This window comes from Streptomyces sp. NPDC000404, assembly GCF_040300365.1.
In the GTDB taxonomy this organism is placed as follows: domain Bacteria; phylum Actinomycetota; class Actinomycetes; order Streptomycetales; family Streptomycetaceae; genus Streptomyces; species Streptomyces ramulosus.
Map to the genome: position 1 here is coordinate 1 of NZ_JBEPDN010000012.1, position 57485 is coordinate 57485.

The 57485-nt window shown below is 75.1% G+C and carries 42 protein-coding genes and 1 rRNA gene (1 of these 43 running past the window's edge); 18 read left to right on the forward strand and 25 right to left on the reverse strand.

Annotated features, from left to right (window positions below; translation table 11 throughout):
- Positions 1–84, reverse strand: a 16S ribosomal RNA gene (locus ABT345_RS22895); the annotation flags it as partial.
- Positions 85–747: 663 nt separating this feature from the next.
- On the opposite strand from ABT345_RS22895, the gene ABT345_RS22900 reads away from it, so the two are divergent.
- A complete protein-coding gene (locus ABT345_RS22900) occupies positions 748–1197 on the forward strand; it encodes a PTS sugar transporter subunit IIA (protein WP_345090818.1) in 450 nt (149 codons plus the stop codon).
- 78 nt (positions 1198–1275) lie between these two features.
- Positions 1276–2946 (forward strand): phosphoenolpyruvate--protein phosphotransferase, encoded by a 1671-nt coding sequence (ptsP, locus tag ABT345_RS22905; RefSeq protein WP_345090821.1) that lies wholly within the window; start codon positions 1276–1278, stop codon positions 2944–2946.
- 94 nt (positions 2947–3040) lie between these two features.
- Here the strand turns inward: ptsP and ABT345_RS22910 are convergent, their stop codons facing one another.
- Entirely contained in the window at positions 3041–3958 is a 918-nt protein-coding gene (locus ABT345_RS22910) for a DUF8829 domain-containing protein (protein ID WP_345090824.1), read from the reverse strand.
- A gap of 113 nt (positions 3959–4071) precedes the next feature.
- Positions 4072–6111, reverse strand: coding sequence for an acetoacetate--CoA ligase (locus ABT345_RS22915; protein WP_345090827.1), 2040 nt, complete (start codon positions 6109–6111; stop codon positions 4072–4074).
- Positions 6112–6412: 301 nt separating this feature from the next.
- Between ABT345_RS22915 and ABT345_RS22920 the strand changes: the two genes are divergently transcribed.
- The 4 genes from ABT345_RS22920 (at position 6413) to ABT345_RS22935 (ending at position 12384) form a co-directional block, all read left to right on the forward strand.
- Positions 6413–8803 carry a glycoside hydrolase family 31 protein gene (locus ABT345_RS22920; RefSeq protein ID WP_345090830.1) on the forward strand — a complete coding sequence of 797 codons (2391 nt, stop codon included), beginning with the start codon at positions 6413–6415 and terminating at the stop codon, positions 8801–8803.
- Between the two features lie 470 nt (positions 8804–9273).
- Positions 9274–10149: a M15 family metallopeptidase gene (locus ABT345_RS22925; RefSeq protein WP_386461528.1), complete on the forward strand. Its 876-nt coding sequence runs from the start codon at positions 9274–9276 to the stop codon at positions 10147–10149.
- 51 nt (positions 10150–10200) lie between these two features.
- The gene (locus ABT345_RS22930; RefSeq protein WP_345090832.1) at positions 10201–10602 is read left to right on the forward strand and encodes an Mpo1-like protein; all 402 of its coding nucleotides are present in this window, start codon (positions 10201–10203) and stop codon (positions 10600–10602) included.
- Positions 10603–10728: 126 nt separating this feature from the next.
- Positions 10729–12384, forward strand: a complete 1656-nt coding sequence (locus ABT345_RS22935; RefSeq protein WP_345090836.1) for a bifunctional diguanylate cyclase/phosphodiesterase — start codon at positions 10729–10731, stop codon at positions 12382–12384.
- Positions 12385–12450: 66 nt separating this feature from the next.
- Here ABT345_RS22935 and ABT345_RS22940 read toward each other — a convergent pair whose 3' ends face one another.
- The 5 genes from ABT345_RS22940 to ABT345_RS22960 form a co-directional block, all read right to left on the reverse strand.
- Entirely contained in the window at positions 12451–13062 is a 612-nt protein-coding gene (locus ABT345_RS22940; RefSeq protein ID WP_345090839.1) for a GTP-binding protein, read from the reverse strand.
- 234 nt (positions 13063–13296) lie between these two features.
- Entirely contained in the window at positions 13297–14163 is an 867-nt protein-coding gene (locus ABT345_RS22945) for an alpha/beta fold hydrolase (RefSeq protein ID WP_345090841.1), read from the reverse strand.
- A 123-nt stretch (positions 14164–14286) separates the two neighbouring features.
- Complete coding sequence (locus tag ABT345_RS22950) at positions 14287–14703, reverse strand: DUF742 domain-containing protein (protein WP_345090844.1); 417 nt, start codon at positions 14701–14703, stop codon at positions 14287–14289.
- A 14-nt stretch (positions 14704–14717) separates the two neighbouring features.
- The gene (locus tag ABT345_RS22955) at positions 14718–15164 is read right to left on the reverse strand and encodes a roadblock/LC7 domain-containing protein (protein ID WP_030279183.1); all 447 of its coding nucleotides are present in this window, start codon (positions 15162–15164) and stop codon (positions 14718–14720) included.
- The gene (locus ABT345_RS22960; RefSeq protein WP_345090852.1) at positions 15161–17863 is read right to left on the reverse strand and encodes a sensor histidine kinase; all 2703 of its coding nucleotides are present in this window, start codon (positions 17861–17863) and stop codon (positions 15161–15163) included. The genes ABT345_RS22955 and ABT345_RS22960 overlap by 4 nt, the downstream gene beginning before the upstream one ends.
- A gap of 392 nt (positions 17864–18255) precedes the next feature.
- On the opposite strand from ABT345_RS22960, the gene ABT345_RS22965 reads away from it, so the two are divergent.
- Positions 18256–18615 carry a hypothetical protein gene (locus ABT345_RS22965; protein ID WP_386461524.1) on the forward strand — a complete coding sequence of 120 codons (360 nt, stop codon included), beginning with the start codon at positions 18256–18258 and terminating at the stop codon, positions 18613–18615.
- Between the two features lie 30 nt (positions 18616–18645).
- Here ABT345_RS22965 and ABT345_RS22970 read toward each other — a convergent pair whose 3' ends face one another.
- Positions 18646–18978, reverse strand: coding sequence for a bifunctional 3-phenylpropionate/cinnamic acid dioxygenase ferredoxin subunit (locus ABT345_RS22970; protein ID WP_345090855.1), 333 nt, complete (start codon positions 18976–18978; stop codon positions 18646–18648).
- 215 nt (positions 18979–19193) lie between these two features.
- On the opposite strand from ABT345_RS22970, the gene ABT345_RS22975 reads away from it, so the two are divergent.
- On the forward strand, positions 19194–20000 hold the full coding sequence (locus ABT345_RS22975) for an IclR family transcriptional regulator (protein WP_345090858.1): 807 nt from the start codon (positions 19194–19196) through the stop codon (positions 19998–20000).
- Positions 20001–20457: 457 nt separating this feature from the next.
- The gene (locus ABT345_RS22980; protein ID WP_345090861.1) at positions 20458–21543 is read left to right on the forward strand and encodes an S-(hydroxymethyl)mycothiol dehydrogenase; all 1086 of its coding nucleotides are present in this window, start codon (positions 20458–20460) and stop codon (positions 21541–21543) included.
- Positions 21544–21651: 108 nt separating this feature from the next.
- Here ABT345_RS22980 and ABT345_RS22985 read toward each other — a convergent pair whose 3' ends face one another.
- The 7 genes from ABT345_RS22985 to ABT345_RS23015 form a co-directional block, all read right to left on the reverse strand.
- Positions 21652–26289, reverse strand: a complete 4638-nt coding sequence (locus ABT345_RS22985; protein ID WP_345090864.1) for a coiled-coil domain-containing protein — start codon at positions 26287–26289, stop codon at positions 21652–21654.
- Positions 26290–26348: 59 nt separating this feature from the next.
- Complete coding sequence (locus ABT345_RS22990) at positions 26349–27269, reverse strand: hypothetical protein (protein WP_345090867.1); 921 nt, start codon at positions 27267–27269, stop codon at positions 26349–26351.
- An 82-nt stretch (positions 27270–27351) separates the two neighbouring features.
- Positions 27352–28878 (reverse strand): hypothetical protein, encoded by a 1527-nt coding sequence (locus ABT345_RS22995; protein ID WP_345090869.1) that lies wholly within the window; start codon positions 28876–28878, stop codon positions 27352–27354.
- A gap of 158 nt (positions 28879–29036) precedes the next feature.
- Positions 29037–29681, reverse strand: coding sequence for a pyroglutamyl-peptidase I (gene pcp / locus ABT345_RS23000; RefSeq protein ID WP_345090872.1), 645 nt, complete (start codon positions 29679–29681; stop codon positions 29037–29039).
- 62 nt (positions 29682–29743) lie between these two features.
- Positions 29744–30712 carry a DUF979 domain-containing protein gene (locus ABT345_RS23005; protein WP_345090875.1) on the reverse strand — a complete coding sequence of 323 codons (969 nt, stop codon included), beginning with the start codon at positions 30710–30712 and terminating at the stop codon, positions 29744–29746.
- A complete protein-coding gene (locus ABT345_RS23010; protein ID WP_345090878.1) occupies positions 30709–31461 on the reverse strand; it encodes a DUF969 domain-containing protein in 753 nt (250 codons plus the stop codon). The genes ABT345_RS23005 and ABT345_RS23010 overlap by 4 nt, the downstream gene beginning before the upstream one ends.
- Before the next feature lie 199 nt (positions 31462–31660).
- The gene (locus ABT345_RS23015; RefSeq protein WP_345090881.1) at positions 31661–32404 is read right to left on the reverse strand and encodes a GntR family transcriptional regulator; all 744 of its coding nucleotides are present in this window, start codon (positions 32402–32404) and stop codon (positions 31661–31663) included.
- Between the two features lie 253 nt (positions 32405–32657).
- Here ABT345_RS23015 and ABT345_RS23020 point away from each other — a divergent pair, with 253 nt between their 5' ends.
- From ABT345_RS23020 to ABT345_RS23030, 3 genes are read left to right on the forward strand one after another with little or no spacing between them, the layout of a single operon-like run.
- On the forward strand, positions 32658–33437 hold the full coding sequence (locus ABT345_RS23020) for a LamB/YcsF family protein (RefSeq protein ID WP_345090884.1): 780 nt from the start codon (positions 32658–32660) through the stop codon (positions 33435–33437).
- A complete protein-coding gene (pxpB, locus tag ABT345_RS23025) occupies positions 33434–34075 on the forward strand; it encodes a 5-oxoprolinase subunit PxpB (protein WP_345090886.1) in 642 nt (213 codons plus the stop codon). The genes ABT345_RS23020 and pxpB overlap by 4 nt, the downstream gene beginning before the upstream one ends.
- Entirely contained in the window at positions 34072–34941 is an 870-nt protein-coding gene (locus tag ABT345_RS23030; protein WP_345090889.1) for a 5-oxoprolinase subunit C family protein, read from the forward strand. Before pxpB ends, ABT345_RS23030 begins: the two co-directional genes overlap by 4 nt.
- 71 nt (positions 34942–35012) lie before the next feature.
- On the opposite strand, the gene ABT345_RS23035 is transcribed toward ABT345_RS23030, so the two are convergent.
- Together ABT345_RS23035 and ABT345_RS23040 are read right to left on the reverse strand one after the other, a co-directional pair.
- A complete protein-coding gene (locus tag ABT345_RS23035; RefSeq protein ID WP_345090891.1) occupies positions 35013–38654 on the reverse strand; it encodes a hydantoinase B/oxoprolinase family protein in 3642 nt (1213 codons plus the stop codon).
- A 133-nt stretch (positions 38655–38787) separates the two neighbouring features.
- On the reverse strand, positions 38788–40212 hold the full coding sequence (locus tag ABT345_RS23040) for a HEAT repeat domain-containing protein (RefSeq protein ID WP_345090893.1): 1425 nt from the start codon (positions 40210–40212) through the stop codon (positions 38788–38790).
- Positions 40213–40567: 355 nt separating this feature from the next.
- On the opposite strand from ABT345_RS23040, the gene ABT345_RS23045 reads away from it, so the two are divergent.
- Positions 40568–42019, forward strand: coding sequence for a PP2C family protein-serine/threonine phosphatase (locus ABT345_RS23045; protein ID WP_345090896.1), 1452 nt, complete (start codon positions 40568–40570; stop codon positions 42017–42019).
- A 147-nt stretch (positions 42020–42166) separates the two neighbouring features.
- Here the strand turns inward: ABT345_RS23045 and ABT345_RS23050 are convergent, their stop codons facing one another.
- Entirely contained in the window at positions 42167–43708 is a 1542-nt protein-coding gene (locus ABT345_RS23050) for a DNA-binding protein NsdB (RefSeq protein WP_345090898.1), read from the reverse strand.
- Positions 43709–43995: 287 nt separating this feature from the next.
- Between ABT345_RS23050 and ABT345_RS23055 the strand changes: the two genes are divergently transcribed.
- Together ABT345_RS23055 and ABT345_RS23060 are read left to right on the forward strand one after the other, a co-directional pair.
- A complete protein-coding gene (locus ABT345_RS23055) occupies positions 43996–45126 on the forward strand; it encodes an aminoglycoside phosphotransferase family protein (protein WP_345090900.1) in 1131 nt (376 codons plus the stop codon).
- A gap of 373 nt (positions 45127–45499) precedes the next feature.
- A complete protein-coding gene (locus ABT345_RS23060; RefSeq protein ID WP_345090902.1) occupies positions 45500–47500 on the forward strand; it encodes an N-acetylmuramoyl-L-alanine amidase in 2001 nt (666 codons plus the stop codon).
- Positions 47501–47555: 55 nt separating this feature from the next.
- On the opposite strand, the gene ABT345_RS23065 is transcribed toward ABT345_RS23060, so the two are convergent.
- Positions 47556–48056 (reverse strand): hypothetical protein, encoded by a 501-nt coding sequence (locus tag ABT345_RS23065; protein ID WP_345090904.1) that lies wholly within the window; start codon positions 48054–48056, stop codon positions 47556–47558.
- A gap of 264 nt (positions 48057–48320) precedes the next feature.
- Here ABT345_RS23065 and ABT345_RS23070 point away from each other — a divergent pair, with 264 nt between their 5' ends.
- Entirely contained in the window at positions 48321–48974 is a 654-nt protein-coding gene (locus ABT345_RS23070) for a pyridoxine/pyridoxamine 5'-phosphate oxidase (protein WP_345090907.1), read from the forward strand.
- Positions 48975–49006: 32 nt separating this feature from the next.
- Here the strand turns inward: ABT345_RS23070 and ABT345_RS23075 are convergent, their stop codons facing one another.
- Entirely contained in the window at positions 49007–49657 is a 651-nt protein-coding gene (locus ABT345_RS23075; RefSeq protein ID WP_345090910.1) for a TetR/AcrR family transcriptional regulator, read from the reverse strand.
- A 173-nt stretch (positions 49658–49830) separates the two neighbouring features.
- Between ABT345_RS23075 and ABT345_RS23080 the strand changes: the two genes are divergently transcribed.
- On the forward strand, positions 49831–52176 hold the full coding sequence (locus tag ABT345_RS23080) for an MMPL family transporter (protein ID WP_345090913.1): 2346 nt from the start codon (positions 49831–49833) through the stop codon (positions 52174–52176).
- A 25-nt stretch (positions 52177–52201) separates the two neighbouring features.
- Here the strand turns inward: ABT345_RS23080 and ABT345_RS23085 are convergent, their stop codons facing one another.
- The 4 genes from ABT345_RS23085 to ABT345_RS23100 form a co-directional block, all read right to left on the reverse strand.
- Positions 52202–53365 (reverse strand): thiolase family protein, encoded by a 1164-nt coding sequence (locus tag ABT345_RS23085; protein WP_345090916.1) that lies wholly within the window; start codon positions 53363–53365, stop codon positions 52202–52204.
- The gene (locus tag ABT345_RS23090; protein WP_345090919.1) at positions 53362–54417 is read right to left on the reverse strand and encodes a thiolase family protein; all 1056 of its coding nucleotides are present in this window, start codon (positions 54415–54417) and stop codon (positions 53362–53364) included. The genes ABT345_RS23085 and ABT345_RS23090 overlap by 4 nt, the downstream gene beginning before the upstream one ends.
- On the reverse strand, positions 54417–55409 hold the full coding sequence (locus tag ABT345_RS23095; RefSeq protein WP_345090921.1) for a Zn-ribbon domain-containing OB-fold protein: 993 nt from the start codon (positions 55407–55409) through the stop codon (positions 54417–54419). The genes ABT345_RS23090 and ABT345_RS23095 overlap by 1 nt, the downstream gene beginning before the upstream one ends.
- A 104-nt stretch (positions 55410–55513) precedes the next feature.
- The gene (locus ABT345_RS23100; protein ID WP_345090923.1) at positions 55514–56314 is read right to left on the reverse strand and encodes a crotonase/enoyl-CoA hydratase family protein; all 801 of its coding nucleotides are present in this window, start codon (positions 56312–56314) and stop codon (positions 55514–55516) included.
- Positions 56315–56479: 165 nt separating this feature from the next.
- On the opposite strand from ABT345_RS23100, the gene ABT345_RS23105 reads away from it, so the two are divergent.
- On the forward strand, positions 56480–57485 hold the 5' portion of the coding sequence (locus ABT345_RS23105; RefSeq protein WP_345090924.1) for an acyl-CoA synthetase. It continues 623 nt past the right edge of the window; the window shows 1006 of its 1629 coding nt (coding positions 1–1006); the start codon lies at positions 56480–56482; its stop codon lies beyond the right edge, outside the window.

Sequence of the window (57485 nt, forward strand, 5' to 3'; positions counted from 1 at the left end):
ACCGAAGCGGCTTCATCGTTCGACTTGCATGTGTTAAGCACGCCGCCAGCGTTCGTCCTGAGCCAGGATCAAACTCTCCGTGAATGTTTCCCGGTCATCCGGGTCAACACACACGGGAGCGGAACCGAGAGAGGAATAGTCCCTCGGTTCACAGCGTCCTCGCTGTGTGTGCCACCGTCACCCGTGAGTGCGGTGGGCTTTCAAAGGAACCTCGTCCCAGCAGGTGCTGGAGACGGGGTATCAACATATCTGGCGTTGACTTTTGGCACGCTGTTGAGTTCTCAAGGAACGGACGCTTCCTTTGCGCCTGTTTCACCAGGCTCTCCGGGCGCTTCCCTTCGGTCTTGCGTTTCCGACTCTATCAGATCCTTTCGGTTCTGATTTTCGCCGGTGCGGTCCGGCCTTTCGGCTTTTCCGCAGCTTCACTCTAGCAGGCTTTTTCGGCCTCTCGAATCGCTGACTTTCCGCAGGCATGCAGAATTGGATTCGATATTTCGAATCGCGATTCCAGGAGTGCTGCCCATGGCGCTTGATCGCGGTTTTCCGCGATGGTGGCGCTCTCGGGCAGATCTCAGACAGTACAGGCCCCCCAAGGGCGAGGCAAATCGCGCAGCGCTGATCGGCGCCGCTCGGCGGGTGTCGTTCATGCGGAGGGGCTGATTCTTATGACTTACGCTCTGAACGGTGCGCCGTCCGGGACAGGTAGTGACGGCGGCCTGATGAATCTCCACCCCTGGGAGGCTTCCCATGACCACCGTGACGTCACCGCTCGCCGGACGTGCCATCGGACTCGCGGCTGTGCCCGACCCGGTGTTCGCCGGCGCGATGGTGGGACCCGGTACCGCCATTGACCCCGTGCGCGAGCCCGCGGAGGCCGTCGCGCCCGTGGACGGCGTCGTCGTCTCGCTCCACCCGCACGCCTTTGTCGTGGTGGACGCCGAAGGTCACGGGGTGCTGACGCACCTCGGGATCGACACCGTGCAGCTCAACGGCGAGGGTTTCGAACTGCTCGTCAACAAGGGCGACACCGTGCGCCGCGGCCAGGCGGTCGTGCGCTGGAACCCCGCTCAGGTCGAGGAGGCCGGCAAGTCGCCGATCTGCCCCGTCGTCGCCCTGGAGGCCGCGGCCGACTCGCTCGGTGACGTGCGGGAGGCCGGCGAGCTCGCCGCGGGCGCGGCGCTCTTCTCCTGGCAGTAGCCGGGAGCCGTCCCGCGACGGCAGGTTCGACATCCACCGCGGCGGCTCGCGTCGCCGCATCAACCGGAGACGGGTGCAATGGAGACAACGCTGCGAGGCGTCGGCGTGAGTCACGGTGTGGCGATCGGCGAGGTGCGGCACATGGGGACGGCGGTGCTGGAGCCGCCGGCCAAGCAGATTCCGGCCGACGAGGCGGAGCGCGAGCAGGGGCGTGCCCGCCAGGCCGTGGAGGCGGTGGCGGCCGATCTGATCGCGCGGGGCAACTTGGCCGGCGGTGAGGCGCAGGCCGTGCTGGAGGCCCAGGCCATGATGGCCCAGGACCCGGAGCTGATCGCGGACGTCGAGCGGCGGATCGCCGTCGGCAGCACCGCCGAGCGCGGGGTGTACGACGCGTTCGCGGCGTACCGGGCGCTGCTCGCGGGCGCGGGTGAGTATCTGGCGGGCCGGGTCGCCGACCTGGACGATGTGCGGAACCGGATCGTGGCGCGGCTGCTGGGTGTGCCGATGCCGGGGGTGCCGGACAGCGACGAGCCGTATGTGCTCATCGCGCGGGACCTGGCGCCGGCCGACACGGCGCTGCTCGATCCGACGCTGGTGCTCGGGTTCGTGACCGAGGAGGGCGGTCCCACCAGTCACAGCGCGATTCTGGCGCGGGCGCTGGGGGTGCCCGCGGTGGTCGCGCTGCCGGGCGCGGGTGAGCTGGCCGAGGGGACCGTCATCGCGGTCGACGGGAGCACCGGCGAGATCTTCGTCGAGCCGAGCGAGGCGAAGCGGGAGGAGTTGGAGTCGGACGCCGCGGCGCGGAAGGCGGCGCTGGCCGCGTCGACCGGGCCCGGTGCGACCTCCGACGGGCACAAGGTCCCGCTGCTGGCGAACATCGGCGGGCCCGCGGACGTGCCGGCGGCGGTGGAGGCCGGTGCGGAGGGTGTCGGGCTGTTCCGTACGGAGTTCCTCTTCCTGGACGACAGCAAGCAGGCCCCGTCCGAGGAGAAGCAGGTCGAGGCGTACCGGACGGTGCTGGAGGCGTTTCCGGAGGGCCGGGTCGTGGTGCGGGTGCTGGACGCCGGCGCCGACAAGCCGCTGGACTTCCTGACGCCTGCCGACGAGCCGAACCCGGCGCTGGGCGTGCGGGGGCTGCGTACCCTGCTCGACCACCCGGAGGTGCTGCGGACGCAGTTGACGGCGCTGGCGAAGGCGGCCGAGGGGCTGCCCGTCTACCTGGAGGTCATGGCGCCGATGGTGGCGGACCGTACGGACGCGAAGGCGTTCGCGGACGCGTGCCGGGACGCCGGGCTGCAGGCGAAGTTCGGGGCGATGGTGGAGATTCCGTCGGCGGCGCTGCGGGCGCGGTCGATTCTGCAGGAGGTGGAGTTCCTTTCGCTGGGGACCAACGACCTCGCGCAGTACACCTTCGCGGCGGACCGTCAGGTGGGCGCGGTGTCGCGGCTGCAGGATCCGTGGCAGCCGGCGCTGCTGGATCTGGTGGCGCTCTCGGCGGAGTCCGCGAAGGCCGAGGGCAAGAGCTGTGGCGTGTGCGGTGAGGCGGCGTCGGATCCGCTGCTGGCCTGTGTGCTGACCGGGCTCGGGGTGACGTCGCTGTCGATGGGTGCGGCCTCCCTTCCCTATGTGCGGGCGACGTTGGCCAAGCACACGCTGGCGCAGTGCGAGCGTGCCGCTGCGGCGGCGCGTGCGGCGGACACCGCCGAGGAGGCGCGGATCGCCGCGCAGGCGGTGCTCTCCGGGGAGTGATCCCGGCGGCGCCCCGCCGCGCTCGTACCGGACCGGACGGCCGTCCCGCCCCTGTGGCGGGGCGGTCGTCCGGCGTATCGGGGTGCTGTGGGGCTCAGCAGTCGTGGCTCTGCGGTGGGCGGGTGAGCGGGAAGCCCGCGGTGTGGTCGACGCGGTGCTCCGGTGGGATGGGGTCGCCGGTGGTGATGTCGGTGCAGTAGGCGGTGAAGACCTGGGCTGCGGTGAGGGGTTCGGGCCAGCCGTCGCGCAGTGCCCAGCCTCGGGCGGTGTCGTGTGCGGTGGTGGTGGCCTCCTCGGAGGACGGCTCGGGGCGGGTGCTGCGGGAGACGATGCCGCCCGGGGTGCGGTGGGCGATGCCGGCGGCCAGGACCGTGCAGAAGATCAGGGACTGGGATTCGGAGAGGGTGTGGCGGCCCTCCTCGGAGGTGACGCGGAGCGCCGCCAGAAGGGGCGGGGCGCCGGCGGGGATGCTGCAGACGAGGTGGTGGGTGCCGTCGCCGAGGCCGTCGAGCAACTCCTTGAGTGCCTGGGTGGCGAGGGCGAAGGCGGATTGGGAGAGGTCTTCTCCGCACTTCCGGCAGGTGCCGGCCTCGGCGAGGCGGGTGGCCGCGGAGTCCCAGACGGCCTGCCGTCCGGTCTCCTCGACGAGCAGGGGCAGGAGTTGGGCGAGGGGTTCACCGGCGTACGGCAGTGTGGCGCCGTTGCGGGCGAGGTCGGCGGTGTAGCGGGCGCGGCTGTCGACGCTGTCCGGGGCGATGCCCAGCTCTTCGCAGTACGCGGCGTAGGCGGTCGGGTCGAAGAGGGCGAGGCTGGTCCGCATGCCCTGGGCGGTGCGGATGCGGAGGTGCTCCTCCAGGTGGCGGAGGTAGTGGGTGTGGTCGTGGAAGGGGAAGGTGCGGTAGCGACGCATGGCCGCGAAGTCGTGCGGGTCGGCGAGCACGGCGGCGGTGCCGGGGATTTCGCGGCGCAGCAGTTCCTTGGTGCGGCGGCTGGCGCGGAACGCGGATGTCATGAGGCCCCCTCGGTGCGTTGGTCGTCCGCGGCGGCGGGGTGCCGCCGCGGACTTCACTTGTCACTGAGAGTAATCGGGGGGTCTGACAACGGCGGGTGGCGCGGGTCCGGCCGTTACTGTGCGCGGTCGTCGTTCCGGGCGCGGCGGTCGGCGGCGATGCGTTCGTAGAAGCCGAGGAGGGCGAGGTCGTCGACGGAGCCGGGGTTGACGGCCTTGTCGAGGGGGGTGCCCTGCAGGAGGCGTTTGACGGGGACCTCGATGCGCTTGCCGGTGAGGGTGTGGGGGATGCCGGGGGCCTCGATGATGTCGTCGGGGACGTGGCGCGGGGAGAGTTCGGTGCGCAGGGTCCGCTTGATGCGGTCGCGGAGGGCGTCGTCGAGGACGGCGCCCGGGGCGAGGTGGACGAAGAGGGGCATCCAGTAGCCGCCGTCGGGCAGTTCGAGGCCGATGACGAGGGATTCGCGGATCTCGGGGAGGCGTTCGACGGCCTCGTAGATGTCGGCGGAGCCCATGCGGACGCCCTGGCGGTTGAGGGTGGAGTCGGAGCGGCCGTGGATGACGACGCCGCCGTGGGAGGTGCGGGTGATCCAGTCGCCGTGGCGCCAGACGCCGGGGTAGGTGTCGAAGTAGCTGTCGTGGTAGCGGCTGCCGTCGGGGTCGTTCCAGAAGCGGACCGGCATGGAGGGCATCGGGTTGGTGACGACGAGTTCGCCGACCTCGTCGGTGACCGGGTGGCCCTGCGGGTCCCATGCCTGGAGGTCGGTGCCGAGGGCTGGTGCCTGGAGTTCGCCGATGTGGACGGGGAGGGTGGGGACGGCGCCGGCGAAGCAGCTGCAGACGTCGGTGCCGCCGCTGACGGAGGCGATCCAGAGGTCGCCGCCGGCCTCCTTGAAGGTGTCGTGGAGCCAGCGGAAGCCGTCGGGGGGCAGTGGGGAGCCGGTGGTGGCGACGCAGCCGACGGTGGAGAGGTCGAGGTCGCGGGCGGGGTGGAGGCCGGCCTTGCGGCAGGCCATGACGTAGGCGGCGGAGGTGCCGAAGAGGGTGGCGCGGGTGGCTTCGGCGATGCGCCACTGGGCGGCGACGTCGGGGTGGCCGGGGCTGCCGTCGTAGAGCACGATCGTGGTGCCGGCCAGGAGGCCGCCGACGAGGAAGTTCCACATCATCCAGCCGGTGGAGGTGTACCAGAAGAAGCGGTCACCGGGGCCGAGGTCGCAGTGGAGGCCGAGCTGCTTGAGGTGTTCGAGGAGGATGCCGCCCTGGGACTGGACGATCGCCTTGGGCAGGCCGGTGGTGCCGGAGGAGTACAGGACCCAGAGCGGATGGTCGAAGGGGACCTGTTCGTAAGCCGGTTCGGCCTCGTTGGTGGTCAGGTCGGACCAGGTGAGCGCGCCTTCGGGGGCGTCGGTGCCGAGCAGCGGGATGTGGACGACGGCGCGGAGGGTGGGGAGTTCGGCGCGGAGTTCGGCGACGGTGTCGCGGCGGTCGTGTTCCTTGCCGCCGTAGCGGTAGCCGTCGACGGTGAACAGGACGACGGGTTCGACCTGCTGGAAGCGGTCGAGGACGCTGCGGGCGCCGAAGTCGGGGGCGCAGGAGGTCCAGACGGCGCCGACCGCGGCGGTGGCGAGGAGGGCGACGACGGCCTGCGGGATGTTGGGGAGGTAGCCGCTGATCCGGTCGCCGGGGCGGACGCCGAGGTCGCGCAGGGCGGCGGCGAGCGAGGCGACCTGGTCGCGGAGGTCGGCCCAGCTGACGGGGGCGACCTCCTGGCGCTCGTCGGTGTACAGCAGGGCGGGGGTGGCGGCGCGGTCCGGGTCGTCGGCGGTGCGCAGGGCGTGCTCGGCGTAGTTGAGGGTGGCGCCGGGGAACCACTGGGCGCCGGGCATGGACCGGTCGGCGAGCACGGTGTCGTACGGGGTGGCGAAGCGGACGTCGAACCATTCCGCGACCGCCTGCCAGAAGGCGGGGAGGTCGTCGGTGGACCAGCGGTGCAGGTCGGCGTAGCTGCGCTGCGGGTCGCCGGGGGTGACGGGGGGTGCGCCGTGGTGGGTGGCGGCCCAGGTCTGGAAGCGGGTGACCTGTGCGCCCTCGATGCGGTCCGGACCGGGCTGCCAGAGGGGGGTCGGCTGCTGGGCGGGGGGCGGTGCGGTGGTCATGTCGAGGCTCCCGGACGGTACGCGTGGTGGGCGTCGGCCGCGCCCGGCGCGGGTGCGGGGGTGGCGCGGCCTTCCTGGACGATGCCACGTGATCGTCCTGTGCACCAGGGTTGCCCGGTGGGGCGACGGTCACCCGGGGGTGCCGGTCGGTCCGGTGGGGCGGCCGTGACCTGGGGTGCGGTCCGGTCGCGCGGCGCGGGGTGTGGGGGGTTCGGCCGTCGGGCGGCGCCCGGTGGACGCTCAGGTGAACGGAAGTTGAACGCCCCTCGGGGTGATCGTCGGAAATGACAGTCTGAGCAGCATGAACGGGCGTGATCTGGTGCGGTCGGTGCGGGCCGTCGGTGCGGCGCAGGGGCTGCGGTCGGTGCGGGCCGCGTGGCGGCGGCGGAGGGCGGACGCGGTGGCGCTGCCCCGGGGCGGGCGGGAGCGGGCGCGGGTCCCCGGGGAGGCCGAGGGGGCGGAGCCGCAGCCGGGCGGTGGGGTGATCCGGTTCGCGCGGTCGTCGCTGCGGGTGCGGGTGGCGGCGGGCGGTGCGGTGTTCTGCGGCTGGGACGGGGCGGCGCCGGAGCCGTCGTACGCGCTGGCCGGCTGTCCGCAGGCGGATGCGCGCGCGGTGCTGGAGCCGGACACCGAGGGTGGCTGGCGGGTGGTGTCGGAGCGGGTGACGGTGGTGGTGTCGCGCCACGGTGCGGTGGAGGTGCGGACGCCGGGCGGGGTGCTGCTGCGGCGGGAGTTGCCGCCGCGGTGGTGGGACCGTACGGACGTGGGCGCCGGCGGGGATGCGGATGCGGCCGGTCCGGAAGACGGCTCCCCGGGCGGGGCGGTCCGTGCCGTGTCCGGTGCGGCGGGCCGTTCGCGGTGGGTGCAGCGGTCGGAGGTGGCGGCGGACGCGCGGTTCTTCGGGCTGGGGGGCCGGGCGGCGGGGCCGCGGCTGCGGGACGGGTCGTACCGGCTGTGGAACACCGCGCCCGGTGGGCCGGGGGGCGCCGGGGAGGACCGGCTGACGATGCCGGTGCAGCTGGTGGTCGCGGACGCCGGGACGCATCTGGTGTTCCACGACAACTCCTGGGACGGCTGGGTGACGTTGCGGGAGGGCCGGGAGGGCGCGGGGTCGGGGCACGACCGCCGGGGGGCGTGCGCGCTGCGGCTGGACGGCGGGCCGCTGCGGTACTGGGTGCTGGTGGGCACGCCGGCCCGGGTGCTCATGGGGTGGACGGCGCTGACCGGCGCGCCGCCGGCGCCGCCGCGCTGGGCGTTCGGCCCGCAGCACGCGCTGCGGGCCGGCGCTCCCCGGGTGCGGCGGGCGGTGGCCGCCCACCGGGAGCACGGGCTGCCGCTGGCCGCCGTCCATCTGGAGCTGGGGCCCGGGGCGCGCCGAGAGCGCGCCGGTGAGCTGCCGGCGGACGCCGAGCTGCCCGGTCTGACGCGGGAGTTGCTGGCGGAGGGGGTGCGGGCCGTGGCGGTCGAGGGGCCGGCGGTCCCGGTGCGGGCGGGCGCGCGGGAGTACGACGGCGGGGTGGCGGCCGGGGCGTTCGTGCGCGATGCGCGGGGCCGGGAGGTGCGCGGGGTGGCGGGGCCGGGCGAGTCGGTGTTCCCGGACTTCACGGATCCGGCGGCGCGCGCCTGGTGGGGCGGGCGGTACGCGCAGCGGTGGGCGCAGGGGTTCGCCGGGGCGGGGCACGATCTGGCGGCGCCGGTGCCGTTCGCGGCGTGCGGGGAGGTGGCACTGGAACGGTCGGCACGCCATGCGCTGGAGGGGCGCGGGGGTGACCACCGGGAGGCGCACAACGTGTACGCGCTCCAGATGGCGCGCGCCGCGCACGAGGGCGCGGGGGCGGTGCCCGGGGAGCGGCAGTTCGCCTTCTCCCGTTCGGGGTGGGCGGGGCTCCAGCGGTACGGCGGGGTGTGGTCGGCGGACGCGGGGGCCGACTGGCCGGGGCTGCGGGCGTCGTTGGCGCTGGTGCTGGGCCTGGGGCTGTGTGGGGTGCCGTACAGCGGGCCGGAGGTGGGCGGCCGGGGCGCGGCGGGGGCGGAGCTGTATCTGCGGTGGTGTCAGCTGGCGGCGTATCTGCCGCTGTTCCGCACCGGGGGCGAGGCGGGGCCGTGGAGGCACGGGGCGGAGGTGCTGGCGCATGTGCGGGCGGCGCTGGCGGAGCGGGAGCGGCTGGTGCCGTACTTCGCGACCCTGGGGCAGTTGGCGCGGCTGAGCGGCGCGCCGTATGTGCGGCCGGTGTGGTGGCGGACGCCGCACGACCGGGCGCTGCGGGACTGCGAGGACGCGTTCCTGCTGGGCGACGCGTTGTTGGTGGCGCCGGTGCTGGAGCCGGGGGCGCGGGCGCGGATGGTGCGGCTGCCGCGCGGGCGCTGGTACGACACGGCGACGGGGCGGGCGTACGACGGGCCCGGGCCGGTGCGGCTGGCGGCGCCGCTGTCCCGGATACCGGTGCTGGCCAGGGCCGGGGCGGTGCTCCCGGTGACGGGCGCGGACGGCGCCACGGAGCTGGAGGCCTGGGCGCCGGTCACCGGGCGCAACGGCGGTGGGCTGGTCGTACCGGAAGCCGAGGGCGAGTCCCCGGAGGCGATCCGGTTCGTGTCCTGGCTGGAGCGGGGCCGGGTCGTGGTGGAGCGTCAGGGCGGCGGCGCGGTGGGGTATCGCGTACGGGTGCGGGGGGTGGGGGCCGCGGAGGGGTGAGGGCGGGTCCGTCACAGGGTGGTCATGGCCGGTGTTCCGGGAGAGCCGTCCCGGGGCTCGTGGGGAGACGCCGGCTCCCGCGGAGGCGTTGGGTCCGGCAGGTGCGGCGCCCGTCTCGCTCCCCGGGGAAGTCCCGGGCTTCGGGCCCCTGGGGCGCGGCGCCCGGCTCGTCCCGCGGCTCAGGCTCCGGCCGGCTGGAGGCGTGGCGTCCGGGGCGTTCCCGGCTCTGGCTTCGGCCCCTTGGAGGCTCAGCGCCCGGGGCGTTCCTCCGGGGCGGCCTCTTCGGTTCCCAGGCACGGCGTCCCCCGCTCCCCCGGCGGGACGCCGCCCCGAACGGCACTCGTCCTCCGGCCCCGGCGTTCCCGTTCCGCCGGGCCGAGGCGCCCCGAGGGTTCCCCCAGCCGCCCCGGTCCTGGTAGACGGTGCTCATGCCAAGAATGCGAGATGTGCGAGATGCGCGTGATGCACACGTGCCGGGGACGGCAGGGGCCGTCGAGCGGGTGGCCGGGGCGGGGCGGCGGCTGCGGCGGCTGGTCCGGGGGCTCACCGTGGGGCTGGCCGCCGCGCTGACGGTGACGGCGGTCCCGGCGGGCGCGGTGGCCTCCCCGGTGGCGGGCGGGGCGCGTGGCGGGGAGCCGCACGCCCCCGAGGAGTTCGTCGCGCTGCGGTCGGTGGACCCGACGATTCTTCAGGAGATGCGGTACTTCACGCCGCACGACTTCATGGGCGTCCGGGTCACCGGGTACCGCGAGCCGACCTGCCTGGTCACCCGGGACACCGCGGACGGGCTGCGCCGGGCGCAGCGGGCGTTCCTGCGGCGCGGCTACTCGCTGAAGGTGTACGACTGCTACCGGCCGCAGCGCGCCGTGAACCACTTCATGGCCTGGGCGAAGGACCTCGGCGACCAGCGGATGAAGGGCGAGTTCTACCCCCGCATCGACAAGTCGACGCTCTTCCGGGACGGGTATATCGCGGAGAAGTCGGGGCACAGCCGGGGCAGCACCGTCGATCTGACGCTGGTGAAGCTGCCCGCGCTCCCCACCCGGCCGTACGTACCCGGTGAGCCGCTGTCGCCCTGCTACGGCCCCAAGGAGGCGCGGTTCCCCGACAACTCCCTCGACATGGGCACCGGCTTCGACTGCTTCGACACGCTGGCGCACACCCTCGACCCACGGATCAAGGGCGAGCAGCGGGCGAACCGGCTGCTGCTCAAGCACGGCATGGAGCAGGCCGGATTCACCAACTACGCCGCCGAGTGGTGGCACTACACGCTCACCCCGGAGACGTTCCCCGACACCTATTTCGACTTCCCGGTGTCGTCGCGTTCGCTCACCGGGCGGCGGTGAGCCGGCGGCGCCGGTACTGACAGCGTCCGGGCGCGCGGCTAGGTTGCGGGCATGACGGACACCACGGAACGCACGGCGGCCCCGGAGCGGGACGGGCTCTCCGCTCCGGCGCGGTCGTTCGCGTCGTACGAGGAGTTCTGGCCGTACTACGTCGCGATGCACGCGAAGGCGGCGACCCGGTGGGTGCACCTCGCGGGGACGCTCACCGGGCTCGCGGTCACCGCCTACGGGGCGCTGCGGCGGCGGCCCCGGCTGCTGCTCGGGCTGCCGGTCATCGGCTACGGCACGGCCTGGCCCGCGCACTTCCTCATCGAGCGGAACAACCCGGCGACGTTCGGGCATCCGGCGTGGTCGCTGCGGGGCGATGCGCAGATGATCCGGATGATGCTCGCCGGGCGGGACGCGGAGCTGGCGCGCATCGCCGCCGACTGGCACGCCGCGCACGGCCGCTGACGCCCGGTCGGCGCCTGCGCGGCGCCGTGCGGCCGCGCGGTCACGGCTTCCCCACCCTCCGGAATGCTGCATGAACAGCGTGTGAACCGGGCCCGGTCCGCTCCCTGGGCGCGGCATGCTGCTGCCGTGCCTGCCTGGACGGACCAGCTCCGATTCGCGTACCAACCCGTCGTGAACCTGGCGACCGGCACGGTCGTCGCGCTGGAGATGCTCGCCCGCCCCGAATCCGGCGACGTGCTGTCCGCGGCCCGCCGCTCTCCCGCCCTGGACGCCGAGCTCGCCGCCCTCGCCGTGCGCGCCGCGGCCCGGCAGGAGGTGCTGCTGCCGCTGCACCTCAACGTGTACGCCACGACGGTCGCCGCGGGGCCGGGGCTGACCGCGGTGAGCAAGGCCGTGCACGACGCGGGCCGGCGGCCGTGGGAGGTCACCCTCGACATCGGCGGGCCGTTCGCCGGGCTGCCGCTGCCGGCGCTCGGCGCGGGCGTGGCGCGGCTGCGCGAGGAGGGCTACCGCGTCTGTGTCGACGGCGTCGGGGACGGCGATCCGCCGCTGCGGCTGCTCGGCTCCCTCGCCCCCGATCTGGTCAAGCTCGATGTGCCGCTCTGCGCGGAGCTGGTGTCGGCGCCGGGTGCGCGGGCCGCGGTGGCGGCGATGCGGCAGCTGTGCACGCAGCTCGGCGGGTTGCTGGCGATCGAGGGGGTGGAGACGGAGCGGCAGTACGCGGCGGTGCGCGACGCCGGGGTGCAGCTCGCGCAGGGCCATCTCTTCGCCCCGGCCGCCCGCCGCCCGGCCACCGAGGTGTATCTGCCGCCGTCCGCGCCCGCCCCGGTACCGCACCACGGCGCACGGCCGGGCCCGCCGATCGCGCAGTTCCTGCAACCGGCGGCGCTGCTGCCGGTGACCGCGTCGGCGGGCACCGTCCACGGCCACCTCACCGCCTTCCCCGACGTCTCCGGCATCCTCCTGGTGGACGCCGACGGGGTGCCGGTGCGGGCCGTCGACCGGGACCGGTTCCTGCTGTCGCTGTCGGGACGGTACGGCCATGCCCTCTACGCGGACCGCCCGGCGCTGCGGCTGGCCGACCGGCCCCGTACGGTCCGGGCGGACGCGACCGCCTGGGAGGTGCTGGACCTGATCGCGGACGGCGACCGGTCGCGGACCGGGGACGACGTGGCGGTGGTGGACGCGCGCGGCCGGTGCATCGGGGTGGTGCATCTGGCCGACATCCTGCGGGCGTTGGCCGAGAGCCGGGTGGAGGAGGCCGCGCGGCTCAACCCGCTGACCCGGCTGCCGGGCTCCGACGCCGTCAACTGCGAGGTGGACCGGCGGATCGCCGAAGGACGGCCGTTCGCGCTGAGCTGGCTGGACGTGGACAGCTTCAAGCAGGTCAACGACGGTGCCGGGTTCGCCGCGGGCGATGAGCTGATCCGGTCGGTGGGGCGGGCGCTGGCGGAGGTCGCCGGGCGGGAGCCGGACGCGCGGGTGGGTCACATCGGCGGCGACGACTTCCTCGTGCTGGCCGAGCCGGGCGGGCTCGAACCGTTCGCCGCCGCGCTGCTCGACGTCGGCTGGGAGGCGGGCGGTGCGCCGGTGACGCTGTCGCTGGCGACGGTGGTGTGCCCGCCGGGCAGTGTGACCGGGCACGGACAGGCCGCGGCGGCGCTGGCCCCGCTGAAGAAGGCGGCGAAGGCGCTGACCGGAGCGAGCTGGGTGGTGGGCCGCCCGGACACCGACGCCACCGAGACGCGGCGGGGCCGCCCGGCGCCGGTCCCGGGCGGCTGAGGCCCGGCCGGGACCGGCGCCGGACGGCGGGCGACGCGGGCCGGCCGGTGCGCCCGCCCGCGGCCGTCAGGACAGGGCCGGTTCGCGCTGCTCGGCGCTGATCCGCATGGCGTGCCGGACGACGGTGATCAGCACGTCGCGGACGGACTCCTTGCTCCGCGCGTCGCAGAGCAGCACCGGCACCTCGTCGTCGAGGTCCAGCGCCTCGCGGACCGTCTCCGGCGGGTACTGCTCGGCGTCGTCGAAGCAGTTGACGGCGACGGTGAACGGCAGTCCGCGGCGTTCGAAGTAGTCGACGGCGGCGAAGGAGTCGGCGAGCCGCCGGGTGTCGGCGAGCACCACCGCGCCGAGCGCGCCGAGCGCCAGCTCGTCCCAGAGGAACCAGAAACGGTCCTGCCCGGGCGTGCCGAAGAGGTAGAGGACCAGGGCGTCGTTGACGGTGATCCGGCCGAAGTCCATCGCGACGGTGGTGGTGGTCTTGGACTCCACGCCGTCGAGGTCGTCGACCGGGCGGCCCGCCTCCGTGAGCCGTTCCTCGGTGCGCAGCGGTTTGATCTCACTGACCGCGCCGACCAGCGTCGTCTTGCCGACGCCGAATCCGCCCGCGACGAGGATCTTCAGGGTCGTCGGATCGACGGCTGACGACCGTCGGCGACGCTCAGAACGCCCGAGGACCATGGGTTGCTTCTCCCGAATGTGCCGATGATTCCGCCCATACCCGCGGCGCGGCGCCGTGGGGGCCGGCGAGCGGCCTGCGGATGCTGAGGAACGGTACAACGTACGCCCGGCCGCGCCCACTTGTGCGGCCGGAGCGTCCCGCCCGCGCGGGCAGGACGTCCGTAAGTGTCCCGAAAGGCGCGCATGGCGCCGGGCGGTGGACGGCCGGAATCCGGCGCCCGCCGCCCCAGAAGGTCAGGAGTGGCGGCCCAGGTGCTCGACGAGGAGCGCGGTGACCTGGTCGGGCACCTCCTCGGGCAGCCAGTGGCTGACGCCGCCCAGGGCCTCGAAGCGGTAGGGCCCGTCCACCCACTCGGCGGTCAGCTCGGTGGCGGTGCGGCCGAGAGCGATGTCCTCGGTGCCCCAGACGTACAGGGTGGGGACGGTGATCCGCGCGGCGGGGAGCGCGAACGTCTCGGCGGGCGCCCGGTACCAGTTGAGGGAGGCAGTCAGCGCGCCCGGCTCGGACAGCCGCCGGATGTTGGCGTCGACGAGGGCGTCCGGCACATGGCCGCCGAAGGCCTGGCGCATCAGGGCGGCGCCGTCGGCGAGCAGGCTCTCCTCTGCGGTGCCGGGGGTACGGAAGAGGCCCACGTACTCGGAGCGGCGCTGCTGGTCGGCGTCCTCGGTCACCGCGCGCCGCAGCGCACCGGGGTGCGGGGTGGCCAGCGAGGTGACCGAGCGGAGCCGGTCGGGGTGGGCGCCGGCCAGCACCCAGGCGAGCAGGCCGCCCCAGTCGTGGCCGACGAGGTGGAAGCGGTCCGCGCCCTGGGAGTCGGCGAACGCCAGGGCGTCGGCGACGAGTTCGGTGACCGCGTAGGAGGCGACGCCGTCGGGGCGGGCGCCGGGGGCGTAGCCGCGCTGGTCGACGGCGAGGGCGCGGTAGCCGGCGGCGGCGAGGCCGGGGAGCACCTCGGACCAGGAGTCGGCGAACTCGGGCCAGCCGTGCAGCAGCAGGACGAGGTCGCCGTCGGCCGGGCCGGCGGCGAGGGCGCCGTGGGTGTGCGGGCCGACCTGGATCTCCAGGCGTTCGAGGGGGTACGGCGACGTGTCCGCGGTCATGTCGGCTCTCTTCTCGTAGGACCCCGACCGGGGTGTTGGTGCCTCAACAAGACCGTAACAACGGCCTTTTGACGGGCGGGCGCCGGGCCGCGGCCGGGCACGGGGTGTCCGTGCCGCGGCCGCTCACAGGGCGCGCAGACCGTCGATCACCTCGCGCAGCACCTGCTCGTCGGGGAGTTCGGCGGGCGGCACCGGGCGGGTGAGGTGGACCAGCCCGGCGTCCAGCAGATCGCCGATGAGCACCCGCACCACGCCGACCGGCAGGTCGAGGTCGGCGGCGAGTTCGGCGACCGACTGCGGCGCCGCGCGGCACCACTCGACGATGTCGAGCTGCTCGGGCGTAAGGGTGTGGTCGCCGTCCGGCTCGTCGTCGTACCGGCTCTCCGTGATCACCAGGGCGATCAGGTCGAGCCGGTCCTCGGCTCCCGTGCGGGTGCGTCCGCGCGTCATGGCGTACGGGCGGACGACGGGGCCCGCCTCGTCGTCGTACCAGCGCGCCGCTCCGCCGTGGCGGGCGGCCGGATCGGACTGTTGGGTCATGCCCTCACCGCTGGTCACCTGCCCGCGGGCGCACCACCGCGCGCCGCGGTACCCAGGTGCGTCCCCACACGCTTGACGAGGAGCGTCATCTCGTAGGCGATCAGGCCGACGTCGGACTCGGCGTCGGCGAGGACGGCGAGGCAGCTGCCGTCGCCCGCCGCGCTGACGAAGAGGAACGCGTCGTCCAGCTCGACCAGGGTCTGGCGGACCCGGCCCGCGTCGAAGTGGCGGCCGACGCCCTTGGCCAGGCTGTGGAAGCCGGAGGCGACGGCGGCGAGGTGTTCGCCGTCCTCGCGGGTGAGGTCCTTGGAGGCGCCGGTGGCGAGGCCGTCGCTGGAGAGGATGAGGGCCTTGCGGATGCTGCCGACCCGTTCGACGAGTTCGTCGAGGAGCCAGTTCAGCTCGCCGGAGCCCTGCGCGAAGGCCGATGCGGTGGTGGCTGCTGCCTGCGGTGCGGTCATGGACCGTCCCCTCCCGGTGTGGTTCTGGTTGCTGTCGTGCCCCCGTCGTCCCCGTCGCGACCGGAGTCGTCCCGGGGCGCGGGGTCGTCGGGCGTGGGGTCCTCGCCCGTGTCACGGCGGCCGCGCCGCCAGCCGCTCTGGAGTGCGGCCATCCGGCTGCGGACCTCCTCCGCGTCCCGGTCGTCGTCGGCCGCGCCGGGCCGCTCGTCGCCGGCCCGGCGGTCCGGGTCGTTCCTGAGCTGCGGGGCGAGGCTGGCCTGCCGTACCCGGCGGGGCAGCCCGCCGGGGGTGTTCCCGGTGGCTGCGGGGCGGTCGGCCGGGCCGTCGCCCCCGGAGGCCGCCGGGGGGTTCCCGTCGGCCGGGCGGGGGTGGCCGGACGGCTCCTGGCCGTCGTCGCCGGGCCCGCCCGCATGGGCGCGCGGCTCACCGTCGTCGACGGTGCGGCCGTGGTCGGAGACGAGCACCGGCGGCCGCGGGCGGCGGCGCGGCAGCGGGGCCGGGCCGTCGTCGGGCGTGCGGTGTGCGGCGGGGGCCAGCCGGGGCCGCGGGACGAGGGCGGGCGACGGGGAGGGGCCGGTGGGCGCGGCGGCGCGGCGGCCGCGGGCGCGGCCCCGGAAGACGCCGTCCTCGTCGTCGAGCGGGTGCGGGGCGTCGGCGGTCTCCTGCCGTGCCGGCGCTCCCGGTCCCACGGCGCGCGGGCCCTGGGCGCGGGCCTCGGCCAGGGCGGCCGGCTCGCCGGTGACCGGCTCCAGCCGGGGCAGGTCCGGGCCGTCCAGGGAGACGCCGCCGGTGTCCTCGCCCTCCTCGGTCTCGGTCAGCAGCGCGCCGGGGAGGAGGACCACCGCGGTGGTGCCGCCGTACGGCGAGGGCTGGAGGGAGACGCGGACGCCCTGGCGCTGGGCGAGGCGGCTGACGACGAAGAGGCCCAGCCGGTCGGTGTCGGACAGCTCGAACTCGGCGGTCTCGGCGAGCCGGAGGTTGGCTTCGAGGAGCTGGTCGGGGGGCATGCCCAGGCCGCGGTCGTGGATCTCCAGGGTGAAGCCGTTGGCGACCCGTTCGCCGACGACCTGGACCGCGGTGTGCGGCGGGGAGAACACCGTGGCGTTCTCCAGGAGTTCGGCGATGAGGTGGGTGAGGTCGGAGACGGCGGGGCCCTCGACGGCGAGCCGGGGCAGCCGTCGCACCTCGATGCGTTCGTAGTCCTCGACCTCGGCGACGGCGGCGCGCACCACGTCCATCAGCCGGATCGGCTTGCGCCACTGCCGGGAGGGGGCCGCGCCGGAGAGGATCACCAGGCCCTCGGCGTGGCGGCGCATACGGGTGGTGAGGTGGTCGAGGCGGAAGAGGTCGGCCAGCTCGTCGGTGTCCTCGGTGCGGCGCTCCATGGTGTCCAGCAGGGTGAGCTGACGGTGGAGCAGCACCTGGCTGCGGCGGGCGAGGTTGACGAAGACCTCGGAGACGCCGCGGCGCATGTCGGCCTGCTTCACCGCGGCCTCGACTGCGGCGCGCTGGAGGGTGTGGAGCGCCTGGCCGACCTGGCCGGTCTCGTCCGGGCCGAACTCCCGGCGCGGGACCTCGGACTCGATGTCGACCTGCTCGCCGGCGGCGAGCCGCCGCATCACGGCGGGCAGCCGGACGCCGGAGACCTCGTGGGCGTTCTTGCGCAGTGCGGTGAGGTCCTTGACGTGCCGTCGGCCGATGCGGACGGAGACGATCAGGGAGACGAGCAGGGCGACGAAGCCGAGGACGCCGGCGACGGCCGCCTTCGCGACGACGGCCAGGGCGACCGGGCGTACCCGCTCGCGGTAGTGCTCCCCGGACTCCTGGCCCATGCGCTGGAGGTCGTCGAGGACGGTGGAGGCGAGGATGTCCCAGCGTTCGGCGTTGACCGCATCGGGCGCGGCGTCGGCGCCGGCGGCCACCACGGCGTCCTCCACCGCTTCCAGTTCACGGGTCTTGACGGAGTGCCAGTAGTCCTCGTAGGCGGCGCGGTCGCGGGCCGGCATGAGGGGCAGGCCGGTGCGCATCAGGACGCGGCGCTCGGCGATCTCGTCGGAGACGGTCCGCAGGTCGATCTTGGTCATCCGGCCGGAGGCGAGCGCGGCGGACAGCAGCGCGTCCTCGCGGGCGAACGCCTCGCGGGCGCGGTCGAGGGTGACCAGCGCGCGGCCCTGCTTCTCCAGTTCGACGTCGTCCAGCACGTGCAGGGCGACGACCAGGTCGTACTGCGCGTCGATCATCCCGGCGTACGCCTCGAACGCCTCGTCGCGCGAGATGGTGTTGTCCTGGACCTGGCGGCGCAGCGAGGCGAGCGGGGCGAGTGCCTTGACCGCGTCGTCCAGGGCGGTGGCGGTGCCGCGGCCGAGGTCGTCGTGGACGGCGGGGGTCTCGGCCTCGGCGCGGAGCCGGGCGAGGGATTCATCGGTGGCCCGTGACTGCTGCTGGAATTGGGGCAGCGCATCGGCGTCCCGCCGGTCGGCGAGGTACATCAGGCTCTGCCGCCGCTCCCGCTGGAGATCCTCGACGAGGTTCCGGGAGGGGTGGCCGAGATTCCGGATGACCCGGCCGACGGTGAGCAGTTGATCTGCCTCGCGCCCGGTGACGTACGTCGCGAACGCCCACATGGCTGTCAGGGAAACCAGCGGTACGAGCAGCAACGCCACGATCTTCCGGCGGATCGACTTCCCGCGAAAGCGCATGGCCTCCCCCAGTCAGCCCCGGTGGCCGGGGGTGGTGTTCCGTCAACAAACGGCGCGAGCCTACTACTGCCCGGCGGCCAACCCGAAGACCCGGCCGGACCTTGTGGAAAGTCCCGGTGGGGATCGCCCGGCCTTGTCCGGCGATTCCCGGACAAGGTGCCCGCAGGTCGGCGGGGCCTCGCCCGCCGCCTCCGGCCATCACTCCATGGGGTGGCCGGAATTGCCCCACCCCGGGTCACTCCCACGTGGCGGCGTGGGTGACGATGGCGGCGGCGCCGGGCGTCCGGGCGGCATGCGGCCGTCGCCGGCGGGCGCCGCGCACGCCGGGCGGAGTCCCGGGCGGCGGTTCGTACGGGGAGGGTGAGGCGTTGAGGGACACCGGAAGGCGCCCGTTGTGGCAGGAAGAGCCCGCGGCCCGGCGGCGGATGGCCGATCCGGTGCGGACGGCGGCGGTACGGGCGGTGATCATCGTGGCGCTCACCCTGACCCAGGCCATGATCGCGTTTTTGGGGACGATGGCCGGAACGTGGTTGGCGTTCCCCGCGGTGATCTGCACGGTCGCCAGCACGGTGGTGGCGACCTGGGCGGTGCTCGACGTCTGGGTGACCCGTCAGGTCTGGGTGCAGCGGTACGGCGTGCAGTCCCAGCCGAGCAGTACGGCGCGGCAGTTGCGGCGCGAGCGGCGGCGGGCGCGGCGGGCGGAGCGGCGCGCGCTACGGGAGGAGCGGCGGGCCGGGGGCGCCCCCGCGTGACGGGCGCCGCCGGTCCGCCGGCCCGCCGGTTCAGGCGACGGCGTCCTTGCGCACCGCGGGCCGTACGTGCAGCACGCCGTCGATGACGGCGACCTCGTGGGTGCGGACCGGGCGGCGGGCCGGCAGGCAGGTCGCGGCGCCGGTGCGGAGGTCGAACAGGGCGGCGTGCAGCGGGCATTCGACGAAGCAGCCCTCGACGTACCCCTCGGAGAGGGAGGCGTCCTGGTGGCTGCAGAGGTCGTCCACGGCGTAGAAGCCGCCGTCCTCGGCGTGGAAGACGGCGATGGCGGGTGTGTGGTCGTCGACGGTGATCCGGACGGCTTCCCCCTCGGGAAGATCGTCGATGCGGCAGACGGGAATCATCTGGCCCCCCTCGCGCTGATCGGTATCATGGCGTTGTGAATAACGCATCGCAGAGCGCGATGCGCAACAGAATCCAGGCCGTGGGGCGGGCCGTCAAGGGCCTTCGGGCCGTTTCTCCCGGCCCCGGCTCGCCAGGGATCCCCGGGCCCCCACGCGCCTCACGGGCTCCCTCCGACGCGCCCTTCAGGGGCCAACGGGCGGTGACACGAAGTCCCATGTCGAACACGAGCGATACCGCAGCGGAGCGGCCCGACGAGCGGCGCGGCGGGGCGGGTTCCGTCCAGTCCGTGGACCGCGCAGTGAGCGTGCTGGAGCTGCTCGCCCGCCTCGGCGAGGCAGGGGTGACCGAGCTGTCCGAGGAGTTGGGCGTCCACAAGTCCACCGCGTTCCGGATCCTGGGCGTGCTGGAGAACCGCGGGCTGGTCGAGCAGGAGAAGGAGCGCGGCAAGTACTTCCTGGGCGCCGGGGTGCTGCGGCTGGCGGGCGCCGCCGCCATCCGGCTGGACATCTCGCAGGAGGGTCAGCCGGTGTGCCGGGCGCTGGCGAACGGCACCGGGGAGACCGCCAACATCGCGGTGCTGGACGGCGATGCGGCCGTCAACATCATGCAGGCGCGGGGCGCCGCCGCCGTCACCGCGTACAACTGGCTGGGCCGCCGCACCCCGCTGCACGCCACCGCGAGCGGCAAGGTGCTGCTGGCGCATCTGCCGCGCGAGCGCCGGGAGCGGCTGGCGAGCCGGAAGCTGGCGCGGTTCACGGAGCACACGCTGACCTCCGCCGGCGATCTGCGCGCCCAGCTGACCGGCGCGTTCGAGGACGGATTCGCCTGCTCCACCGAGGAGTTGGAGATCGGGCTGAACGCGGTGGCGGCGCCGGTGCGGGCGCACGACGGCGCGGTGATCGGCGCGATCGGCGTCTCCGGACCGGCGTACCGGATGCGCCGCGCCCTCCTGCCGGAGCTGGCCGAGCGCGCGGTCGAGGCGGCGGCGGACCTCTCCCGGCGGATGGGGCACGCGGGCTGACGCGGCGTCGGCGGGCGAACGGGCGGCGGCGCGTCGGCGGGCGGGGCGCTCCGGGCGCATCGTGCGGTCCGGTCCGGGCGCGTGCGGCCCGAACCGGGCTCCTGCTGTCCGATCCGGGCACATGCCGTCCGGTCCCCGGCCGAACGCCGCCCCGGAGCAGGCCCGGAACAGGGCCGCAGGGCCTCCGGGACAGGCCCCGCGGGACCGCGTCGGCCTGGCGTCGCGGCCCCGTTCCGGGTGGCGCAAGACGGCCCTTGACGGATCGGGGGCGGACTTTCAGCATGTCTCCTATCGCGCAACTCGACGCGCGATGGGCAACGTCGGGGCGTGGCCGGTCCGCCGTCCACCGCTCTCCCCCACCCCTGCGCAGCGCACCACCTCCCCCCACAGGCACCCGTGCCGACTCTCGCGTGCACCCGCCCCTGCCCGCACGGCAGGCGCTGTAGAGGAGTGAGCCATGCCGCACGAAGTCCGCGCCGCCGTCGCCGTCGCCAAGGGCGCGCCCGTCGAGGTGCTGCCGATCCTCGTGCCCGATCCCGGTCCCGGCGAGGTCCTGGTCTCCGTTCAGGCGTGCGGGGTCTGCCACACCGATCTGCACCACCGCGAGGGCGCGGTCGGCGACGCCTTCCCCTATCTGCTCGGCCACGAGGCGGCCGGGGTCGTGGAGGCGGCCGGGCCGGACGTCACCGACCTCGTCCCCGGCGACTTCGTCGTCCTCGCCTGGCGCGCGCCCTGCGGCCGCTGCCGCTCCTGCCGCCGCGGCCGTCCCTGGTACTGCTTCGACTCCCGCAACGCCGCGCAGTCCATGACGCTGCGCGACGGCACCCCGCTCGCCCCGGCGCTCGGCATCGGGGCGTTCGCCGAGAAGACGCTGGTCGCCGCCGGGCAGGCGGTGAAGGTCGATCCGGCGGCCCGGCCGGAGGCGGCGGGGCTGATCGGCTGCGGGGTGATGGCCGGGTACGGCGCCGCCGTGCACACGGGGGGCGTCGGCAGCGGCGACACCGTCGCGGTCATCGGCTGCGGCGGCGTCGGGATCGCGGCCGTCGCGGGAGCCTCCCGGGCCGGCGCGCGCCGGATCATCGCGGTCGACATCGACGACCGGAAGCTGGACGCCGCCGAACGCTTCGGCGCCACCGACACCGTCAACTCCCGCGGTACGGACCCCGTCGCGGCGGTGCGCGCGCTCACCACCGGGTTCGGCGCCGATGTCGTCATCGACGCGGTCGGCCGCCCGGAGACCTACCGGCAGGCGTTCGCCATGCGCGATCTGGCCGGGACGCTCGTACAGGTCGGCGTGCCGGAGCCGGGGGTGTGCGTCGAACTGCCGCTGGCCGACCTCTTCGGACGCGGCGGCGCCCTCAAGGCGTCGTGGTACGGCGACTGCCTGCCCAGCCGTGACTTCCCGGTCCTGATCGACCTCCACCTCAGCGGCAAGCTCGACCTGGAACGCTTCGTCACCGAGACCATCGGGCTGGGCGACATCGAGCCCGCCTTCGCGAAGATGCGGCGCGGCGAGGTGCTGCGGTCGGTCGTGGTGCTGTGAGGGACGGCCCGGGTCCGTACGGGGCCGGGCGGCTCTGTCGTACGGAACCGGGCGCGCCGGGGAACGGCCGGGCGGGGCGGGAGGCGCCGGTGTCTCCCGCCCCGTGGCTCAGCCGGCCGGTGCCGGCTCGGGGGACTCCTCCGGGCGCTTGTACATCCGCGTCGCCGTGATCTGGCCGTGGACCGCCTCGCCGGACGGGTCGGGCTGCGGCAGGCCGGGGCGCAGATGCTCCTCGACGCTGATGTACTTCAGGCCCGCCCGCAGGTCGGCGTCGTTGCGCAACCGGATGACCAGCGGGAACTCCGCCAGCGCGGTGGTGTCGAAGAGGCCGGTGGTGTAGAGCAGCTGGACGCCGAGCGCGTCCGCGACGGCCCGCTGCAGCTCCAGCAGGTAGGTGGCGTTGGCGCGGCCGATGGGGTTGTCGAGGAAGAGCGTGCCCGCGTGGGGCTGCTTGTCGCGGCCGCGGTCGTTGCTGCGCAGCGCGGCCATCGTGCAGTACAGCGCGATGGCCGCGGTCAGCAGCTGGCCGCCGGAGAAGACGTCGCCCATCTGACCGACCGGCACCCGCTCGGCGCGCAGCACCGCGTCCGGCTTGAGGATCTCCACGGCCACGCCGCGCGGCGCCAGCGCGGCGGCCACCCCGCGCAGCAGCAGGGACATGCCGTCCCGCCGCAGATCGCTGTTCTTGCGGACGGCGGCGCGGGTCGCCTCGTCGATGACCTCGCCCAGCCGCTCGGTGAGCGTGGCCTGGTCCGGGTCCTCGAAGCGGATGCGCAGGAACTCCTGGCCCGACCACTCCCCCAGCCCCTCCGGCAGCCGGGAGAGCCGCTGGGCGGAGCGGAGCGTGGTCAGCGAGGACTCCACCAGACCGCGCAGCCGGTCGACGATGGAGTCGCGGTTGCGCTCCAGCTGCTCCAGCTCGTCGGTGAGCACCCGCAGGCGGGGCGCGAACGCCTCCGCCCACTTCGCGGCGTGCTCCGGCAGCGCCGCCACCGGCAGCTCCCGGATCTGCTGCCGCGCCGGGGTGCGGACCTGCTCGTAGCGGGTGGCGTTGGCGTGCCGGACGAGGACGTCGCTCGCCTCGCGGACGGCGGCGTCGGCGGCGGAGAGGTCCTGGGCGCAGCCGCGCAGCGAACGGCGGGACTCGGCCGCGGCGCGGCGGCCCTCCTCCAGCCGCCCGGCGTACGGCCGGGCGGGCTCGTCCGCGCCGTCGTCGGCGGGCTGGGCCTCGCGCAGCAGATCGCGCAGGAGCGCCGCGGTCTCCTCGAAGCCGCCGGCCGCCTCCTCGGCGGCGCGGTGGCCGCGCAGCAGCTCCTCGTGGTGGGCGCGGGCGGACTCCAGCGCCTCGGTGGCGGTGGCGAGTTCACCGGAGGCGGTGCGCAGCAGCTCCTTGGCGCGCTCGGCGTCGGCGGGCACCTGCTCCTCGGGGAGGTCGGTGTGGGCCGTGCCCTCGGCGGGCGCCAGCCGCTCGGCCTCGCCGCGCAGCCGGCCCAGCTGCTCGCTGGCGGCCGAGGCGCGGGTCTCCAACATCGTCACCAGCGCCTCGGCGCGCCCGGCGGCGGCCTGCCGGGACGGGCCGTCGGCGGCGTCCGGGCTCTCCAGCAGCGCCCCGGCGCGGGTGCGGACCTTGTTGGTCAGGCGGTTCAGCTCGGCGAGGGCGGCGGATTCGTCGCCCTCGGCACGGGCCTGCTCGGCGCGGAGGTCGGCGCCGACGCCGACCTTCTCGTACAGCTGCGAGGCGGAGCGGTACGCCTCGCGCAGCGCGGGCAGCGAGGTGGGCGCGCCCTCGGGGGCGGGGCCGAGGTCGTCGGGGACACCGGCGATCTCGGCGCGCTCGGCGCGCAGGGCGCGGGCGGTGCGGTGGGCGTCGTCGGCGGCGCGCTGGGCGGCCCGGCGGTCCTCGTCGGCGGCGCGGGCGCGGTCCACGCACTCCTCGGCGCGGGCCTCGAACTCGGCGGCCTCGTCGGCGAGTTCGCGCATCCGCGACTGCCAGCCGGCGCGCTCGCGCAGCCGGTGGGCGAGGCCCGCCAGCAGGTCGGCGGAGCGGCGGGCGCGCTGGGCGGCCTCCTGCCGTTCGTCGCGGACGGCGGTGGCCTCGGCGGCCGCCTCGTCCGCCTCGGTGCGGGCGGCGCGGGCCTCGGTCAGCTCGGCGGCCGCCTCCGTGGCCGCGGTGCGGGTCCGCTCGGCGGCCTCGGCCAGCTCGGCGAGGCGGCCGGCCGGGCAGCCGGCGCGCCAGGAGGTGAGGCGGGCGGCGAGCGCGCGGTCGTCGGCGAGGCGGGCGGCGAGCGCGCGGATCGCGTCGTCCCGCTCGACGGCGCGGGCGCGCAGGGCGCGGCGCTCCTCGTCGGCGGCGGACTCGTCGTGCATCGCCGGGTTCGGCGGGACGAGGAAGACGCCGGAGTCCGCGGCGGGGGTCTCCGGGGCGGGTGCGAGAAGGGCCTCGGAGGTGCCGACGGCGACGGCGGAGCGGGGCAGCAGCGCGGCGGCGGCGAGGATCTCCCGGGCCCGGGCGTGGGTGTCCGGGTCGGTGATGATCACGCCGTCGACCAGCTCGGGCCGGGCGGCGAGCACCCGGGCGTGGTCGGCCGGGTCGACGGACTGGGCGAGATAGCGCCAGCCGGGCAGGGCGGGGACGCCGTGTTCGCCGAGGTATTCGACGGCGGCCAGGACGTCGGGGCCGGGGGGCAGCAGTCCGCCGTCGCCGAGGGCGCCGAGGATGCGGGCGTCGTCGGCGGCGGCGGTGCGCAGGTCGAAGAGGTGGCGCTCGGCGGAGGCGACGCCGCCCTCCAGCAGCTCGCGCAGGGCGTCGGCGTTGCGGTCCAGCTCCTCGGCGGTCAGCGGACCGGCCTGATCGGACGCGGCGTCGGCCGGGGCGCTGGTGGCGGGGTCGGTCTGCGGCAGGCCGAGGAGATCGGCGAGGCGCTGTTCGGCGCCGAGGGCGGCGGCGGTGGCGCGCTCGGCCTCCCAGGCGCGGGCGGCGGCGGTGGCGGCGTCCTCGGCGCGGGCGGCGGCGAGTTCCGCGGTGGCGTGCCGGGTGGCGCTGCGGCGGGCGTGGTCGGTGGCGGCGCGGGCGGCCTCGCGGGCGGTGTCCCAGGCGGCGACGGCGTCCTTCTCGGCGTCGGCGGCGGCGAGGGCGGCGCGGGCCGGGTCGGCGTCCGGGGCGCTGTCGTCGAGCCAGCCGGCGCGGACCGCCTCGGCGGTCTCCTCGGCGACCTCGGCGAGCCGCTGCCCGAGGTGGTCGGCCTCGCTGCGGGCGCGCTGGGCGTGGGTGGCGGCGGCGGTGGCGTCGCGGTGGGCGCTCTCCGCGGCCTCCTGGAGGGCGGCGGAGCGCTCCTCCTCCTCGCCCGCGAGGCGTTCGCCGGCCTCGGCGGCGGTGTGCAGGGCGCGGACGAGGTCGGCGGCGGCGGTGGCGCGGGCGGCCAGCGCCGGGGCGGCGTCGCGTTCGGCCTCGCGGATGGCGGCGGCGACGCGGGCCGAGCGGTCGGCGGCGGCGCGGTGGCGCAGCACCGTCTCGGCGGCCTGCCAGGCGCTGTGGAGGGTGCGGGCGTCGTTCAGCTCGCGGCGCTGGGCGGCGGCGCCCTTCTCGGCGGCGGCGAGCGCCAGCGAGGCGTGGCGGTAGGCCAGCTCGGCGGAGACCAGGGCGCGGCGGTCGCGGGTGCGTTCGGCGTCGGTGACGCGGTGGGCCGCGGCGGCGACCTGTTCGGCCAGCTCGGCGGCGCGGCCGTGCTCCTCGGTGGAGCGGGCGTGCAGCTGCCGGGCGAGGGCGCGGGTGCGGCGTTCGGCGCCGGTGTGCACCTGGCGGGCCTGTTCGCGGCGTTCGGCGGCCTCGGCGATGGTGGTGAGCAGGTCGAGGGAGCCGGCGGTGAACTCCCGCTCGGCGGTCAGCTCGGCGCGGCGGCCGAGCTTGTGGGCGAAGCCGTGGACGAGGTCGGCGAGGCCGTCGGTGTCGCGGGTGTCGGTGACGGCGCGCAGCAGCAGGTCGGTGAAGTCGGAGTCGTTCTTCACCGCGAAGAGGCCGGCGGCCTCACCCTCGTCGGCGTTCATCTCCCGCTGGTAGCGGAAGAGTTCGGGGTCCAGGCCGAGGTCGCCGAGGTGTTCGTTCCAGCGTTCGTGGATCTCCTCCCAGACGACGTCGAGATTGGGGTAGTTCTTGCCCGCCTCCGTCAGGACGTCGCGGAAGCCCTTCATGGTGCGGCGGCGGCCGCGGGCGCCGGAGGCGCCTTCGCCGTCCTCGCTGCGCGGCCGGACGACGGTGGCCTCGGCGACGGGCAGCGCGTCCAGGCTCATCCCGGGGCCGGGGCGGAAGCTGTACCACGCCTCGGCGAACTTCCGCGGGTCGTTGGAGACCTGGCGGCCGCGCCATTCGCTGACCTTGCCGACGACGACGGATTCGCCGGTGACGGTGTGCTGCCACTCCAGGGCGACATGGCCGCAGTCGTCGGCGAGCAGGAACTTGCGCAGCACGCCGGAGCTGGCGCCGCCGAGGGTGTTGCGGTGGCCCGGCAGCATGACCGAGAAGATCAGCTTGAGCAGGACGGACTTGCCGCCGCCGTTCTCCAGGAAGAGGACGCCCGCGGGGGCCGGGCGGCGCGGCGGGCCGGTCGGCTCGTCCTCGAAGAAGTCCGCCTGGGCCGGTGCGGGCTGCGGTACGGGGGCGCCGACGCCGCGCAGGTCCAGCACGGTGTCGGCGTAGCGTGCGCCGGCCGGTCCGATGGAGTAGAGGCGGACCCGGGACAGCTCGTACATGGCGGACTTTCGTTGTCGGGGTGGGCGGGACTGGTCGGGAGACTGCGTCGGGCGGGCGGTCAGGAGCTGTGGAACGGGAGTCCGGCGTCGGCCACCAGGTCGAGGGCGTCGGTGTCCTCGCCGGGGAGCAGGGAGCCGGTGCCGTCGGCGACGGGGACGACGCCCAGCTCCAGCAGTTCGCTCATCGCGGCGCCGCCGGCCAGGTCGCGGACCTGGAGTTGGTAGCGGGCGGTGGTGCGGTAGGTGCCGCCGGCGTCGTCGCCGGTGCGCTGGAGGAAGCCGGAGTCGACGAGGAAGGTGACGGCCTTGGCGATGATGCCGGTGGTGGAACCGGCCAGCCGCCGGGCGTCCTTGGTGGCGCCGGTGGCGCTGCGGCGGGCGTAGACGCGCCAGGCGGCCTCCAGACCGGGGGCGCCGGTGGCCGGGTCGGTGTTCTCGCCGCTCTCGGCGGCGCGCTCCTCCAGCCGGCGGCACGCCTGGCGGACGAAGGCGTCGACGCCGTTGACGGTGAGGCGGCCGATGTAGCCGTCGTCGGCGAGGTCCTCGGGGCGCGGGAAGGCGAGGGCGGCGACGGCGAGGTGGGCCAGTCCGTGCAGGAAGCGGTCGGCGGAGTCGGCGGAGGCGCGGCGGGCGTAATCGCCCATGCGGACCGCGAAGACGGAGTCCTCGGCGGCGGTGACGGCCATCCCCGCGCGGGTGGAGACCTCCAGGACGACGAGGCCGAGCCCGGCGGCGACGGCGTCGGCGAGCCGGGCGAAGGCCGGGTCGTCGCGGTGGCGGCGCAGCAGCTCGGCGTATTCGGCATCGCGCGCGGGCAGCAGCTTGGGCTGGAGGCCGAAGGCGACGAGCCGGGCGGCGTCGGCGGCGTCGGCGGGGGTGACCGGCGCCGCGGCGGGCTCGGCCCCGGCGGTGGCCCCCCGCCCGGGGGACGCGGGCACCGGCTCCGGCTGCGGCACCTCGTCGGCGGCGTACTCGGTCACGGGCGGGGCTCCTTGCGGGGGACGGACGGGTGCGGCGGGGGTGCGGCGGGCGGGAGCCGGCGGCTCGGGGCGGGCCGGGGCATCAGGCGCCCTCCGAGCGGTCGGCGGCCATGCCCGCGGCGTCCAGGAGGGCGGTGCCGACGATGAGGTCGGCGCCGCCGAATTCGGGGTCGCTCAGCTCGGTGCCGTCGTCGACGGCGAAGAGCAGCTGGGCCTCGCCCTGGCGGTAGGCGGTGCCGACCGGGGGGCTGGCGGCGTGCACGGAGAGGAGGGCGACGAGGTAGGCCAGATCCGGGTCGCCGGTGCGGCGGGCGTCGGCGAGCAGTCCGGAGAGGCGGCGGGGCGCGTCGGACGGCAGGTCGAGCAGGGCCATGGCGGCGTCCAGCTGCGCCTCGCTGAAGCGGCTGTCGTCGGGAGTGGCGACGAGATCGGGCTCGGGCATCTCGGCGCCGAGGTGCTCCCGCTCGGCGGGCGGGGTGAGCAGGGTGTCGACGAGGTCGGTGACGCGGACGGCGGACGGGGTGCGCAGCCCGGTGCCGTGGGCGAAGAAGGCGTCGGTGACCCGGCGGGCCTGCTCGGTGGGGAGCGGCAGCAGCGGTGCGACGAGCTGGCCGTAGAGGTCGAGCCCCGAGCGGGCGGTGGGGGCGGCGAACGCCTGGCGGTCCTGCTCGGCGCGGAAGAGCGGTCCGGCCTCCAGCAGGCGGGACTGGAGCTGGGTGTGGCGCCGGATGCAGTCCTTGACGATGTCGACCAGCTCGGCGGCGCGCCGCTTGTGCTCGGGCTCCTCGGTCTCGTCGCGGGCCTTGCGGATGTTGGTGAGGATCGCGTTCTCGTGGCGGTAGCGGTCGGCGACGTGGTCGAGCGCCTCGGCGATCATGTCGGGGACCGTCTCCAGCCAGTCGACGGCGCGGACGTTGCGCCGGGTGGCGTCGAGGGTGCGGCGGAGCGTCTCGGCGTACTGGACGGTGCGGTAGCGGGCCTGTTCGGCGGCGAGCTGGGCGTCGGCGAGGCGGCCGCGGCTGATCAGCACCTCCAGCTTCACCTCGGCGGCGATCTGGGCGCTGGTGACATCGGTGTCGAGGGCGCCGACGAGGACGTTGACCGCTTCGTCGGTGGTGCGCAGGAAGACCGCGCCGCCGGCGCCGGGGACCTCTTCGATGAGCTTGAAGTCGTAGTCGCGGCGGACGTAGGTGCCGGTGGTGTCGAACGTGCCGTAGACGGCGCGGAATCCGCGGTCGACGCTGCCGACGTTGAGGAGGTTCTCCAGGACCCAGCGGGCGACGCGCTCGTGTTCGGCGGCGGGGCGGTCGGGGGCCTGGGCGGCGATGCGGGGCAGGACCCGGGCCACTATCTCCTCGTGGTCGGCGCCGGTGTCGAAGTCCATGTGGAGCGTGACCAGGTCGATGACGGCGAGCGCCACCTCCGCCATGGCGTACCCGCCGTACTCACCCGCGAGGTTGGCCTTGCGCGCGTCGAGGTCGTGCAGCGGCGCGGTGCACGCGAGGGCGCGCAGACGGCGGGCCAGGCCCTCGTCGGCGGCGGGGCCCGGCGCGGGCCGGTGGGTCCCGGCCGGCTGGGGCGCGGCGGCCCCCGGAGCTGGAAAAGTCACGTCGCACAGAGTAAGCGCTCGCACCGACAACGGACGAAACGGCGGTGCCCCGGCCGGCTCCGGGGACACGTTCCGGCCGGTCAGCCAGTGTACGCGGCCCCTCCACGCCCGGTGACCGCCCGTACCCGGCACGGCGCCCCGCCGGGCCGCGGCCGTGGTCAGTGGGTGGCGCCGCCGGGCAGCCGCAGGTCCTCGCGGGTGGTGGCGGCGGTGGCGGCGATCTCGCGCAGCGCGCGGGCGACCGTCTCCACCGGCAGGGACGGCTGCGCCCGGCCGGTGACCTGCTCGGGCGCGTAGGGCACGTGGACGAAGCCGCCGCGCAGGGCGGGCAGTTCGGTGGCGATGAGGTGGGCGAGGGCGTAGAAGACGTGGTTGCAGACGAAGGTGCCGGCGGTGTGCGAGACGGAGGCGGGCAGGCCCGCGGCGCGGACGGCGGCCACGCACGCCTTGACCGGCAGGGTGGAGAAGTAGGCGGCGGGGCCGCCCGGGACGACGGGTTCGTCGATCGGGGCGGCGCCCGCGTTGTCGGGGATGCGGGCGTCGTCGAGGTTGATCGCGACGCGTTCGACGGTGACGTCGGGGCGGCCGCCGGCCTGGCCGACGCAGATCACCACGTCGGGCCGGTGCGCGGCGACGGCGGAGCGCAGCGCGCGGGCGGCCTCGCCGAAGACGCAGGGCAGTTCGGCGGTGCGCAGGTCGAGCCCGGCGGGCGGCTCGGCGGCGGCGGCGCGGACCGCCTGCCAGGAGGGGTTGGTCCGCTCGCCGTCGAACGGTTCGAAGCCGGTCAGCAGTACCCGGGTCATGCTCTCTCCTCGGTGGTGGCGGCCGCCCGGCGCGGCGGGCGGCCCCTGCGGCGGCGGCCCCGTCAGAAGGCGAAGAGCGCCATGATCACGATGTTGCAGCCGAGCAGGGCGCCCGCGGTGGGCAGTTGCGCCTTGATCGGCCCGTACTGGTCCTTCAGCTCCAGGAGGGCGGCCGGGACGATGTTGAAGTTGGCGGCCATCGGGGTCACCAGGGTGCCGCAGAATCCGGCGAGCATGCCGAGGGCCAGGACGGCGGGCGCGTTGCCGTGGAAGTGCTCGACGAGTACGGGCCAGCCGACGGCGGCGGTCATGACGGGGAAGGCGGCGAAGGCGTTGCCCATGATCATGGTGAACAGGAACATGCCGACGCAGTAGACGACGACCGCGGTGTAGAGGGAGTTGTCGGGCAGCACCGCGGTGGTGATCTTCCCGACCTGGGTGCCGACGCCGGAGACCTGGAAGATGGCGCCGAGCGTGGCGAGCATCTGCGGCAGCAGCATCGCCCAGCCCATCGACTCCAGCATCGAACGGCCGGCGGCGACCGGCACCGAGAGGCGCTTCTCGCGCAGCATCACCATGGCGACGACGAGCGCGACGACGGCGCCGATGCCCAGGCCGAGGATGGTCTCGCTGCCCTCCTGAAGGACGGGCTCACCGCCGATGCGCAGCCGGGCCACGCCGACGGCGCAGACCAGGGCGACGACGGGGATGGTGAGCGCCGGGACGAAGAGGCGGCTGCCGAAGCGGGCGGCGTGGGCGGTGCGTTCGGCGGGGGTGGTGGTGCGCGGGGTGCCGCGTCCGGTGAAGCCGCAGCCGGCCAGGAGAACCATGACCAGGACGGCGGCGCCCAGGGGTTCGGCGGGCGCCCGGCCGCTGACGACCCAGCTGCTGTAGATGAATCCGGCGCCGATCAGGCCCCAGAAGGCGGCGGTGCCCAGCCGTTTGGCGTTGCTGCGGTCGGTGAGCATCTGCCCGGCCATCACCAGGAAGCTGAGGCCGACCAGCCAGTAGAACCACTCTGCCTTGATCATTCGGTGGCCTCCGCGGTGGCGTTCCCGGCGTCGCCGGTGGGGTGGACGGGCTCGGCCGGGCGGGTGCCCCCGGCATTGGCGACACGCAGTTCGCGCTCCAGCCGGCGGTCGAGGCGGAGCATCCGCCAGCCGTGGACGACGAAGGCGCACACGGCGGTGGGGATGGCCCACAGCGCCAGGTGGAGCGGTTCGAGGTGGGTCCCGTAGGTGGTGTTGACGAAGCCGGTGATCAGCAGGATCGAGCCGACGGCGAGGAAGACGTCCTCGCCGAAGAACCGGCCGACGTTGTCCGCGGCGGCGGCGCACGAGCGGATGCGTTCGCGGGCGGCGTCGGTGAGCGTGCCGTGGCGGCGCTCGGCGGCGCCCTCGGCCATCGGGGCGGCCAGCGGGCGGACGGTCTGGGCGTGGCCGAAGACGTCGGTGAGGCCCAGCGCGGCGCCGATCTGCCGCATGCCCAGGTAGAGGGCGAGGAACCGCCCGGTGGTGAGCTTGGCGAAGCGGGCGATGAGGTTGCGGGCCTGTTCCTGGAGGCCGTAGCGCTCCAGGAGGCCGATGACCGGGAGGGTGATCGCGAAGATCGTCACCGACCGGCTGTCGGCGAAGCCCTTGCCGAAGGAGGCCAGCACCTCCTGGGGGGAGAGTCCGCCGAGGAGTCCGGCGACGATGCCCGCGGCGCCGACGACCAGCAGGGGGTGGCGTTTCGTGGCGAAGCCGATCACGACCACGAGCACGCCGAGAAGCACGATCATGGGCCCGCCTTCCGCGTACAGGACCCCACGGGACCGTGAGGATCGTTGGATGGAATGCAGCGGAGGCTAGGCGATTGTTCAACGATCCGACAAGGGTCTGCGGGCGGGAACTTTCCGGCGGCGCGCCGACGGCGCCGGGCCGGGGGACACCGGCACCCCGCGCCCGGCCCGCCGCCGCGGCGATCCGCCGCCCGGTCGGCTACCCCTCCGCGATGAGCCGCGCGTACGCCCCCGAGAGCTGGGCGAGCGAGTCCTCCAGGTACGAGCGCAGCAGCTCCTCGGCGGCGACCGCGTCGCCCTCCTCCAGCGCCTCGACGATCTGCCGGTTGCGGGTGAGGTACGGCGCGTGGAAGCGGCGCGGATCGTCCATGACGTGGAAGACCAGGCGGAGTTCGGCGAGCACCCCGCGCATCAGCTCGTCGGTGCGCGGGCTGCCCGCCAGCGCCGCGACGCCCTGGTGGAAGCGGATGTTGGCGGTGGACAGCTCCTGCCAGGCGCGCTCGCGCACCGCCGTCTCGCCGGAGCGCACCGCCGCCTCGATCGCCCCGATCGCCGCCCGCGTCCCCTCGTCGTACGGCCCCTGGCCCAGTCCGCGCACGGCGGCGCACTCGACGAGCAGGCGGACCCGGTAGATGTCGGCCAGGTCCGCGACGGTCACGACGCGGACGAAGACGCCGCGGTTGAGGCGGTGGACCAGCAGCCGTTCGTGGGTGAGCAGCCGGAACGCCTCGCGCAGGGTGTTGCGGGAGACGCCGAGGGCGCCGCCGATGGACTCCTCGGAGAGCCGGACGCCGGGCGGGAAGTAGCCCTCGGTGATCCGGTCGCGCAGGATGTCCGCGACCCGCTCGGCGGTGCCGGACCGGCCGAGCAGCGCCCGGTCGTCCGCCAGCCCCTCGACATCGACCGGCCGCCGCCGCTCCGCCTTCGCCGCCCCGCCGGCCATCCGGCCCACCCCGCTTCCGCCGTGGCGCCGGTCCGTGCCGGGCGCCGTCTCGATCGTTCTCCCGCCGGAAGTCAATCCCAGAAGCCGGATCGGAACAACACACCTCTTGTCGGATCGTTCAACGATCGCTACCTTGGGCCCGACGCCGGTCGGCCCGTGCGCTCCACGGCCCCGGGCCCCACCGGCCCGCCCCGGGCGCCCGCTCCCCGCAGCCGCCGCACCCCCCTGCCACCGAGCCCCGGAGCGGACACCCATGAGCGACCTCGCCGCCCAACCCGCCGTCATCGACCTCAACGCCGACCTCGGCGAGGGCTTCGGACGCTGGCGGCTCACCGACGACGACGCCCTGCTGTCCGTCGTGACCAGCGCCAACGTCGCCTGCGGCTTCCACGCCGGGGATCCGGGCACGATGCGCCGGGTCTGCGAGCGCGCCGCCGCCGGCGGCGTCGTCATCGGCGCCCAGGTCTCCTACCGCGACCTGGCCGGCTTCGGCCGCCGCGCCATGGACGTCCCCGCGGACGAACTGGCCGACGAGATCGCGTACCAGATAGGCGCGTTGGAGGTCTTCGCCCGCGCCGCCGGGGCCCGCGTCGCCTACGTCAAACCGCACGGCGCGCTCTACAACCGCTGCGTCCACGACGCCGCGCAGGCCGCCGGCGTCGTCGCCGGGATCCGCGCCGCGGGCGGGGAGCTGCCGGTCCTGGGCCTGCCCGGCTCCCGGCTGCACGAGGCGGCGCGGGCGGCCGGACTGCCCGTCGTCGAGGAGGCGTTCGCCGACCGCGCCTACACCGCCGAGGGCACCCTCGTCCCGCGCGGCGAGCCCGGCGCCGTCGTCGAGGACCCCGAGGAGGTCGTCCGGCGCTCCCTGGGCATCGCCCGCGACGCCGCCGTCCGCTCCCACGACGGCACGCCGGTCACGGTCCGCGCCCGGTCGCTGTGCCTGCACGGCGACACCCCCGGCGCCGCCGCGCTCGCCCGCCGGGTGAAGGCCGAACTCGCCGCCGCCGGCGTGGTGGTGCGGAGCTTCGTATGAGGGCGCTGACCGTCGGCGCGCACGGACTCCTCCTCGAAGTGGACACCGCCGACGAGGTCGGCGCGCTCCACGCGGAGCTGCTGCGGCGCGCCGCCGCCGGCGAGCTGCCGCCCGTCACCGAGATCGTGCCCGCCGCCCGCACCGTCTTCCTCGACGGCCTCGACGACCCCCGCGGCGTCGCCGCCGCCCTCGCCACCTGGGACATCCCGCCGCTGACCGCCACCGACCGGCCGACCGTGGACCTCCCCGTGGTCTACGACGGCCCGGACCTGGCCGAGGTGGCCGCGCTGTGGGGCACCACGGCGGACGAGGTGGTGCGCCGCCACGCCGCCACCGCCTTCCATGTGGCGTTCTGCGGTTTCGCGCCCGGCTTCGGCTATCTCACCGGGCTGCCCGCGGAGTGCCACGTACCGCGCCGGGCCACCCCGCGCACCCGGGTCCCGGTCGGCGCGGTCGCGCTCGCCGGGCCGTACACCGGCGTCTACCCGCGCTCCTCCCCCGGCGGCTGGCAGCTGATCGGCCGCACCGACGCGGTGCTGTGGGACCCGGCGCGGGAGAACGCCGCCCTGCTCACGCCCGGCACACAGGTCCGGTTCGTCCCCGTGGACCGGGCCCGCGACACGGAGAGGGTCCGATGACCGATCACGCCTGCCTCGTGGTGCGGGCCGGGGCCCTCACCACCGTCCAGGACCTCGGCCGCCCCGGCCACGCCCACCTGGGCGTGCCGCTCTCCGGCGCCCTCGACGCCCCGGCGCACCGCCTCGCCAACCGCCTGGTCGGCAACCCGGAGACGGCCGCCGGCCTGGAGACGACGCTCACCGGGTGCGCCGTGCGGATGCGCCGCGCCACCACCGTCGCGGTGACCGGCGCGCCCTGCCCGGTGACGGTCGACGGACGGCCCGCGCCCTGGGGCGCCCCGGTCCGCGTCCCGGCCGGTGCCGTCCTCGACGCCGGGCCCGCCGTCCGGGGGCTGCGTTCGTACCTGGCGTTCGGCGGCGGCGTCACCACCGAGCCGGTGCTCGGCAGCCGCGCCACCGATCTGCTCTCCGGTCTCGGCGGCGATCCGCTGTCCGACGGCGCGGTGCTGCCGCTGGGCGCCGAGCCCGCGGCCCCGGCCTGGGCGGACGCGGTCCCCCACCCGGCCCCGCCCGCCGAACTGCTGCTGCCCTACCGGCCCGGGCCCCGCGACGACTGGTTCACCGCGCACGGCCACCGCACCCTGGCCACCGGGCACTTCCGGGTCTCCGCGGCGAGCAACCGCATCGGGCTGCGCACCGAGGGCCCGCCCCTTCAGCGCGCGCGGGACGGCGAACTCCCCAGTGAGGGCATGCCGTTGGGCGCCCTCCAGGTGCCGCCGGACGGGCTGCCGGTCCTCTTCCTGCACGACCATCCGACGACCGGCGGCTACCCGGTGGTCGGCGTGGTCCCCGCCCGCCATCTGGCGGCCGCCGCCCAGGCCGTACCGGGCACCCCGATCCGCTTCCTGCCGCTGCACGGGGCGTGAGGGCGGGCGTTCCGATCCAGGCGGGGCCGCGGGCGCGCCCGGCGGCACGGCCCGGGCGGCGCGCCCCTCGCTCACGCCCCGGCCGGGCCGTCCGGTCCGGCCGGTCCGGCCGGCTCCCCGTACCCGCCGCCGCCCGGCGTCCGCACCACCAGCACATCGTCCGGGCCCACCTCGGCGGTGTCGCGGCCGCGCAAATGCTCGGTGGTGCCGTCGGCACGCCGCAGGACGTTCTCGCCGAGCGCGCCCGGGCCGCCGCCCGCCATGCCGTACGGCGGGATGCGGCGGTGGCCGGTGAGCAGGGCGATCGTCATCGGCTCCAGGAACCGCAGCCGCCGCTCCACGCCGTCGCCGCCGCGGTGGGCCCCGGCGCCGCCGCTGCCGTGCCGCAGCGCGAAGGCGTCGACCCGCACCGGATAGCGCCACTCCAGGACCTCGGGGTCGGTGAGCCGGGAGTTGGTCATATGGGTCTGGACGGCGTCGGTGCCGTCGAAGTCCGGGCCCGCGCCGGAACCGGAGGCGACCGTCTCGTAGTACTGCACCCGGTCGTTGCCGAAGGTCAGGTTGTTCATCGTGCCCGAGCCCTCGGCCTGGACGCCCAGTGCGGCGTAGAGGGCGCCGGTGACCGCCTGGGAGGTCTCGACGTTCCCGGCGACCGTGGCCGCGGGGTGCTCCGGCGCCAGCATGCAGCCGTCCGGCACCCGCACCTCGACCGGCTTCAGACAGCCGCTGTTGAGCGGGATGTCGTCGGCGACCAGGGTGCGGAAGACGTAGAGCACCGCGGCCATCGCCACCGAGCGCGGGGCGTTGTCGTTGCCCGGCTGCTGCGGTGAGGTACCGGCGAAGTCCAGCACCGCGGTGCGCGCGGCCCGGTCGACGGTCAGCGCCACCTTGATGTGCGCCCCGCTGTCGGTGACGTAGTCGCAGCCGCCGTCCGAGAGCCCGGCGATGATCCGGCGGACCGACTCCTCCGCGTTGTCCTGGACGTGCCCCATGTAGGCGCGGACCACGTCCAGGCCGAACTGCGCGGTCATCCGGCGGAGTTCGGCGATGCCCTTCTCGTTGGCGGCGATCTGGGCGCGCAGATCGGCGAGGTTGGCGTCGGGCGCGCGCGAGGGGTACGGCCCGGAGGTCAGCAGCGCCCGGGTCTCGTCCTCGCGCAGGTGCCCGTCGCGGACCAGCAGCCAGGTGTCGAAGAGGACGCCCTCCTCGTCGACGGTCCGGCTGAACGCCGGCATCGAACCGGGCGTGATCCCGCCGATCTCCGCGTGGTGGCCGCGCGAGGCGACCAGGAAGAGCAGTTCTTCCCCGGCGTCGTCGAAGACCGGGGTGACGACGGTGACGTCCGGCAGATGGGTGCCGCCGTGGTACGGATCGTTGACCGCGTAGACGTCGCCGGGCCGCAGGTCGGCGCCGCGCCGCCGCAGCACCTCCTTGATCGACTCGCCCATCGAGCCCAGATGGACCGGGATGTGCGGGGCGTTGGCGATGAGATTGCCCGCCGCGTCGAAGAGCGCGCAGGAGAAGTCGAGGCGCTCCTTGATGTTGACGGAGTGCGCGGTGTGCTCCAGCCGGACGCCCATCTGCTCGGCGATCGCCATGAAGAGGCTGTTGAACACCTCCAGCATCACCGGATCCGCCGTGGTGCCGACGGCCGCCCGCTCCGGACGGGGCTCGGCGCGGTCCAGCAGCAGATGCCCGGCGTCGCCGACCGTCGCCCGCCAGCCCGGGTCCACGACCGTCGTCGCGTCCTCCTCGGTGATCAGCGCGGGCCCGGTGACGGTGTCCCCGGGCCGCAGCCCGGTGCGCGCATGGAGCGGGGTGTCCCGCCAGGCGCCGCCCGCGTACATCCGGACGGTGACGGCGGGCGGCATCGCGCCCCTGCGGGGGCCGGGCGGCTCCGCGCCCGAGCCCGCGCCGCCGGCGGCGCCCGTCGCCTCGACCGTCACCGCCTCGGCGACCAGCGGTTTGTCCATGGTGAAGGCGTAGCGGGCGCGGTGCAGCCGGGTGAAGGCGGCGGCCATCTCGTCCGTGGTGGCGAGCGGGACGCCGAGCGCGGTGTCGGTCCCGGCGTAGCGGATCAGCACCCGGGCGCGGGTGGTGACGCTCGCCGCGGGCACGCCCTCGTCGACGAGTTCGCGGCGGGCCTGCGCGGCCAGTTCGCCGCAGACGGCCCGCACCCGGTCCGCGGCCGCCGCGCCGTCCAGCTCCGTCTCGACGGCGCGCTCGCGCATCGCGGTGGCGTCCGCGACGCCGATGCCGTACGCGGAGAGCACCCCGGCGAGCGGCGGGATCAGCACCGTGTCGATGCCGAGGGCGTCGGCGACGGCGCAGGCGTGCTGACCGCCGGCGCCGCCGAAGCTGGTCAGCGCGTAGCGGGTGAGGTCGTGGCCGCGCTGGACGGAGATCTTCTTGACGGCGTTGGCCATGTTGAGGACGGCGATGTCCAGGAATCCGGCGGCGACCTCCTCCGGCCCGCGGTCGTCGCCGCTCTCCCGGGCGGTGCGCGCGGCCAGTTCGGCGAAGCGGGTGCGGACCGTCTCCGCGTCGAGCGGCCGGTCGCCGTCCGGCCCGAAGACCGCCGGGAAGTGGTCGGGCTGGATCCGGCCGAGCATGACGTTGGCGTCGGTGACGGTGAGCGGGCCGCCGCGGCGGTAGCAGGCGGGCCCGGGGTCGGCGCCTGCGGAGTCCGGGCCGACGCGGTAGCGGCGCCCGTCGAAGTGGAGGACGGAGCCGCCGCCGGCGGCGACGGTGTGGATGTTCATCATCGGCGCGCGCATCCGCACCCCGGCCACCTCGCTGCCGAGCACCCGCTCGAACTCGCCCGCGTAGTGCGAGACATCGGTGGAGGTGCCGCCCATGTCGAAGCCGATGACGCGGTCGTGCCCGGGCCCCGCCTCGGCGGCGGAGCGGACCATGCCCACGACGCCGCCGGCCGGACCGGACAGCACCGCGTCCTTGCCCCGGAAGTGCGCGGCCCGCCGCAGCCCGCCGTTGGACTGCAGGAACATCAGCCGGATACCCGGGAGTTGCGCCGCCACCTCGTCGACGTAGCGGCGCAGCACCGGCGAGAGGTACGCGTCGACGACGGTGGTGTCGCCGCGCGGCACCAGCTTCATCAGCGGGCTGACCTCGTGCCCGCAGCTGACCTGCGGGAATCCCGCCTCGGTGGCGAGGGCCGCGACGGCCTTCTCGTGGGCGGTGTGGCGGTAGCCGTGCAGCAGGACGACGGCGGCGGCGCGCAGCCCGTCGGCGCGGGCCCGCGCCAGCTCACCGCGGAGCGCCGCGGTCTCCAGCGGCCGCACCACCCGGCCGTGCGCGTCCAGCCGCTCGGGCACCTCGATCACCCGCTCGTACAGCGGCTCGGGCAGCACGATGTGCCGGTCGAAGATCCGGGGACGGTTCTGGTACGCGATGCGCAGCGCGTCGCCGAAGCCCTCCGTGACGAGCAGGACGGTCGGCTCGCCGGTGCGCTCCAGCAGGGCGTTGGTGGCGACGGTGGTGCCCATCTTGACGACGGCGACGCGCTCGGCGGGCACCGGCTCACCCGGCGCGAGGCCCAGCATCCGCCGGATCCCCTCGACGGCCGCGTCGCGGTAGCGCTCGGGGTGGTGCGAGAGCAGTTTCGCGGTGACCAGCCGGCCGTCCGGCCGCCGCCCGACCACGTCCGTGAAGGTGCCCCCGCGATCGATCCAGAACTCCCAGCGTCCGGTCATCCGGCCATTGTGGCAGCGCGGACCGTACGCGCCAGGGGGCGTCGGGCCGTGGCGCGTACGCGCCGGAGGCCGCCCGCCGGGAAGGGCGGACGGGCCCGGCGGCCGAGTGCGGCCCCGCCCGGACGGCCGCCCCTCAGACCGCCGAGGCGTCCGGCCCGAACCGGCTGCGGACGGCGGTCTGCACCTCGGCCTCCTCGGCCGGATCGGCGGCGAGCCGGCGAAGCTGTTCGACGACCCGGTCGTCGCCGGTCGCGGCGTGCCGGGCGGCCAGCTCCCGGGTGGTCTCCTCGCAGTCCCAGAGGCACTCCACGGCGAACCCGGCGGCGAAGCCCGGGTCGGTCACCGCGAGCGCGGCGGCGGTCCGCCCGCGCAGCTCGGAGGAGGCGGTCTCGCGGTAGACGTGGCGCAGCACCGGCGCCGCGCAGTCGACGGCGAGCCGCCCGACGCCGTCCACCAGCTCCCACAGCGCATCGGCGTCCGGCCCGTCGACGCGGACCGTACGGCGCAGCGCGGCGAGCACCACCCCGGCGTCGCGGGCGTCTCCGCGGCGGGCGAGGACGGCGGCAGCGGCGGCGCCCAGCCGGTCGTCGCGGCGGGCCCAGCCGCGGGCGCGGCCGAGGACGGCGTCGGTGGCGGGCATCCGGGCGAAGGCGGCGAGCGCGGCGGCGGTGGGCACCTCGCCCGCGCCGGGGGCACCGGCGGTGGCCTCGACGAGGTCGAGGGCGGCCGGGTCGGCGCGTTCGGCGAGGTGGTGCAGGACGGCGGCGCGGGCCGCGTCCGGGCCGGTGCGGGCCGCGTCCAGCAGGGCGGGGCGGTCCTCGGGCCCGGCGACGGCGCCCAGGCAGCGGGCGGCGGCGAGATACCGCTGCTCCTCGGCGCCCGGCGCGCCCTCCTCGGCCCAGCGCAGCACCTCGGCGACGCTCCAGCCGGGCCGCGGGCCGCGCGGGCGCAGCTGCCGCTGCCAGCGGTCGAAGGAGCCCTGCTCCCCGGCGGCGGCCAGGCGCTCCGCGTAGCGCGGGTCCTCGGCCCACAGCCGCCAGGGGTGGGGTTCGAAGGCGTCGCGGACGGCGGCGGCCAGCGCGGCGTCGCCCTCGGCGGTGGCGGGGAAGCGGGCGAGGACGGCGGGGGCGAGGGCGGCCAGGCCCGCGTCGTCGTCGCGCAGCGCCAGCTCGTCCAGGGCCCAGCGCCAGTTGCTGCCGGTCGCGGCGTATCCGCGCAGCAGCAGGCGGGCGGCGTCCCGGCCGTAGGCGGCGAGGTGGCCGAGGACGGAGAGGGCGAGGCCGGTGCGCTCCTCGGCGGTGTCGACGCCGTCGTCCGGATGGAAGAGGTGCCGTTCGATCGCGTCGAGTCCGCCGTCGAGCTGCATGTAGAGGCGCGCGTAGTAGAGGGAGCGGTTCTCCACCTGCCAGTCGCGGCGGGCATCGCGCAGCACGCAGTCGTCGAGCGCCGCGAGCGCCTCGGCCCGCGGCGCCGCGAGGGCGTGCAGGGTCCCGTCGCCGCGGCCTCGCTGCAGGAGGCCGAGCAGGGTGCCACTGGGCGCTATGTCTGGATCGAACATGAGGTCAGCATCCGGTGCGGGGGACTGGCTGGCAACGGGATTTCCGCCGACCGGCATTCTTGCCGGTGACCGCGGGCCGTATGCGTCGTTCCCAGCGTGGATCGGTGGGCCCGGCAGCGCGACGGCGGGCGCAGCCTAGCTTGGAATCTGTCATTCCGCCGATTCGGCCGGTGGTGCCCCACGGAGTCCGGGGGCATATGCCGTCCGCAACGCCGTATCGGGTCATGCCAAATCACTTACAGACCGTCGCAGCCTGTGCAAGAGTCGTTACCCGGCCCTCACACCAGCCCCCGGGCGCGCTCTGTCGGCCAGGACAGGACCGCCGTGGCCGGCGCCGCCATATCTCGGAGAATCGATGCCGTCCCCCCTCTTCGCGGACCGTCCGTCCGCCCAGCCACCCGAGCGTGACACGGTCGAGGCCCTGATCAGCCAGGCCCGCCTGCTGCGCGGTGGCCTCGACGCCGTACGCGGGTCGTCGGCGACCGACGACGTGACCGTCGATCCGCAGCTGCGCTGGCAGCGCGCGCTGTGCGACCTCGCCGTCCACCACCTCGACGACGTCGGCGGCCATCTCGACCAGCTCAGAGAGGGCCTGCCCCCGGAGGAGACCGACGGCGCCGCCTACGCCGGGCCGCTCGCGCCGCCCGCCGAGGAGCCGCCGCGCGGTTCGCTGCTGAGCCGGGTGGGCAGCGCGGAGTGGAATCTCCTCACCGACGAGGTCAGCTGGTCCGGGGAGCTGTTCACCATCCTGGGCCGGGAGCCGTCCGACGGCCCGCTGACCCTCGACGAGCTGCCGTCCCTGGTCTTCGCCGAGGACCAGCAGCATCTGGCCACGATGGTCACCGACTGTCTGGTGGACGGCCGCCCCATCGACGGCGAGTTCCGCGTCGTCCGCCCGGACGCCCGGGTGCGGACGGTCCACATGACCGGTGAGCCGGTGCTGGACGCGGACGGTTCGACGGCGTGCATGTGGGCTGTGCTGCGGGACGTCAGCGAGCTGCGGCGCAGCGAGCGGGCGGTGCGCGAGAGCCGCGATTCGCTCCAGCGCAGGCGGCATGCGGCGCGGACGGAGCACCGGCTCGCGGTCGAGCTGCAGGAGGCGGTGCTGCCGCCGTGGCGCGGTCCGCTCCGCTTCCCGCAGGGCGGCCCGGTCGCCCTCGATCTGGCCGGGCACTACCTCCCCGCCGCCACCAGCGCCCTGATCGGCGGCGACTGGTTCGACGCCCTGCAACTCCCCGACACCGCCACGCTGTTGAGCGTCGGCGATCTGACCGGGCACGGCGCCAGCGCCACGTCCGGGATGGCGATGGTGCTGGGCGCGCTGCGCGGGATGGCGGTGGCCGGGCACCGCCCGGGGCCGCTGATGGGCTTCCTCAACCAACTGCTGGACTCCGCCGCGCAGCCCGCCCTGGGCAGCGCCGTCTGCGGCCGGTTCGACCCGGCCACCCGGGTACTGGAGTGGGCCCAGGCCGGGCACCCCGCGCCGCTGCTGTTCCGCGGCGGCGCGGGGCGCGCGCTGGATCCACCGGAGGGCGTCCTCCTCGGCGCGACCGCGAACACCGCATACGGTCAGCGCACCGAGCAGCTGGCCCCCGGCGATGTGCTGGTGCTGCACACCGACGGTCTGCTGTCGCGCCGTACGCACGGTCCGGACGTCGCCCATGAGGCGGCCGAGCGGCTGCTCGGGCTGGCGCCGCGTTTCGCCGCGGCGCGGGACGCCCAGGAGTGTGTCCGGCTCGCCGTCGAGGAGTTCGACGGCGCCGTGCGCGAGGACGACGCCTGTCTGCTGATCGCGCGGGTCAGCTGAGACGTCGGTGAACGGCCGGCCGGAAGGGCCGGATTGCGGTGGCCGGCTCCGGCGGCCCGGACACGCCGCCCCTCCCGGCCGCCGGTCCGCTCCGGCTGCGCACGGGACGGGCCGGCGGCACCGGCCTGGTGGGCGTGCGGCATCGGCTCAGACCGAGAAGGTGGTGCCGAGCCGGGTGTCGAGCGCCGTCGCCGGGGCCGGCACCTTCGCCTTGCCGCGTGGCTTGGGCATCACCTCGTCGATCTCCGCGCGCAGCTCCTTGATCCGGTCGTTGCCGGAGAACTGCCCGGCGAGGCGGTACATCTCGCGGAGCCGGTCCCAGGTGCGGTGCGAGGAGTTCTCGCCGATGGCGGCCAGCGCCAACCGGGCGTAGCGGGCGGCCTGTTCGGGATCGTCGCCGATGAAGCAGGCCGACGCCATCGAGAGGTAGTCGAAGATCTGCGACCGGCGGCGGCCGGCCTCCCGCAGCTGGAGGGCCTGTTTGGCGTGGCACTGGGCGAGGCCGGCGGCCGAGGGGTCGTGTTCGGCGAGGGTGCGGTAGGCCAGCGCCTCCATGCCGTGCAGATCGGCCTCGTCGAACATCTGCATCCAACTGGGCGGCGGCACATCGCCCTTGTCGGAGACGAACAGCTCCTCGGCCTCGCCCAGGGTGCGGCGGACGGCGCTGCTGTTGCCCTTGGCCGCATGGGCCCAGGCCTCGATGGTGCGCAGCATGGCGCGGGTGCGGGGCAGCGCCTGTTCGCCGGAGCCGGAGGAGGCCAGCTGCATCAGGTCGAGCGCGTCGTCCGGGCGGCCCAGGTGGACCATCTGACGGGCGGCGCGGGAGAGCGCCTCGCCGGCGCGCGGCCGGTCGCCGCCCTCCCGCGCGGCGTGTGCGGCGATGACGAAGTACTTCTGCGCCGTGGGTTCGAGCCCCACGTCGTGGGACATCCAGCCGGCCAGCACGGCGAGGTTGGCCGCCACCCCCCACAGCCGGCGCTGGAGGTGTTCGGGGTGGCGGTAGGCGAGCATGCCGCCCACCTCGTTGAGCTGGCCGACCACGGCCTTGCGCTGGAGCCCGCCGCCGCGGGCGGCGTCCCAGGCGCGGAAGACCTCCACGGAGCGTTCCAGCGCGTCGATCTCCTGGGAGCCGACGGGCGCCGCCTCGTAGCGGTCGAGGGCGATCTGGTCGGAGCGGTGCGAGGGTTCGAAGCCGGAGGCGGTGAGCGGATCGGGGTGTGCCGCGGCTCCTGGCCGCGGTGCCGGGTCGGTGTGCAGCCAGTTGTCCATGGCGCCGGTCAGTGCGGAGCCCGCGGCGAGCGCCGCGCCCGCGCCCACCAGACCGCGTCGGTTGAGCATGAGGTCCATTCCCGTGAATTCCGTGAGGACCGCGGCGGTCCGCTCGGGAGCCCACGGCAGCCCGTCGTCGGACTGCCGCCTCCCCGTACGGCCGCTCCGGGCGAACCCGAGGTCCTCGGTGGTTACGACACGGCCGAGGCGCTCGGTGAACAGGGAGGCGAGCACCTTCGGCACCGGATCCCGGGGGGTCTCCCCCATGTCGATCCAGCGCCGGACCCGCGAGGTGTCGGTCGCCAGCTGCGGATGCCCCATGGCCGCCGCCTGCCGGTTGACCGCCCTCGCCAGTTCGCCCTTGGACCAGCCGGCCAGTCCGAAAAGGTCCGCGAGACGGGTGTTCGGCTCCCTGCCCACGTCAAGCCCCCAGGTTCCTCGACTTCGTTGACAGTAACCGCCGTTGACATGGGCCGCGAGCATTCGCCAGGGGTTCGCCAGGGTGCGCCACATGGTCTGCCACCCGCGCCGGTGTGTTGTGTAGACGTGTCGCCCCCGGCCCGGTGGCCAGGCCGCATTCCCCAGGGTGCGCGCCCTGCTCCAGGGGTACGCCGAACCGGCCTTCTGCACGAGGTCCGTACGGCGGGCTCCCGCCGCCGGGCCGGGAGCGCACCACTCGTCGGCGCACGAAGGGATCCGTCTCACCCATGTACGCAGCATCGTCCGCCGTGACCTCCCCCACCCGGACGTACCGTCACCAGCCCGCGGGCGGCCGGCCGTACCCCGATCCGGCCGCCGGCGCGGGGACGGTGCCCGGGCTCGCGGGTGGCCGGGTCCGGCGGGCGGGCGCGGTCGCCCAGCCGCTGAGCGGACGGCTCGATCTGTCCGGCCCCCAGGGCGCCCCGCTGCGCGCCGCCGTCGCCTCCGTGCACCGCATCTGTCCGGAGTTCCATCCGGTCCAGGTGCTGCGGCGCGGCGGCCGGTCGGTGCTGCTGGTGGGCACGACGGGGCGGACCACGGCGGTCGCGAAGTGTTTACTGGACCACTCCCCCACCTGGGTCGAGCGGTTCCGGCAGGAAATAGTGGCGTACCGGGCGTTCGTCCGGCACCGTCCCCCGGTACGGGTGCCGCGGCTGGTCGCCGCCGATCCCGAAAACTGCACGCTGGTGGTGGAGCGGATGCCGGGCCGCGTCGCCGCCCTCCAGCGCCACCCCTCCGAGGCTCCGGCCCGCGGGGACGTGCGCGCGGCGCTCGGCGCGATCTGCCGGATCAACCTCTGGCGGCCGCCGCCCGGACTCTTCGACGCCCCGCTGGACTACGGCCGCCGGATCGCGCGCTACCACGAGCTGGGGCTGCTGACCGACCGGGACCTGGGCGACCTGCGGCAGCTGCTGCGCGGCATCCCGCACGTCCAGGGCCAGTTCTCGCACGGCGACGCGCTGTTGAACAACGTCCTGCTGTCGCCGATGGGTCCGGTGCTGCTCGACTGGGACAGCGCCGGGTGGTACCTGCCCGGCTACGACCTGGCGACGCTGTGGGCGCAGCTCGGCGAGGCGCCGGCGGCGCGCCGGCAGATCAGTCAGCTGGCCCAGGCGGCGGGCCCGGCGGCGCGGGACGCGTTCCTGGTCAATCTGATGCTGGTGCTGACGCGGGAGATCCAGCGGTACGAGAGCGCGGTGCAGCGCACGATGCGGGAGCCGGTGCCGGAGGGCACTCCGCCCGGGGGCGTGCCCGGCGTCCTGTCCGCGGGCGAGGAGCAGCGGCTGTTGCTGCGGCGGCTGCACGACGACGCGCAGATGGCCCGGCGGGCGGTACGGGCGGCGGTCGGCACCCGCTGAGCGGTGCAGCACAGGGGCGGCGCATCCGGAGGGCCGGACGCGCCGCCCTTCGCCGTGCCATCTCGCGCCACCGGTGCCGGTGCGGCGCCGCTCCGGTGGCGCGTGCCGCGGAGCGTTCGCGGCCGCCACTGGTCCATTCCACTGACGCCCCGCAGGCCGCGGGCCGATCCCGGGAAGACTGCGTCCATACCGCGCTGACATGCGAAATCCCGTGGTGGCCAGGTGATTGACGGAACATCGGACAGCCGATACCTCTAGGGCCGGTCGGGGCTCATGAGATGAGTCCCGTCCCGTTCGGACGTCTGCGCACCATCCGTCACAGCGCCCCGGCCGGGGCCGGTTCCAGGAGGTTGCCTTGCGAAGACTGCGAAGATTGCGGAGCGCCGCACCGGAGGGCGGGCGACGCACCTCCCGCCCGGCCGTCCGCACCGCGACGGCCCTCGCCGCCGGGGCGCTGCTGCTCCCGCTCGTGTCGGCCACCGGTCCGGCCGGGGCCGCCGAGCCCGCGGCGGACAGCCTCCAGCACGCCTTCGCCGAGGCCGCCGCCCGCTATCACGTACCGAGCAGTGTGCTGCTGGGCGTCTCCTACCTGGAGTCCCGCTGGGACGCGCACGCCGGGGCGCCCAGCGTGGACGGCGGGTACGGCCCGATGCATCTGACGGACGCCCGCGCGGCGGTGGCCCGGGACGCGGCGCGCCACAGCGAGGCGGACGACGACCCGCGGGGCGACGCCGCGCGGCCGGTCGCGGCCGGCCGCCGGGCCGCGGCGCCGCAGCCGCTGCCCGCCGAACTGCCCGCGCGGCTGCGGACGCTGCCCCGGGCGGCCGAGCTGACCGGTATCCCGGCGGCGAGGCTGCGCACCGATCCGGCGGCGAACATCCTCGGCGGGGCGGCGCTGCTCGCCGCGGAGCAGCGCGCGCTGGGAGCGGCGCGCGATGCCGGTCCGGCCGGCTGGTACGCCGCGGTGGCGCGGTACGCCGGGGCGGGCGACGCGTCCGGTGGGCGGGCCTTCGCCGACGAGGTCTTCGCCACGCTGCGCAACGGTCAGGAGCGGACCACGGACGCGGGGCAGCGGGTGACGCTGGCGGCGGCTCCCGCGCTGCGCCCCGACGCCGCACAGGCGAAACGTCTCGCCTCGGCGATCCGGCAGGCCGTCGCTCCGGCGGCACGGCCCGAGTGCCCGGCGTCGGTGGCGTGCGAGTCGGTCCCGGCGCCGTACGAGGAGTTCGGGGACGGCGACTACGGGAACCACGACAAGGCCGACCGGCCCGAGGACCTCAAGGTCGACACGATCGTCATCCATGACACCGAGGGGTCGTGGGAGACGTCGCTGAAGCTGGTCCAGGATCCGACGTATGTGTCGTGGCACTACACGGTCCGCTCGTCCGACGGGCTGATCGCCCAGCACGTGCCGACGAAGGACGTCGCCTGGCAGGCCGGGAACTGGTACATCAACTCCCACTCCGTCGGCATCGAGCACGAAGGGTTCCTGGCCGCTCCCGACGCCTGGTACACGGAGGCGATGTACCGCAGCTCGGCGCGGCTGGTGACGTATCTGAGCAGGAAGTACGGGGTGCCGCTGGACCGGCAGCACATCCTGGGCCACGACAACGTGCCGGGGACGACGACCTCGACGATCCCGGGGATGCACACCGACCCCGGTCCGTACTGGGACTGGGCGCACTACTTCACGCTGCTGGGCAAGCCGTTCGCGGCGGAGCGGCGGGCGGCGGGCGACGTCGTCGTGATCCGGCCCGACTACGCCACGAACGAGCCGCCGTACACCGGGTGTGAGAAGGCGGGCGAGCCGTGTGCCGCGCACGGGTCGGAGGCGGTGCGGCTGCGGGTCGCGCCGCGGGCGGACGCGGCGCTGGTCGCGGACGTGGGGCTGCGGCCGGACGGCAGCCCGTCGACGACCGACGTCAACGATCTGGGGGCGCGGGCCAGCACCGGCCAGCGGTTCGCGTTCGCCGGGCAGCAGGGCGACTGGACGGCGATCTGGTACCTCGGACAGCGGGCGTGGTTCGAGAATCCGGCGAAGCACCCCACGGCCTTCCGCACGTCGGGCGCGACGGTGACGCCGAAGGCGGGGCGGGCGACGATCCCGGTCTACGGGCGGGCGTACCCGGAGAAGGCGGCGTATCCGGCGGGGGTGCCGGTACAGGAGGTGTCGCCGCTGCCGTACCAGCTGCACGCCGGGGAGCGGTACGCCACCGGCGGGTCGGTGCTCGGGGACTACTTCTCCGCGCCGGGCTACGACCCGGCCACCCACGCCGTCGTGCGGGGCACGGACCGGTACTACGTGATCCAGGTCGGGCACCGGATCGGGTATGTGCGGGCCGCGGATGTCGAGGTGCGGCGGGGCGGGGCGTAGCCGCCTGCCACGCGGGCCGGGGGCGGTGGTCCGCTCCCGGCCCGCGGGCGGTCCGTCAGTGCTGCTGGAAGAGTTCGGCCGGCAGCGGCTTCAGGAGGGCGTAGAGGTCGTCGGTGATCGGGCGGTCCCAGCTGGCGATGGTGACCAGCACGCCGTCGCTGCGGTCGAACTGGACGCAGGAGACGCGGCTTTCGGAGCACTTGATGCGCTTGACGATGAGGAGGTTGTCGTCGTGCATGACGGGGGTGTCCTCGCTCTCGACGACCTCGACCGGCTCGTCGTTGCCGAGCGCCGCGAGCAGCTGGGCGACCTCGAAGGGCACCTCGCCGTCGGCCAGCTCGCGGGCCGGGGAGCCCTCCGGGAGGTTCCCGATGACCATCGCGGGGCCGCGGCCGCCGAACAGGTCGTAGCGGAGGAAGACGCCCTGGCAGGTGCCGTCGGGGGCGGGCAGCAGCCCGGCTCCGAGATTGCCCGGCCAGTCCCCGGGATCCATGGCGAGGACGTCGAAGTCAGGCCCGGCGGGCGTGGCTGCGCTGCGGCGGCGGAGGAAGGACATGCCGCCATCGTACGTGCCCGGACGGCGGTCGGCGGACCCGGCGGCGGGGGCCCGGCGGGCGGGCACGGGGCCCGGGCCGCGGGGCCGCGGACACCGGATGCGGGGGCGGCGTGGCGCCGGGTGCGAGGGCGGCGCGGCGCCGGGTGCGGCGGTGCGCACCGGGCCGTGCGGCCGTCCCGGCGACCCGCGGGGCGCGGGCGGTGCCGCGTGCCGGGTCCCTCTTGGTAGCGTCCGGCGCAACCGTTCCATCCGTCAGGGGGCGAGATGACCGACATCCGGCAACTGCTGCGTGCTCTCCCGGTATTCGCGGGTGAGCTGCCCGCGTTCGATCCCGACGGCACACCCGACGACCCGGTGGCGCTGTTCACCGCCTGGCTGATGGACGCGATCCGCCGCCAGGTGCCCGAACCGCATGCGATGACGGTGTCCACGGCCGATGCCGAGGGCCGGCCGTCGGCGCGGATGCTGATCCTCAAGGACCTCGGCGCGGACGGCTGGCGGTTCGCCGCGCACCGCGACAGCCTCAAGGGCCGCGAGCTGGCCGGCCGACCGTATGCGGCGCTGACGTTCTACTGGCAGCCGCTGGGCCGGCAGGTCCGGGTGCGGGGCCCGGTGGTGGAGGAGGGCGCGGAGGTGGCCGCCGCCGACTTCCTGGCGCGCGGTGCGGACGCGCGCGCCGAGGCGCTGCTGGGCCGCCAGAGCACCCCGCTGACCGGTCTCGACGAGCGGGACACCGCGGTGAAGGCCGCGGCGGAGCGGATCGCCCGCGAGCCCTCGCTGGTGGCGCCCGGCTGGACGGTGTGCACCGTACGCGCCGAGGAGGTGGAGTTCTGGCAGGGCTCCCGGGACCGCCGGCACACCCGCCTCGTGTACCGGCGCGACGGCGAGGGGTGGACGAAGGGCCTGCTCTGGCCGTGACGGCGGGCGGCCCCGGGGGGAACGGCTCGGCGTCAGCTGCGGGCGATGTGGCCGACCGCGGTGCGCAGGTCGTCCTCGCCGGGGTCCAGCGGGGGCAGGGGGGTCGCGTTGGCGGGGTTCAGCGCGTCGAACATCAGCGTGAGGTAGCGGGTGCGGGTCGCGGGCGCGGTGCCCGGGACGGCCAGTCCGGCGATGGCCATGACGAGCAGGCGCGGGATGTCCTCCGGGGTGATGTCCGCGCGGACCTCGCCCTGCTCCTGGGCGGCGCGCAGCAGCGGGGTCAGTGACCGGCCGAAGCGCTGGAGGACGTCGACGGCGACGTCGGAGAAGTTGCCGACGAAGGTGACCAGCCCCTTCTCCTCGATGATCTGGTCGAGGACGCGGGTGGCGAAGGACTGCAGCGCCCGGCGGGGAGCGGGGGCGTCGGTGCCGTGCGCCACGAGGGGCGGCAGCTCGGTGTCGAGGATGCCGTCGAGGATGTCGTCGAGGACGGCGCGGACGACGGCCTCGCGGTTGGGGAAGTGGCGGTAGAGCGTGGCGATGCCCACGCCCGCCTCGGCCGCGATCTGTTCGAGGGAGCCGTCCCCCCTGCCGAGGACGGTGCGTCCGGCGGCGGTGATGCGCTCGACGGTGGAGCGCGCGTCCACTCTGCGCCGCGGGGCGCGGTCGGCGTTGGTGGCCAACTGCCACTCCTTTCCTGCTCTGGCGACTTTCCTGCTCCGGCGACGAAGACTACCCGTCACCGCACCCTGCGATAGTTCACTATCGCTTTGATAGCCTCCTCTCACTTCGATAGTGAACTCTCGCTCGTGCGTCCCCGTCCCGGGCCACGGCGACCGGAGATGAGGAGAGAGCGGTGTCCGTTCTGCTGTACCGGCTGGGCCGATGGGCCTACGGCAGGCCCTGGTACGTCATCGGGGGCTGGCTGGCCGTGGTGGCCGCCGTCGCCGGGCTCCTGCTGGCCAACCCGATCAAGGTCAGCAACGAGGTCCGCATCGACGGCACCCCGGCCCAGCGGGTCATCGACGACCTCGCCACCTCCCTTCCAGAGGCGTCGGGCGGGCAGGGGATGCTGGTCTTCGAGGCGCCGGCCGGCACCCGGATCGGCGACGGGCGGACCCGGGACGCGCTGCTGGCGGCCGTGGACGCCGTCCACGGCCACGACCATGTCGTCGATCCGCGCGCCGCCCTCGCCGAGGAGGCCGCCAAGGGCGGGCGGAGCGCGCTGCTGCGGGCCCAGGCGGCGGTGGCCCGGGCGGCTCCGCGGCCGTCCGCCGGCAAGGCGCCCGTCCCGCTCCTGGTGAACGGCCGGCCGGTGCCCGGTGTCGCGGTGTCCGCCGACGGCTCCGCGGCCCTGCTGCAGTTCCAGTTCGACAAGCAGACCTTCGAACTGCCCTCCGGGACCGTCGAGGACACCGTCGCGGCCGCCCGGCAGAAGGCCGCGCCCGGCGGCCTGGAGGTCCTGCCGTCGGGGTCGATGATGCAGCTCCCGGAGGTCGTCGGCGTCGGGGAGGTCGTCGGCGTCGGCGTGGCGGCGCTGGTTTTGCTGGTCACCCTGGGATCGGTGGTGGCGGCCGGGCTGCCCCTGGTCATCGCGCTGATCGGGGTCACGGTCGGCGTCGGCGGGGCGTTCGCGCTCTCCGGTGTCTTCGAGATCCACTCGCTGACCGCCGTCCTGGCCCTGATGCTGGGGCTGGCCGTCGGTATCGACTACGCGCTCTTCATCATCGTCCGGCAGCGCCGGCTGATCCTCGACGACGGACTGGACGCGCACGAGGCGGCCGCGCGGGCGATCGGCACCGCCGGCAGCGCGGTCTTCTTCGCCGGCAGCACGGTCGTCATCGCCCTGGCCGGGTTGCTGGTCGTGGGGATCACCCTGCTCAGCACCATGGCCGTCGTCGCGGCGGCCACCATCGCGATCGCCGTGCTGCTCGCCCTGACGCTGCTGCCGGCGCTGCTCGGCCTCGTCAAGGAGCGCATCCGTCCCTCCCGGCGCGGGGCGCCGCGGGCCGACGGCGCCGGGGCCGGGCGGCGTCCGTGGGCGGTGCGGTGGGCGGCGGGCCTGGTCCGCCGCAGGTACCCGGCGCTCGCCGTCGCGCTGCTGATCCCCCTGGTGCTGGCGCTGCCCGCCGCCGGGATGAAGACCGGGCTGCCCTCGGGCGCCTCCTACAACGGCGACACCGCGCAGCGCCGCAGTTATGAGCTGGTCAGCGACGCCTTCGGGCGCGGGTACAACGGTCCGCTCATGATCGCCGTGCACTCCACCGGCACGGGCCCGCTCACCCCCGCGGCGCTCACGACGCTCACCAGCGGCCTCGGCCGGATCGAGGGCACGCGGTCGGTGTCGCTGGCCGGCATGGACCCGGCCGGGACCACGGCGGTCCTCGCCCTCGTCCCCGCAAGCGGCCCCAACGACGACGCCACCAAGGACCTGGTCGCCGAGGTGCGCCACCGCAGCGAACGGATCGGCGCGGACAGCGGCACCACCCTCGGCGTCAGCGGCTTCACCGCGCTGGCCATCGACATCTCGGACCGGCTCACCGATGTCCTGCCCCTCTACCTGGCCACCGTGCTGGGACTCTCCCTGATCATCCTGCTGCTGGTCTTCCGGTCCGTTCTGGTCCCGCTGACGGCGACCCTCGGCTTCCTGCTGACCATCGCGGCGACCTTCGGCGTCACCACGGCCGTCTTCCAGTGGGGATGGCTGCAGGGGCTGATCGGGCTGGACGCCACCTCGCCCGTCGTGAGCCTGCTTCCCGTGATCATCACCGGCGTGCTCTACGGGCTCGCCATGGACTACCAGATGTTCCTGGTCACCTCCATGCGCGAGGCGCATGTGCACGGCGCGGGCGCGCGCGAGGCCACCGCCATCGGTGTCAGCCGGGCCGGCTCCGTCGTGGTGGCCGCCGCGACGATCATGATCGCGGTCTTCGCCGGGTTCGTCCTCAACGCCGATCCCATGATCAAGCAGATGGGCTTCGCGCTGGCCACGGGCATCGTCGTCGACGCCTTCCTGATCCGGCTGACGCTCATCCCGGCCACCATGGCCCTCGCCCGGGAGAAGGCCTGGTGGCTGCCGGCGTGGCTCGGCCGGCTGCTGCCCGATCTCGATGTCGAGGGCGACAAGCTGGCGCAGAAGATCCCGCTGCCGGACCGCCCGGCCGACCGGCCGCACACCGCCGCGGCGCGGCAGACCTCCTGACGGATGGGCGCCGCCCGGCTCCGGGTCACTCCGGCCGGTCGGCGCCCACCAGCCACATCGAGAAGAACTGCGCGCCGCCGCCGTAGGCGTGGCCCAGGGCGCGGCGGGCGCCGTCGATCTGGTGGTCGCCGGCCCGGCCGCGTACCTGGAGGGCGGCCTCGGCGAAGCGGAGCATGCCGGAGGCGCCGATCGGGTTGGTGGACAGGACGCCGCCCGAGGGGTTGACGGGCAGGTCGCCGTCGAGGGCGGTGGCGCCGGACTCGGTGAGTTTCCAGCCCTCGCCCTCGGCGGCGAAGCCGAGGTTCTCCAGCCACATCGGCTCGTACCAGGAGAACGGTACGTACATCTCGACGGCGTCGATCTCGCGGCGCGGGTCGGTGATGCCCGCCTGGTGGTAGACGTCGGCGGCGCAGTCCCGGCCGGCGCGCGGGGAGACGAAGTCCTTCCCGGCGAAGAGGGTGGGTTCGCTGCGCATGGCGCCGCCGTGCAGCCAGGCCGGCGGGTGCGGGGAGCGGGCGGCGCCGGTGCGGTCGGTGAGGACCATCGCGCAGGCGCCGTCGGAGGAGGGGCAGGTCTCGGAGTAGCGGATGGGGTCCCACAGCATCGGCGAGGACTGCACCTTCTCCAGGGTGAGGTCCGCCTCGTGGAGGTGGGCGTAGGGGTTCTTCAGGGCGTTGCGGCGGTCCTTGTACGCGACGAGGGAGCCGATGTGGCCGGGGGCCTTGCTGCGGCGCATGTAGGCGCGGACGTGCGGGGCGAAGAAGCCGCCCGCCCCGGCCAGCAGCGGCTGCTGGAAGGGGACGGGCAGGGACAGGCCCCACATGGCGTTGGACTCGGACTGCTTCTCGAACGCGAGGGTGAGGACGGTGCGGTGGACGCGGGCGGCGACGAGCTTGGCGGCGACCAGTGCGGTGGAGCCGCCGACGGAGCCCGCGGTGTGCACCCGCAGCAGGGGTTTGCCGACGGCGCCCAGCGCGTCGGCGAGGAAGAGTTCCGGCATCATCACGCCCTCGAAGAAGTCCGGGGCCTTGCCGATGACGACGGCGTCGATGTCGCGCCAGTCGAGGGCGGCGTCGTCGAGGGCGCGGCGGGCGGCCTCCCGGACGAGTCCGGCGAGCGAGACGTCGCGGCGGGCGGCGACGTGCGCGGTCTGGCCGATGCCGACGACGGCCACGGGCTCCTTGCTCATGACTCCCCCTCCAGGACGGCGACGAGGTTCTGTTGCAGGCAGGGGCCCGAGGTGGCGTGGGCGAGGGCGCGCCGGCTCTCGCCGCGCTGGATGCGGGCGGCGGCCTCGCCGATGCGGATCAGGCCGGTGGCCATGACGGGGTTGGCGGCGAGCGCGCCGCCGGAGGGGTTGACGGTGGTGTCGTCCCCGAGGCGCAGGGCGCGGCGGAGCACGATCTCCTGGGAGGTGAACGGGGCGTGCAGTTCGGCGAGGTCGACGGGGCGGTCGAAGGCTCCGGCGCGCTCGGCGGCGAGGCGGGTGGAGGGCGAGGCGGTGAGGTCGCGGACGCCGAGCGCGTGGGCCTCGACGCGGTGGTCGATGCCGCGGATCCAGGCGGGCCGCTCGCACAGGTCCCGGGCGCGGTCCCCGGCGGCGAGGATCACGGCGGCGGCGCCGTCGCCGACGGGGGCGCAGTCGCCGCGGCGCAGCGGGGCGACGACGTGGTCGCCCGGCGGGCGGGGGCCGCGCAGTTGGGCGTGCGGGTTGTCCGCGGCGGCGGCGCGGGACCGGGTGGCGACGGCGGCCAGCTCGTCCTCGCAGGTCAGGCCCGCGTCCAGGAGGGCTTGGGCCTGGAGGGCGGCGAGGGCGACGGAGTCGGGCCACAGCGGGGCGAGGTAGTACGGGTCGAGTTGGCGGGTGAGGACCTCGCGCAGATCGCCCGGGGAGGACTTGCCGTAGGCGTAGACGAGGGCGGTGTCGGCCTCGCCGGTGAGGAGGGCGACCCAGGCCTCGTGGAGCGCCCAGGCGCCGTCCGTCTCGACATGGGATTCGGAGATCGGCGGCCAGGCGCCGACGGCGTCGAGGGCCATGGTGAAGGAGAAGGCGCGGCCGGCGAGGTAGTCGCAGGAGCCGGAGCAGGTGAAGCCGATGTCGCGGGCCGCCAGGCCGGTCCGGTCCAAGGCGTCGTGGAGGACGGGCAGCACCATCTCGGCCTCGGAGACCTCGCGGCTGTCGGCCACGTGGTCGCTCTGGGCGAAGGCGACGACGGCGATGTCGCGGGTCGGGGCCGGCATCAGATCAGCTCCTTGTAGCCGTCGTAGTCGGCGTCGGGTTCGCCGGTGGGCCGGTAGTGGTCGGGGTAGCGGCTGCCGTCGCGCCAGACCGGTTCGACGCGCAGCCCCATGCGGACCTGGTCGTACGGGATGCCGCCGATGCGGGCGTGGAGCGGCAGTCCGGCGCCGTCGAGGGCGATGTGGGCGTAGACGTAGGGGACCTCGATGTCGAGGTTGCGGGCCTTGATGTTGACGATGCAGAAGGTGGTGACGGTGCCGCGGGGTCCCACCTCGACCTGTTCGGTGGTGGCGACGCCGCAGGTGGGGCAGGCGCCGCGGGGCGGGACGTAGACCTTGCGGCAGGACGGGCAGCGCTCGCCGAGGGTGCGGCGTTCGCCGAGGGCGCGCAGATAGCGGGACTGCGCGCGGCCGGGCGCGTAGGTGTAGTCGAGCCGGGCGGGGTCGGTGAGGCCGGTGACGGGGTCGTCGAATTCGCCGCTGTGGGCCGATGGTTCGGCGGGTTCCGGGGCGAGGCCGTCATCCGGGGTGAAGCAGGCGATGTCGGTGACGGCGCCGGTGCGCTCGGCGGCCCAGCGGACGCGGACCCGCATACCGGTGCGGACGGCGTCGGGCCCGGGGGCGTCCAGGGCGTGCAGCAGGGCGGTGTCGGCGCCGTCGAGGCGGACGAGGACCCAGGCGAAGGGGGTGGCGAGCGGCTGGCCGCGGCGCGGGGACGGGTTCCAGGCCCAGGTGGTGACGGTGCCGGTGGGGGCGACCTCGACGAGATCGCGCAGCTCCTCGCCGGTCTTGGGGTCGTACTCGGTGGGCGGGACGACGATGCGGCCGTCCGCGGTCTTGATGCCGAGGACGGTGCGTTCGCGCAGCCCGGTCAGGAAGGCGCCGCGGACGGAGCCGAGCGACCGGGTGAAGGGGAACTCCACCACGAGGGGGGCGGTGAGGACGTCCGCCTGCTCGGCGGGGGGCGCGGTGGGCTCGGGCGTGGCCTTGGGCATGCGGACTCCTTGGGTGGGCGCGTGGCCGGGGCGCGCGGGGGGGCGGCGTGCGCCTGCCGGCGACGGGTCGCGCGCCGGGCGCGCGGGGTGGTCCGGTGCGCGGGTCAGGCGCGCCGGAAGACGGGCGGGCGCTTCTCGGCGAAGGCCCGGGCGCCCTCCTTGGCGTCGGCGGTGTCGAACACCGGCCAGCCGCGGGCGAGTTCGGCGGCGAGGCCGTCGGCCTCGGACAGGTCGGCGCTCTCGTAGACGGACGCCTTGACCGCCTCCACGGCGAGCGGTCCGCAGGCGTTGATCCGCTCGGCGATCTCCAGCGCCTTCGCCAGCGCTCCGCCGTCGGGGACGACATGGCCGATCAGGCCGATCCGGGCGGCCTCGGGCGCCGGGTAGGGACGGCCGGTGAGCAGCATCTCCAGGGCGTGGGTGCGCGGGATCTGGCGCGGCAGGCGGACGGTCGAGCCGCCGATCGGGAAGAGGCCCCGGGCGACCTCGAAGAGCCCGAAGACCGCGCTCCGACCCGCGACGCGGATGTCGGTGCCCTGGAGGATTTCGGTGCCCCCGGCGACGCAGTGGCCCTCGACCGCGGCGATCACCGGCTTCCGGGGGCGGTAGTGGCGCAGCATCGCCTTCCAGTGCAGATCGGGGTCTTCCCGGAGGCGTTCGCGGTAGTGGTCGCCGGCCATCCCGGCGCCGGCGAGCGCCTTGAGGTCCATGCCGGCGCAGAACGTGCCGCCGGCGCCGGTGAGCACGACCGAGCGGACCGTGTCGTCCTCGTCGGCGGCGCGCCAGCCGTCGTGGAGGCCGACCAGCATCGGCAGCGACAGCGCGTTCCTCGCCTCCGGCCGGTTGAGGGTGAGCACCAGGGTCGCCCCCTCGCGGTGCACGGTGAGATGTTCCGTCCCGCCCATGTCCGTCCTCCCGTCTGTGGACGCAGAACAGGGTGCAGGAGCGGTACGGCGACTTCAAGAGTTTTCTGACACTCAGTCAGTTTTCTTCGCCGCGGCCCTTCCCTGCTGCCGCGGGCCCCGCTCTAATGGCCGCCGAGCCGCCGCCCGGCACGGTCTGGAGGAGACGTGGAGTACAACCTGGCCGACCTCTTCGAATCGATCGTCGACGCGGTCCCCGACCGCGAGGCGCTGGTGTACGTCGACCATCCGGGCAGCGGCGCCGAACGGCGGCTGACCTACGCGGAGCTGGACCGCGCCGCCAACCGCCTCGCCCACCACCTTGCCGGCCACGGCGTCGGCCCCGGCGACCACGTCGGACTCCACCTCTACAACGGCGTCGAGTACCTCCAGACGCTCTACGCCTGCCTGAAGATCCGCGCCACACCTGTCAACGTCAACTACCGCTACGTGGAAGACGAGTTGGCCTATCTCTACCGGGACGCGGACCTGGTGGCGCTGGTCTTCGACGGCGAGTTCACCGCCCGGGTGGCCGCCGCCGCGCCGCACGCGCCCGCGCTGCGCCATCTCGTCCGGGTCGGGCAGGCGCCCGCGGGGGCGCCGGTGCCGCAGCCGGTGCCGGTGGCGCTCGCCGACGCGGAGGCCGCCGGGTCCCCGGGGCGCGGGTTCGCGCCGCGCTCCGCCGACGATCGCTTCATCATCTACACCGGCGGCACCACCGGGATGCCCAAGGGCGTCGTCTGGCGCCACGAGGACCTGTTCTTCTCCGGGATGGGCGGCGGCGCCCCCACGGGCGAGCCGGTGCGGCGGCCGGAGGAGGTCGCGGAACGGGTGGCGGCCGGGGGCGACGGCATCGTGTTCTTCCCGACGCCGCCGCTGATGCACGGCACGTCCACGCTGACCGCGTTCATCGCCTTCCACTTCGGCCAGAAGGTCGTCCTGCACCGCAAGTTCGTGCCCGAGGAGGTGCTGCGGACCGTGGCGCGGGAGAAGGTCACCAGCATCTCGCTGGTCGGCGACGCGATGCTGCGGCCGCTGACCGATGCGCTGGCCGGTCCGCTGCGCGGCGTCGACTGCTCCTCGCTGTTCAGCGTCTCCAGCTCCGGCGCGGTGCTCTCGGACACGGTCCGCGCGCAGTTCACCGCGCTGGTGCCGCAGGCGATGCTGCTCAACA

Excerpts from the sequence above, each read along its gene's own strand:
- ABT345_RS22960 (WP_345090852.1), bottom strand. The coding sequence starts at position 17,863 with ATGCGCTTTCGCGGGAAGTCGATCCGCCGGAAGATCGTGGCGTTGCTG.
- ABT345_RS22970 (WP_345090855.1), bottom strand. The coding sequence starts at position 18,978 with ATGATTCCCGTCTGCCGCATCGACGATCTTCCCGAGGGGGAAGCCGTC.
- ABT345_RS23095 (WP_345090921.1), bottom strand. The coding sequence starts at position 55,409 with ATGCCCAAGGCCACGCCCGAGCCCACCGCGCCCCCCGCCGAGCAGGCG.
- ABT345_RS23055 (WP_345090900.1), top strand. The coding sequence starts at position 43,996 with ATGTACGCAGCATCGTCCGCCGTGACCTCCCCCACCCGGACGTACCGT.
- ABT345_RS22930 (WP_345090832.1), top strand. The coding sequence starts at position 10,201 with ATGACGGACACCACGGAACGCACGGCGGCCCCGGAGCGGGACGGGCTC.
- ABT345_RS23030 (WP_345090889.1), top strand. The coding sequence starts at position 34,072 with ATGACCGATCACGCCTGCCTCGTGGTGCGGGCCGGGGCCCTCACCACC.
- ABT345_RS23020 (WP_345090884.1), top strand. The coding sequence starts at position 32,658 with ATGAGCGACCTCGCCGCCCAACCCGCCGTCATCGACCTCAACGCCGAC.
- ABT345_RS22920 (WP_345090830.1), top strand. The coding sequence starts at position 6,413 with ATGAACGGGCGTGATCTGGTGCGGTCGGTGCGGGCCGTCGGTGCGGCG.
- ABT345_RS22980 (WP_345090861.1), top strand. The coding sequence starts at position 20,458 with ATGCCGCACGAAGTCCGCGCCGCCGTCGCCGTCGCCAAGGGCGCGCCC.
- pcp (WP_345090872.1), bottom strand. The coding sequence starts at position 29,681 with ATGACCCGGGTACTGCTGACCGGCTTCGAACCGTTCGACGGCGAGCGG.
- ABT345_RS22915 (WP_345090827.1), bottom strand. The coding sequence starts at position 6,111 with ATGACCACCGCACCGCCCCCCGCCCAGCAGCCGACCCCCCTCTGGCAG.
- ABT345_RS23100 (WP_345090923.1), bottom strand. The coding sequence starts at position 56,314 with ATGGGCGGGACGGAACATCTCACCGTGCACCGCGAGGGGGCGACCCTG.
- ABT345_RS22950 (WP_345090844.1), bottom strand. The coding sequence starts at position 14,703 with ATGACCCAACAGTCCGATCCGGCCGCCCGCCACGGCGGAGCGGCGCGC.
- ABT345_RS23090 (WP_345090919.1), bottom strand. The coding sequence starts at position 54,417 with ATGCCGGCCCCGACCCGCGACATCGCCGTCGTCGCCTTCGCCCAGAGC.
- ABT345_RS23070 (WP_345090907.1), top strand. The coding sequence starts at position 48,321 with ATGACCGACATCCGGCAACTGCTGCGTGCTCTCCCGGTATTCGCGGGT.
- ABT345_RS23085 (WP_345090916.1), bottom strand. The coding sequence starts at position 53,365 with ATGAGCAAGGAGCCCGTGGCCGTCGTCGGCATCGGCCAGACCGCGCAC.
- ABT345_RS22940 (WP_345090839.1), bottom strand. The coding sequence starts at position 13,062 with ATGGTCCTCGGGCGTTCTGAGCGTCGCCGACGGTCGTCAGCCGTCGAT.
- ABT345_RS23010 (WP_345090878.1), bottom strand. The coding sequence starts at position 31,461 with ATGATCGTGCTTCTCGGCGTGCTCGTGGTCGTGATCGGCTTCGCCACG.
- ABT345_RS23045 (WP_345090896.1), top strand. The coding sequence starts at position 40,568 with ATGCCGTCCCCCCTCTTCGCGGACCGTCCGTCCGCCCAGCCACCCGAG.
- pxpB (WP_345090886.1), top strand. The coding sequence starts at position 33,434 with ATGAGGGCGCTGACCGTCGGCGCGCACGGACTCCTCCTCGAAGTGGAC.
- ABT345_RS22945 (WP_345090841.1), bottom strand. The coding sequence starts at position 14,163 with ATGACCGCGGACACGTCGCCGTACCCCCTCGAACGCCTGGAGATCCAG.
- ABT345_RS22955 (WP_030279183.1), bottom strand. The coding sequence starts at position 15,164 with ATGACCGCACCGCAGGCAGCAGCCACCACCGCATCGGCCTTCGCGCAG.
- ABT345_RS23015 (WP_345090881.1), bottom strand. The coding sequence starts at position 32,404 with ATGGCCGGCGGGGCGGCGAAGGCGGAGCGGCGGCGGCCGGTCGATGTC.
- ABT345_RS22900 (WP_345090818.1), top strand. The coding sequence starts at position 748 with ATGACCACCGTGACGTCACCGCTCGCCGGACGTGCCATCGGACTCGCG.
- ABT345_RS22975 (WP_345090858.1), top strand. The coding sequence starts at position 19,194 with ATGTCGAACACGAGCGATACCGCAGCGGAGCGGCCCGACGAGCGGCGC.
- ABT345_RS23035 (WP_345090891.1), bottom strand. The coding sequence starts at position 38,654 with ATGACCGGACGCTGGGAGTTCTGGATCGATCGCGGGGGCACCTTCACG.
- ptsP (WP_345090821.1), top strand. The coding sequence starts at position 1,276 with ATGGAGACAACGCTGCGAGGCGTCGGCGTGAGTCACGGTGTGGCGATC.
- ABT345_RS23065 (WP_345090904.1), bottom strand. The coding sequence starts at position 48,056 with ATGTCCTTCCTCCGCCGCCGCAGCGCAGCCACGCCCGCCGGGCCTGAC.
- ABT345_RS22985 (WP_345090864.1), bottom strand. The coding sequence starts at position 26,289 with ATGTACGAGCTGTCCCGGGTCCGCCTCTACTCCATCGGACCGGCCGGC.
- ABT345_RS22910 (WP_345090824.1), bottom strand. The coding sequence starts at position 3,958 with ATGACATCCGCGTTCCGCGCCAGCCGCCGCACCAAGGAACTGCTGCGC.
- ABT345_RS23005 (WP_345090875.1), bottom strand. The coding sequence starts at position 30,712 with ATGATCAAGGCAGAGTGGTTCTACTGGCTGGTCGGCCTCAGCTTCCTG.
- ABT345_RS23040 (WP_345090893.1), bottom strand. The coding sequence starts at position 40,212 with ATGTTCGATCCAGACATAGCGCCCAGTGGCACCCTGCTCGGCCTCCTG.